The 54,627-nt window shown below is 43.2% G+C and carries 69 protein-coding genes, 1 rRNA gene and 3 other annotated features (1 of these 73 cut by a window edge); of the genes, 1 reads left to right on the top strand and 69 read right to left on the bottom strand.

What is annotated here, in order from left to right; all coding sequences use genetic code 11:
* Window positions 1-334 precede the first annotated feature (334 nt).
* Window positions 335-1,027, top strand: coding sequence for a polysaccharide deacetylase family protein (locus A3M5_RS0118085; RefSeq protein ID WP_018395191.1), 693 nt, complete (start codon window positions 335-337; stop codon window positions 1,025-1,027).
* 20 nt (window positions 1,028-1,047) lie between these two features.
* Here A3M5_RS0118085 and A3M5_RS0118080 read toward each other — a convergent pair whose 3' ends face one another.
* The 69 genes from A3M5_RS0118080 to rrf all read right to left on the bottom strand — a co-directional run bounded on the left by A3M5_RS0118080 (window position 1,048) and on the right by rrf (window position 54,395).
* Window positions 1,048-1,653, bottom strand: coding sequence for a KinB-signaling pathway activation protein (locus tag A3M5_RS0118080; RefSeq protein ID WP_018395190.1), 606 nt, complete (start codon window positions 1,651-1,653; stop codon window positions 1,048-1,050).
* Window positions 1,654-1,782: 129 nt separating this feature from the next.
* A complete protein-coding gene (gene salA / locus A3M5_RS0118075) occupies window positions 1,783-2,844 on the bottom strand; it encodes an iron-sulfur carrier protein/transcriptional regulator SalA (RefSeq protein ID WP_018395189.1) in 1,062 nt (353 codons plus the stop codon).
* Between the two features lie 77 nt (window positions 2,845-2,921).
* The gene (gene cwlD / locus A3M5_RS0118070) at window positions 2,922-3,602 is read right to left on the bottom strand and encodes an N-acetylmuramoyl-L-alanine amidase CwlD (protein ID WP_018395188.1); all 681 of its coding nucleotides are present in this window, start codon (window positions 3,600-3,602) and stop codon (window positions 2,922-2,924) included.
* 100 nt (window positions 3,603-3,702) lie between these two features.
* On the bottom strand, window positions 3,703-4,095 hold the full coding sequence (gene rpsI, locus A3M5_RS0118065; RefSeq protein WP_018395187.1) for a 30S ribosomal protein S9: 393 nt from the start codon (window positions 4,093-4,095) through the stop codon (window positions 3,703-3,705).
* 25 nt (window positions 4,096-4,120) lie between these two features.
* The gene (gene rplM, locus A3M5_RS0118060; RefSeq protein ID WP_018395186.1) at window positions 4,121-4,558 is read right to left on the bottom strand and encodes a 50S ribosomal protein L13; all 438 of its coding nucleotides are present in this window, start codon (window positions 4,556-4,558) and stop codon (window positions 4,121-4,123) included.
* Between the two features lie 167 nt (window positions 4,559-4,725).
* On the bottom strand, window positions 4,726-5,463 hold the full coding sequence (gene truA / locus A3M5_RS0118055) for a tRNA pseudouridine(38-40) synthase TruA (RefSeq protein WP_026221802.1): 738 nt from the start codon (window positions 5,461-5,463) through the stop codon (window positions 4,726-4,728).
* 14 nt (window positions 5,464-5,477) lie between these two features.
* Entirely contained in the window at window positions 5,478-6,275 is a 798-nt protein-coding gene (locus A3M5_RS0118050) for an energy-coupling factor transporter transmembrane component T family protein (RefSeq protein WP_018395184.1), read from the bottom strand.
* Window positions 6,272-7,135 carry an energy-coupling factor ABC transporter ATP-binding protein gene (locus A3M5_RS0118045; RefSeq protein ID WP_018395183.1) on the bottom strand — a complete coding sequence of 288 codons (864 nt, stop codon included), beginning with the start codon at window positions 7,133-7,135 and terminating at the stop codon, window positions 6,272-6,274. Before A3M5_RS0118045 ends, A3M5_RS0118050 begins: the two co-directional genes overlap by 4 nt.
* A complete protein-coding gene (locus A3M5_RS0118040) occupies window positions 7,111-7,950 on the bottom strand; it encodes an energy-coupling factor ABC transporter ATP-binding protein (RefSeq protein ID WP_018395182.1) in 840 nt (279 codons plus the stop codon). Before A3M5_RS0118040 ends, A3M5_RS0118045 begins: the two co-directional genes overlap by 25 nt.
* 249 nt (window positions 7,951-8,199) lie before the next feature.
* Window positions 8,200-8,592 (bottom strand): 50S ribosomal protein L17, encoded by a 393-nt coding sequence (gene rplQ / locus A3M5_RS0118035; protein ID WP_018395181.1) that lies wholly within the window; start codon window positions 8,590-8,592, stop codon window positions 8,200-8,202.
* A gap of 31 nt (window positions 8,593-8,623) precedes the next feature.
* Complete coding sequence (locus A3M5_RS0118030; protein WP_018395180.1) at window positions 8,624-9,568, bottom strand: DNA-directed RNA polymerase subunit alpha; 945 nt, start codon at window positions 9,566-9,568, stop codon at window positions 8,624-8,626.
* 152 nt (window positions 9,569-9,720) lie between these two features.
* Entirely contained in the window at window positions 9,721-10,110 is a 390-nt protein-coding gene (rpsK, locus tag A3M5_RS0118025; RefSeq protein ID WP_018395179.1) for a 30S ribosomal protein S11, read from the bottom strand.
* A 25-nt stretch (window positions 10,111-10,135) separates the two neighbouring features.
* On the bottom strand, window positions 10,136-10,501 hold the full coding sequence (rpsM, locus tag A3M5_RS0118020) for a 30S ribosomal protein S13 (RefSeq protein ID WP_018395178.1): 366 nt from the start codon (window positions 10,499-10,501) through the stop codon (window positions 10,136-10,138).
* Between the two features lie 23 nt (window positions 10,502-10,524).
* Entirely contained in the window at window positions 10,525-10,638 is a 114-nt protein-coding gene (gene rpmJ, locus A3M5_RS0118015) for a 50S ribosomal protein L36 (RefSeq protein WP_000868344.1), read from the bottom strand.
* 38 nt (window positions 10,639-10,676) lie between these two features.
* Window positions 10,677-10,895, bottom strand: a complete 219-nt coding sequence (infA, locus tag A3M5_RS0118010) for a translation initiation factor IF-1 (RefSeq protein ID WP_018395177.1) — start codon at window positions 10,893-10,895, stop codon at window positions 10,677-10,679.
* A 43-nt stretch (window positions 10,896-10,938) separates the two neighbouring features.
* Window positions 10,939-11,685, bottom strand: a complete 747-nt coding sequence (map, locus tag A3M5_RS0118005; protein ID WP_026221801.1) for a type I methionyl aminopeptidase — start codon at window positions 11,683-11,685, stop codon at window positions 10,939-10,941.
* Complete coding sequence (locus tag A3M5_RS0118000; protein WP_018395175.1) at window positions 11,685-12,338, bottom strand: adenylate kinase; 654 nt, start codon at window positions 12,336-12,338, stop codon at window positions 11,685-11,687. The genes map and A3M5_RS0118000 overlap by 1 nt, the downstream gene beginning before the upstream one ends.
* Before the next feature lie 49 nt (window positions 12,339-12,387).
* The gene (gene secY, locus A3M5_RS0117995) at window positions 12,388-13,686 is read right to left on the bottom strand and encodes a preprotein translocase subunit SecY (protein ID WP_018395174.1); all 1,299 of its coding nucleotides are present in this window, start codon (window positions 13,684-13,686) and stop codon (window positions 12,388-12,390) included.
* Window positions 13,686-14,126, bottom strand: coding sequence for a 50S ribosomal protein L15 (gene rplO, locus A3M5_RS0117990; protein WP_018395173.1), 441 nt, complete (start codon window positions 14,124-14,126; stop codon window positions 13,686-13,688). Before rplO ends, secY begins: the two co-directional genes overlap by 1 nt.
* Window positions 14,127-14,158: 32 nt before the next feature.
* Window positions 14,159-14,341 carry a 50S ribosomal protein L30 gene (gene rpmD, locus A3M5_RS0117985; RefSeq protein WP_018395172.1) on the bottom strand — a complete coding sequence of 61 codons (183 nt, stop codon included), beginning with the start codon at window positions 14,339-14,341 and terminating at the stop codon, window positions 14,159-14,161.
* Between the two features lie 13 nt (window positions 14,342-14,354).
* Entirely contained in the window at window positions 14,355-14,855 is a 501-nt protein-coding gene (rpsE, locus tag A3M5_RS0117980) for a 30S ribosomal protein S5 (protein ID WP_018395171.1), read from the bottom strand.
* 21 nt (window positions 14,856-14,876) lie between these two features.
* Entirely contained in the window at window positions 14,877-15,239 is a 363-nt protein-coding gene (gene rplR, locus A3M5_RS0117975; RefSeq protein WP_018395170.1) for a 50S ribosomal protein L18, read from the bottom strand.
* Window positions 15,240-15,273: 34 nt separating this feature from the next.
* Window positions 15,274-15,810, bottom strand: a complete 537-nt coding sequence (gene rplF / locus A3M5_RS0117970) for a 50S ribosomal protein L6 (protein WP_018395169.1) — start codon at window positions 15,808-15,810, stop codon at window positions 15,274-15,276.
* A 30-nt stretch (window positions 15,811-15,840) separates the two neighbouring features.
* Window positions 15,841-16,236, bottom strand: a complete 396-nt coding sequence (gene rpsH / locus A3M5_RS0117965; protein ID WP_018395168.1) for a 30S ribosomal protein S8 — start codon at window positions 16,234-16,236, stop codon at window positions 15,841-15,843.
* A 30-nt stretch (window positions 16,237-16,266) separates the two neighbouring features.
* The gene (gene rpsN, locus A3M5_RS0117960; RefSeq protein WP_010285078.1) at window positions 16,267-16,452 is read right to left on the bottom strand and encodes a 30S ribosomal protein S14; all 186 of its coding nucleotides are present in this window, start codon (window positions 16,450-16,452) and stop codon (window positions 16,267-16,269) included.
* 24 nt (window positions 16,453-16,476) lie between these two features.
* The gene (rplE, locus tag A3M5_RS0117955; protein WP_018395167.1) at window positions 16,477-17,016 is read right to left on the bottom strand and encodes a 50S ribosomal protein L5; all 540 of its coding nucleotides are present in this window, start codon (window positions 17,014-17,016) and stop codon (window positions 16,477-16,479) included.
* A gap of 27 nt (window positions 17,017-17,043) precedes the next feature.
* Window positions 17,044-17,355 (bottom strand): 50S ribosomal protein L24, encoded by a 312-nt coding sequence (rplX, locus tag A3M5_RS0117950; protein WP_018395166.1) that lies wholly within the window; start codon window positions 17,353-17,355, stop codon window positions 17,044-17,046.
* 42 nt (window positions 17,356-17,397) lie between these two features.
* Window positions 17,398-17,766, bottom strand: a complete 369-nt coding sequence (rplN, locus tag A3M5_RS0117945; protein ID WP_018395165.1) for a 50S ribosomal protein L14 — start codon at window positions 17,764-17,766, stop codon at window positions 17,398-17,400.
* A gap of 44 nt (window positions 17,767-17,810) precedes the next feature.
* Complete coding sequence (rpsQ, locus tag A3M5_RS0117940) at window positions 17,811-18,074, bottom strand: 30S ribosomal protein S17 (protein WP_018395164.1); 264 nt, start codon at window positions 18,072-18,074, stop codon at window positions 17,811-17,813.
* A 19-nt stretch (window positions 18,075-18,093) separates the two neighbouring features.
* On the bottom strand, window positions 18,094-18,291 hold the full coding sequence (gene rpmC, locus A3M5_RS0117935) for a 50S ribosomal protein L29 (protein WP_018395163.1): 198 nt from the start codon (window positions 18,289-18,291) through the stop codon (window positions 18,094-18,096).
* The gene (gene rplP, locus A3M5_RS0117930; RefSeq protein ID WP_018395162.1) at window positions 18,281-18,715 is read right to left on the bottom strand and encodes a 50S ribosomal protein L16; all 435 of its coding nucleotides are present in this window, start codon (window positions 18,713-18,715) and stop codon (window positions 18,281-18,283) included. The genes rpmC and rplP overlap by 11 nt, the downstream gene beginning before the upstream one ends.
* A 1-nt stretch (window position 18,716) precedes the next feature.
* Window positions 18,717-19,373 carry a 30S ribosomal protein S3 gene (gene rpsC / locus A3M5_RS0117925; protein ID WP_018395161.1) on the bottom strand — a complete coding sequence of 219 codons (657 nt, stop codon included), beginning with the start codon at window positions 19,371-19,373 and terminating at the stop codon, window positions 18,717-18,719.
* A gap of 3 nt (window positions 19,374-19,376) precedes the next feature.
* Window positions 19,377-19,718 (bottom strand): 50S ribosomal protein L22, encoded by a 342-nt coding sequence (gene rplV / locus A3M5_RS0117920; protein WP_018395160.1) that lies wholly within the window; start codon window positions 19,716-19,718, stop codon window positions 19,377-19,379.
* A 19-nt stretch (window positions 19,719-19,737) separates the two neighbouring features.
* Complete coding sequence (rpsS, locus tag A3M5_RS0117915) at window positions 19,738-20,016, bottom strand: 30S ribosomal protein S19 (RefSeq protein WP_018395159.1); 279 nt, start codon at window positions 20,014-20,016, stop codon at window positions 19,738-19,740.
* Between the two features lie 60 nt (window positions 20,017-20,076).
* Window positions 20,077-20,907 carry a 50S ribosomal protein L2 gene (gene rplB, locus A3M5_RS0117910; RefSeq protein WP_018395158.1) on the bottom strand — a complete coding sequence of 277 codons (831 nt, stop codon included), beginning with the start codon at window positions 20,905-20,907 and terminating at the stop codon, window positions 20,077-20,079.
* A 33-nt stretch (window positions 20,908-20,940) separates the two neighbouring features.
* Window positions 20,941-21,225, bottom strand: coding sequence for a 50S ribosomal protein L23 (gene rplW / locus A3M5_RS0117905; RefSeq protein ID WP_018395157.1), 285 nt, complete (start codon window positions 21,223-21,225; stop codon window positions 20,941-20,943).
* Complete coding sequence (rplD, locus tag A3M5_RS0117900) at window positions 21,225-21,848, bottom strand: 50S ribosomal protein L4 (protein WP_018395156.1); 624 nt, start codon at window positions 21,846-21,848, stop codon at window positions 21,225-21,227. The genes rplW and rplD overlap by 1 nt, the downstream gene beginning before the upstream one ends.
* 30 nt (window positions 21,849-21,878) lie before the next feature.
* Complete coding sequence (gene rplC / locus A3M5_RS0117895) at window positions 21,879-22,511, bottom strand: 50S ribosomal protein L3 (RefSeq protein WP_018395155.1); 633 nt, start codon at window positions 22,509-22,511, stop codon at window positions 21,879-21,881.
* Window positions 22,512-22,546: 35 nt separating this feature from the next.
* Window positions 22,547-22,855, bottom strand: coding sequence for a 30S ribosomal protein S10 (gene rpsJ, locus A3M5_RS0117890; protein WP_018395154.1), 309 nt, complete (start codon window positions 22,853-22,855; stop codon window positions 22,547-22,549).
* 235 nt (window positions 22,856-23,090) lie between these two features.
* Window positions 23,091-24,278: an elongation factor Tu gene (gene tuf / locus A3M5_RS0117885; RefSeq protein ID WP_018395153.1), complete on the bottom strand. Its 1,188-nt coding sequence runs from the start codon at window positions 24,276-24,278 to the stop codon at window positions 23,091-23,093.
* Window positions 24,279-24,408: 130 nt separating this feature from the next.
* Window positions 24,409-26,487, bottom strand: coding sequence for an elongation factor G (gene fusA, locus A3M5_RS0117880; protein ID WP_018395152.1), 2,079 nt, complete (start codon window positions 26,485-26,487; stop codon window positions 24,409-24,411).
* A 46-nt stretch (window positions 26,488-26,533) separates the two neighbouring features.
* Window positions 26,534-27,004, bottom strand: a complete 471-nt coding sequence (rpsG, locus tag A3M5_RS0117875) for a 30S ribosomal protein S7 (protein ID WP_018395151.1) — start codon at window positions 27,002-27,004, stop codon at window positions 26,534-26,536.
* A 39-nt stretch (window positions 27,005-27,043) separates the two neighbouring features.
* A complete protein-coding gene (rpsL, locus tag A3M5_RS0117870) occupies window positions 27,044-27,466 on the bottom strand; it encodes a 30S ribosomal protein S12 (protein ID WP_018395150.1) in 423 nt (140 codons plus the stop codon).
* A gap of 261 nt (window positions 27,467-27,727) precedes the next feature.
* The gene (gene rpoC / locus A3M5_RS0117865) at window positions 27,728-31,318 is read right to left on the bottom strand and encodes a DNA-directed RNA polymerase subunit beta' (protein WP_018395149.1); all 3,591 of its coding nucleotides are present in this window, start codon (window positions 31,316-31,318) and stop codon (window positions 27,728-27,730) included.
* A gap of 93 nt (window positions 31,319-31,411) precedes the next feature.
* Window positions 31,412-34,966: a DNA-directed RNA polymerase subunit beta gene (gene rpoB / locus A3M5_RS0117860; protein WP_018395148.1), complete on the bottom strand. Its 3,555-nt coding sequence runs from the start codon at window positions 34,964-34,966 to the stop codon at window positions 31,412-31,414.
* A gap of 240 nt (window positions 34,967-35,206) precedes the next feature.
* Complete coding sequence (locus A3M5_RS0117855) at window positions 35,207-35,806, bottom strand: class I SAM-dependent methyltransferase (protein ID WP_018395147.1); 600 nt, start codon at window positions 35,804-35,806, stop codon at window positions 35,207-35,209.
* A gap of 70 nt (window positions 35,807-35,876) precedes the next feature.
* The gene (gene rplL, locus A3M5_RS0117850; protein ID WP_018395146.1) at window positions 35,877-36,239 is read right to left on the bottom strand and encodes a 50S ribosomal protein L7/L12; all 363 of its coding nucleotides are present in this window, start codon (window positions 36,237-36,239) and stop codon (window positions 35,877-35,879) included.
* 71 nt (window positions 36,240-36,310) lie between these two features.
* Entirely contained in the window at window positions 36,311-36,811 is a 501-nt protein-coding gene (rplJ, locus tag A3M5_RS0117845) for a 50S ribosomal protein L10 (protein WP_018395145.1), read from the bottom strand.
* Between the two features lie 59 nt (window positions 36,812-36,870).
* Window positions 36,871-37,014: a sequence feature (ribosomal protein L10 leader region), on the bottom strand.
* Between the two features lie 45 nt (window positions 37,015-37,059).
* Complete coding sequence (gene rplA / locus A3M5_RS0117840; RefSeq protein ID WP_018395144.1) at window positions 37,060-37,764, bottom strand: 50S ribosomal protein L1; 705 nt, start codon at window positions 37,762-37,764, stop codon at window positions 37,060-37,062.
* Window positions 37,765-37,871: 107 nt separating this feature from the next.
* Entirely contained in the window at window positions 37,872-38,297 is a 426-nt protein-coding gene (rplK, locus tag A3M5_RS0117835; RefSeq protein ID WP_018395143.1) for a 50S ribosomal protein L11, read from the bottom strand.
* 165 nt (window positions 38,298-38,462) lie between these two features.
* Window positions 38,463-38,999, bottom strand: a complete 537-nt coding sequence (gene nusG, locus A3M5_RS0117830) for a transcription termination/antitermination protein NusG (protein ID WP_018395142.1) — start codon at window positions 38,997-38,999, stop codon at window positions 38,463-38,465.
* Window positions 39,000-39,147: 148 nt separating this feature from the next.
* Complete coding sequence (gene secE / locus A3M5_RS0117825; RefSeq protein ID WP_018395141.1) at window positions 39,148-39,324, bottom strand: preprotein translocase subunit SecE; 177 nt, start codon at window positions 39,322-39,324, stop codon at window positions 39,148-39,150.
* 34 nt (window positions 39,325-39,358) lie between these two features.
* A complete protein-coding gene (gene rpmG, locus A3M5_RS0117820) occupies window positions 39,359-39,502 on the bottom strand; it encodes a 50S ribosomal protein L33 (protein ID WP_018395140.1) in 144 nt (47 codons plus the stop codon).
* A 66-nt stretch (window positions 39,503-39,568) separates the two neighbouring features.
* Window positions 39,569-40,189: an RNA polymerase sporulation sigma factor SigH gene (gene sigH, locus A3M5_RS0117815; protein WP_034287961.1), complete on the bottom strand. Its 621-nt coding sequence runs from the start codon at window positions 40,187-40,189 to the stop codon at window positions 39,569-39,571.
* A 92-nt stretch (window positions 40,190-40,281) separates the two neighbouring features.
* The gene (locus A3M5_RS0117810) at window positions 40,282-40,800 is read right to left on the bottom strand and encodes an NYN domain-containing protein (protein WP_026221798.1); all 519 of its coding nucleotides are present in this window, start codon (window positions 40,798-40,800) and stop codon (window positions 40,282-40,284) included.
* A 2-nt stretch (window positions 40,801-40,802) separates the two neighbouring features.
* Window positions 40,803-41,552 (bottom strand): 23S rRNA (guanosine(2251)-2'-O)-methyltransferase RlmB, encoded by a 750-nt coding sequence (gene rlmB / locus A3M5_RS0117805; protein WP_018395137.1) that lies wholly within the window; start codon window positions 41,550-41,552, stop codon window positions 40,803-40,805.
* Window positions 41,549-41,974, bottom strand: coding sequence for a Mini-ribonuclease 3 (locus tag A3M5_RS0117800; protein WP_018395136.1), 426 nt, complete (start codon window positions 41,972-41,974; stop codon window positions 41,549-41,551). The genes rlmB and A3M5_RS0117800 overlap by 4 nt, the downstream gene beginning before the upstream one ends.
* Window positions 41,974-43,371, bottom strand: coding sequence for a cysteine--tRNA ligase (gene cysS / locus A3M5_RS0117795; protein ID WP_018395135.1), 1,398 nt, complete (start codon window positions 43,369-43,371; stop codon window positions 41,974-41,976). Before cysS ends, A3M5_RS0117800 begins: the two co-directional genes overlap by 1 nt.
* Window positions 43,362-44,054 (bottom strand): serine O-acetyltransferase, encoded by a 693-nt coding sequence (cysE, locus tag A3M5_RS0117790; RefSeq protein WP_193568187.1) that lies wholly within the window; start codon window positions 44,052-44,054, stop codon window positions 43,362-43,364. The genes cysS and cysE overlap by 10 nt, the downstream gene beginning before the upstream one ends.
* A gap of 19 nt (window positions 44,055-44,073) precedes the next feature.
* Window positions 44,074-44,298: a binding site (T-box leader), on the bottom strand.
* A gap of 33 nt (window positions 44,299-44,331) precedes the next feature.
* Window positions 44,332-45,792, bottom strand: a complete 1,461-nt coding sequence (gene gltX / locus A3M5_RS0117785) for a glutamate--tRNA ligase (RefSeq protein ID WP_018395133.1) — start codon at window positions 45,790-45,792, stop codon at window positions 44,332-44,334.
* Window positions 45,793-45,822: 30 nt separating this feature from the next.
* The gene (gene ispF / locus A3M5_RS0117780) at window positions 45,823-46,299 is read right to left on the bottom strand and encodes a 2-C-methyl-D-erythritol 2,4-cyclodiphosphate synthase (RefSeq protein ID WP_018395132.1); all 477 of its coding nucleotides are present in this window, start codon (window positions 46,297-46,299) and stop codon (window positions 45,823-45,825) included.
* Window positions 46,300-46,305: 6 nt separating this feature from the next.
* Complete coding sequence (gene ispD, locus A3M5_RS0117775; protein ID WP_026221796.1) at window positions 46,306-47,001, bottom strand: 2-C-methyl-D-erythritol 4-phosphate cytidylyltransferase; 696 nt, start codon at window positions 46,999-47,001, stop codon at window positions 46,306-46,308.
* 25 nt (window positions 47,002-47,026) lie between these two features.
* Window positions 47,027-48,109 (bottom strand): PIN/TRAM domain-containing protein, encoded by a 1,083-nt coding sequence (locus A3M5_RS0117770; protein WP_018395130.1) that lies wholly within the window; start codon window positions 48,107-48,109, stop codon window positions 47,027-47,029.
* A gap of 90 nt (window positions 48,110-48,199) precedes the next feature.
* Window positions 48,200-49,570, bottom strand: coding sequence for a DNA repair protein RadA (radA, locus tag A3M5_RS0117765; protein WP_018395129.1), 1,371 nt, complete (start codon window positions 49,568-49,570; stop codon window positions 48,200-48,202).
* A 60-nt stretch (window positions 49,571-49,630) separates the two neighbouring features.
* Complete coding sequence (gene clpC, locus A3M5_RS0117760; RefSeq protein ID WP_018395128.1) at window positions 49,631-52,069, bottom strand: ATP-dependent protease ATP-binding subunit ClpC; 2,439 nt, start codon at window positions 52,067-52,069, stop codon at window positions 49,631-49,633.
* A gap of 18 nt (window positions 52,070-52,087) precedes the next feature.
* Window positions 52,088-53,143 carry a protein-arginine kinase McsB gene (mcsB, locus tag A3M5_RS0117755; RefSeq protein ID WP_018395127.1) on the bottom strand — a complete coding sequence of 352 codons (1,056 nt, stop codon included), beginning with the start codon at window positions 53,141-53,143 and terminating at the stop codon, window positions 52,088-52,090.
* 1 nt (window position 53,144) lies between these two features.
* Window positions 53,145-53,678 (bottom strand): protein-arginine kinase activator protein McsA, encoded by a 534-nt coding sequence (gene mcsA / locus A3M5_RS0117750; RefSeq protein ID WP_018395126.1) that lies wholly within the window; start codon window positions 53,676-53,678, stop codon window positions 53,145-53,147.
* Window positions 53,679-53,691: 13 nt separating this feature from the next.
* Window positions 53,692-54,153 (bottom strand): CtsR family transcriptional regulator, encoded by a 462-nt coding sequence (locus A3M5_RS0117745; protein ID WP_018395125.1) that lies wholly within the window; start codon window positions 54,151-54,153, stop codon window positions 53,692-53,694.
* A 126-nt stretch (window positions 54,154-54,279) separates the two neighbouring features.
* Window positions 54,280-54,395, bottom strand: a 5S ribosomal RNA gene (gene rrf / locus A3M5_RS0117740).
* 133 nt (window positions 54,396-54,528) lie between these two features.
* Window positions 54,529-54,627 (bottom strand) — a sequence feature (23S ribosomal RNA rRNA prediction is too short) (it continues 1,771 nt past the right edge of the window).

Raw genomic sequence — 54,627 nt, 5'->3', positions numbered from 1 at the left:
AACTCTCCAAAAAGTGTTTGACTTGCTCATTTGTTTATCTGCAGATGACAGGCATCTGCCAGATAAGATTTAAAACTAAAACGTTGACGTTTTTATTGATTTTGTTCAGTTTTCAATGTTCAATTGCGCTGTTCGACAGCGACTTTTATATATTAACATTTTGCCGCTTTTGTTGTCAATATTTTTTTCAAAATATTTTTCAGCAACTTCGCGTCTTCGCAACGGCAAGATTTAATTTAACATGTTTCTCTACAAAAGGTCAATCGTTTTTTCGTATTTTTTTATTTTTCATTCATATACTTTGTTTAATCCTTTTAAATCGGGGGCTATGACAATGACGCCGTTCCTATTTATACGTGCCAAACAATTAAAATGGGTTGCTTTTTTTCTTATGTCAGCCTGTCTTTTTTTCTTATTTTTGCAGCCTAAAAACGAACATCCCGTTATTTCAATGGATGGAGCAACAAACAATATTTACGCTGGTCAGAGCGGTATTTCTTTAACAGTAAATGTGGATCAACAAGAAAAAAACATTGGGAAATTAGTACATGCTTTGATCAAAAACGAAACAACCGCTTCTTTTTTTGTTACTTCCTCCTGGCTTAAACACCATCCAAAAGCATCAAAATTACTTGTCGACAGAGCATTTGATATAGGTGTTCTTGTTACCGATTCTTCTAATGAGGACAAGATCATTCAAGAAATTGCTGCTGTAAAAAAAATACTTGCTTCACATGGCCAAAAAGACATTGTTTTTTTACGGGCAGCAGATGGCAATGAACATGAGAATCTTTTACACGTTGCAGCTGCCCATGGTTATTTGCCCGTGCAATGGAGTATTGATTTGCGTAGCCAATCCGCTGATTCTTTTATAAAAGAATCAGGTAAAGGAGACATTGTTTTATTAAACACTGACGAGGACCAGCTTGCATTGGAGAAATGGATCTCTATTTTATCCCAAAAAGAAAAATTAATCAGCTTGTCTGAAATGATTGGCGGCGATACAAAGATTCAATATATTCCATGAAAAAAAGTCTCAAAGGCCGATTAATTGGCTTTTGAGACTTTTTGATTGTATTTCGGCAGCATTAAGAGCTGAAATGCATTACATGGTAATAGTGTAAAAAGCATTAAGTAAAGCCAGCTTTCTTCATTTGCCTGCAACACAGGAAGCCACTCCAGCGTTGTAACGACGATCATAAAGAACAATGCTGCAACGAAGACATTCTTATTTTTCCCTTTTCCTTTTAGCCATGCAACTAGGAGACCGACAATGAATAAAACGGCTGCTAAAATTAAATAAGAACTGATTGCTTCCCCGTCATTGCCGAATGCTTCAAACCGAAAATAGACAAGGTCGAACAGCACGACAATGATCAGTGCGATCTGAATAAAATTCCAGTATGAGCGGAATAATCCAAGTCCAAACTGATGAATTGTCAAGTAGGCAAAGAACCCCATCTGGCTAATGACACTAAATGTAAAACCAACACCGATCAGCCAAGCAAGAACAGACAGCACTTCTTTCCATTCACCATTTGCGAAAAGTGGTGAAAATTCTCCCCAGCGGATGATAAAGCCTAAAATACCGGCAACCGCTCCACCGATCAGCAATGTATGTGTAAAAAATCGTATCCAGTTTCGTATACCCACGCATGAATCCCCCTGTATATTCTTCTCTTTCGATTGTAACAATACACTAGTGAAAAAGAAAGGTTAAGAGACGTGGACAATTTTTGTCTTTTCACATAAACAGCTTCCGGGCCGTGACCCGGAAGCTGTTTACTTTGAAGATAGTTTCGTATCAAGTTTTGCGGCGATTTCTTGATAAATTGCGCCAAGCGGGTGATCTTCTGCATAAACGGATGGAGCAAAGTCCTCTTCATTCCAGTCCGGCTGCTGAAGCGGCAGGCGTCCAAGTACTTCCGTTCGTAATTCATCAGCTAGCTTATCACCGCCGCCTTTACCAAAAATGTACTCTTTTTCACCTGTTGATTTGCTTTCAAAATAAGCCATATTTTCAATAACGCCTACTAATTCATGTTCAGTTTGTAGCGCCATTGCACCAGCACGGGCTGCGACGAATGCGGCAGTCGGATGCGGCGTCGACACGATTACTTCTTTACAATGTGGGAGCATCGTATGAACGTCGAGCGCGACATCCCCTGTTCCTGGTGGCAAATCAAGTAGCAAATAGTCAAGATCGCCCCACTCTACTTCTTTGAAGAAGCTGTTTAACATTTTACCAAGCATCGGACCACGCCAGATGACCGGTGCATTATCATCAACGAAAAAGCCCATTGAAATGACTTTTACACCGAACCGCTCAACGGGGATTATTTTTTCACCACGAACAACCGGACGTGTTGTAATCCCCATCATATCCGGTACACTGAATCCGTAAATATCCGCATCAATAAGACCTACTTTTTTGCCAAGACGGGCAAGTGAGATCGCTAGGTTGACCGATACAGTTGATTTTCCAACACCGCCTTTACCACTCGCAATGGCTAAAAAGACAGTCTCACTATTTGGAGAAAGCAATCCCCCATCCTTTTCACCAGCATCTGCACCACGAAATTGAGCTATTTTCTCTTCAGACAGTTCGGTAAAACGAAGGCCAACTGTTTCAACGCCCGCTTCTTTTAACGAATTCACAATTCGCATTTGCAACTGCAATTGTTCAGGCGTTCCCGTTTGAGCGATGGCAATCTTCACGCTCACATGATTTTGTTCTTCTCTCATTGTAATCTCTTCAATGCCGCCCGTTTCCGCAAGTGTTTTATGTAAAAAAGGGTCTTCAAGGGCATTCACAATGTCGCGTACTCGCGCTTCTGCAATCATAGGGAGCACCATCCTTCACTTGTATTCTTCACTTTACTCAGTATACCATAATCATGTAAATGAAGGATGGAAAACGGTTACTGGCTTTCAAAATAACGCAATATACCACGTGACACGGAAGCTGCTGTTTTATCTTGATACTCCTCATTTAACAGAAGACGACGCTCTTCTCGATTTGATAAAAAACCGATTTCGACAAGTGCTCCTGGTATAGTTGCTTCTTTTAAAATATACACATGTCCAATTTCTGCCGGCTTCCGTTCTGTATTTTCAAGATTAACTGTCAGCTCACGCTGAATGGATGTCGCTATTTTTTTATTTTCAGGCAGGTGAGAAGCATAAAACGTTTGAGATCCCCGCCACCTTTCTGATGGGATCGCATTTAAGTGGATACTAACAAATAAATCAGCTCGCGACTCATTAATGAGCCGGCTTCTTTTCTGCAAATCTTCTGTTTTTCGTGTGCGCACGCTCTTCGTTTCTTCCCCTGCTAGATCCTTGTCTTCTTCTCTGGTCATTAACACAACTGCTCCCTGCCCATTTAAATAATCTCTCAGCTTTTCTGAAACGGATAATGCAATGTCTTTCTCCAGTGCGTCAGCGTCTCCCGCACCTCCATCCATCCCCCCATGCCCGGGATCGATCATAATCGTCAGACCCGTAAGCGGCAGCTTCCACGTATTAAAGACAGGCTTTATATCTTGATAAAAAAAGGCGGCGATGGCAATCAGAAGAATTACAACAGCAATCCGCTTCATAAACAGTCCCTCCTGTCACAAACAGTATATGAACGAAATTTCCTGTAAATGAAAAAAATCCTTTCTCCAGGTTGGAGAAAGGATTTTTGATAACGAAAAATTAACGTTTTGAGAACTGTGGCGCGCGACGTGCACCTTTAAGTCCATATTTTTTACGTTCCTTCGCACGTGCATCACGTGTAAGGTAGCCTGCACGTTTAAGTGTTGGGCGATATTCTGGATCGGCTTGCAAAAGAGCACGGGCGATACCATGACGGATCGCTCCCGCCTGCCCTGTGTAGCCGCCTCCGTTTACATTTACATGTACATCATAGCTGTTTCCTGTTTCAGTCGCAACAAGCGGCTGGTTGATCACAGTACGCAACGCTTCAAATGGAATATAATCTTCAGCAGTACGGCCATTGATTAGAATTTTACCTTCGCCTGGTACGAGACGTACACGGGCTACTGAACTTTTACGGCGTCCTGTGCCTAAGTATTGAACTTGTGACAATGTCATTTCCTCCTTTTAATATTTATTATCCGCGAAGTTCGTAAACTTCCGGTTGTTGTGCTTCATGCTTATGTTCTGCTCCAGCGTATACATGAAGTTTTTTGAACATTTGACGGCCTAAAGAACCTTTTGGAAGCATGCCTTTAATAGCAAGCTCAAGCATTCTTTCAGGGTTTTTATCACGCATATCTTGTGCTGTACGTGTTTTCAAACCGCCTGGATACATGCTGTGACGGTAGTAAATTTTCCCTTGAAGTTTGTTACCAGTCAATTCAATTTTAGAAGCGTTGAGGATGATGACGTTATCACCAGTATCAACGTGCGGTGTGAAAGTTGGTTTATGTTTGCCGCGCAAAATAGATGCTACTTCGCTTGATAGGCGGCCCAATGTTTTGCCTTCAGCATCGATCACGAACCATTTACGCTCGATTTCGCTTGCTTTAGCCATATAAGTCGTACGCATTGTTTACCCTCCTGATTTGTTAATGTTTTTACGGTTCAATGTATTTATATCACGAATAAACTTCCGGGGCTTATCGTGGGGTCAAATAACATACCATATGCTATAATATATTGTCTTTAATTTATTGTCAAGAAAAAATGCAACACTCGGTTTAGTTGCCATGCATTTCAATAAAAAACTTTCCACAAATATAACCCTGCTGCCGGTGCTGTCTGCCCTGCACGCTTACGGTCGCGGTCTGCCAAAATAACAGCCACATCAGCAGGCTCAATGCGCCCGTTGCCTGCTTTTATTAATGTTCCTACTATAATTCGAACCATATTGTACAAAAATCCGTTACCAACGAATCTCACTTCAAGGTCGTTGCCCTGTTCAATAAATGTAATATCTGTTATAGTCCGCACTTTATTTTCTTTATCGGTTTTCGCCGAACAAAAGGATGTAAAGTCATGTTCACCAATTAAATGAAGAGCCGCTTCCTTCATCCGCCTCACCTCAAGCGGATACGGATAATGATGGGCGTAGGCATTCCGAAATGGATCCCGGAACGGTGTCCGGTAAATACGGTAGCGGTATTCTTTACCCTTAACTGAATAGCGTGCATGAAATGAGTCAGGCACTTCTTCTGTCCACTTCACCGAAATATCAGCAGGAAGTTCACCATTGAGCGCTCTTGCCCATCTTTCGGCCGGCATCTGGATCGGCGTGTCAAAATGAACAACCTGTCCGAGCGCGTGTACACCGGCGTCTGTACGGCCGGATGCGTGTGTTTTAACAGGTGTCTTTTTATGGATAACGTATAAGGCCTTTTCAAGCTCCTGCTGCACCGTCCGGCCGTTCAGCTGCGACTGATAACCTGAAAAGCGCGAACCATCATACATGAGTTCACATTTTATCCGTTTCAACTTGATCTCTCCCATTAACTCCTTAATATGAATAGAACAGCTGATAGGACAACTAGAAACAGCATCGCCATCGTATCACGCATGCTCCAGCGCAGAATTCGGTATTTCGTCCGTCCTTCGCCGCCTTTGTAGCCACGTGCTTCCATCGCTACCGCGAGCTCCTCCGCGCGTTTAAAGGCGCTCACAAACAACGGTATTAAAAGAGGTATAATTGCCTTGACCCGATCTGAAATCGATCCGCTCGAAAAGTCGGCTCCGCGTGCCATCTGTGCTTTCATAATTTTATCCGTTTCATCAAGCAATGTCGGAATAAATCGGAGAGAAATGGACATCATGAGCGCCAGTTCGTGCACCGGTACCTTTATCTTTTTAAGTGGACCAAATAAAGATTCAATTCCATCCGTCACCGATATAGGCGGCGTCGTCAGTGTAAGAAGTGATGTCACGAAAATAAGCAGTAAAAACCTCAGCGAAATAAAGATCCCTTTTATAACACCGCCTTTATAAATCGTCAAAAAGCCGAATTGTGTAAGAACATCCCCCTCTTTTGTAAAAAAGACATGCAAAAAGAACGTAAACAGCACGAGGAGAAGCACCGGCTTAAGGCCCCCAATTAAAAAGCGCAGTTTCACTTTTGATAAAAAGACAATCAAAAAGGTAAATGCACCGAGCAGCGCGTATGTCACAACGTTATTCGCCAAAAAAACGATCCCGACAAATGTAAAAATAAACAACAGCTTCGCACGTGGATCCATCTGGTGCACAACGGAATCTGATGGCAAATAGCGGCCAAAAATAATTTTCTCCATCATGATATTTCACCGCGTAGTTTGCCTATTTCTGCAGCCAGTTCTTCAGGCGTTAAACAAACCTTTTCAAGCGGCCGCCCAAGTCTTTTTTCAAACAACTGCTGAAATCGAACTGTTTCCGGTATATCAAGACCTACACTCGTTAAACTATCTGCATCACGAAAAATGTTACGTGGTGTACCGGTGCGATGAACACGTCCTTTATGCATAATAACGATTTTATCCGCATACCGTGCTGCATCTTCCATACTGTGAGTAACCAATACACACGTCAGCCCGTTCGTCTTCTGCAACCCTGTGAACATGTTCATGATGTCCTGCCGGCCGCGTGGGTCAAGTCCTGCTGTCGGTTCATCAAGTACAAGGACGTCCGGTTTCATCGCTAGCACACCAGCAATCGCAACCCGTCTCATTTGCCCGCCGGACAAATCAAACGGTGATTTCTTCAGTATATCTTCCGGTAGACCGACAAGGCGGACTGCTTGAAGTGCCCGTTTTTTTGCGTCATTTTCTGTTACACCAAAATTCATCGGACCGAAGCAAATATCCTTTTCAACTGTTTCTTCAAATAACTGATGTTCTGGAAATTGAAACACGATGCCGACGCGGCGGCGGATCTCTTTTAAATTCTTTTCCTTCCGTCCTGCTGCAATTGTACGACTTCCAATCTCAATTTCTCCTTTTAACGGTTTGAGAAGCACATTTAAATGCTGAAGAACAGTCGATTTGCCCGAGCCTGTATGACCGATAATCGCAACATACTGGCCGGAGGGGATGTGAAAGGACACATCAGCAATTGCTGGCCGTTCAAACGGTGTACCGGCGGCATATCGGTATTCTACATCTTGAAGTTTAATGTCCATAATTCACTCACCAGCTCTTCTTCATTAAAATGACGCTGTGACAGCTGCAGACCCGCATCTGCTAGCAGTTGACTCATTTGAACAGCAAATGGTACACCGAGACCGAGATTCAAAAGTTCTCTGTCCAATTGAAAAATACTTTGCGGTGTTCCTTCTGTATACAGCCTGCCCTCATTCAAGACGATCACTCGGTCTGCTTTTGCTGCTTCCTCTAGGTCATGCGTAATCGAAATAACCGTCAGTCCTTCTTTTTCGTTCAATTCACGAACAGTATTCATCACTTCTTCACGTCCAAGTGGGTCGAGCATCGATGTTGCTTCATCTAACAAAATGATGTCCGGGCGTAAAGCAATCACGCCAGCTATCGCCACGCGCTGTTTCTGTCCACCGGAAAGATGGTGCGGCTCTTGATTCAGAAAAGCGGTCATGCCGACTTTTTCAAGAGAGGCGAAAACACGCTCCTGCATGACACCATGTTCAACACCGTTATTTTCTAACCCAAAAGCCACATCATCCTGAACCGTTGTTCCAACAAATTGATTATCTGGATTTTGAAAAACCATCCCTAGTTTTTCACGAATAGACCAAACATTTTCTTCATTGAGTGCATACCCGCCAATCATAACGGTACCTTTAGACGGATAATGAAGTCCATTCAACATCTTAGCGAGCGTTGACTTGCCCGATCCATTATGACCCACAATCGCCAGCCATTCTCCTTTATACACATCCAGCGAGACATTGTTTAAGGCAAATGATTCCTGTTCTGGATACTGATAAGAAACCCCTTTGATTGAAATGACTATTGTATTCATGCTGTTCCTCCCTGTTCGTACAAAACAAAAAAAGCCCGCACCCCGAACCAAAGAATAAACATTCTTGCCGCTGCTTGCGGTCGGGTTGAGGGGTGCATGAGCTAGACGGGACGCACATGGTACTTGTGATACGCCCATCGTAACGCTCTAAGCTTGTTGAATGAGAGCAAACGGCTCCGTATGCATATAAAAAAGACAAAACAAAGCAATGTTTGTTTTGTTTTGCCCATTTCGCGGTCTTACTGGCTATTATACGAGCTCAATAATGACCATTGGTGCGCCATCGCCGCGGCGTGGACCAACCTTCATAATGCGAGTGTAGCCACCTTGACGCTCTGTGTAGCGCGGTGCAACATCATCAAATAATTTTTGAAGAGCGTATACTGGCTGCTCTTTTGTTTTGCCATTTTTCTCTACTTCAACAGTTGATGCGACTTCGTGACGAAGATATGCAGCAGCCTGACGGCGGGCATGCAAGTCACCACGTTTACCTAGTGTAATCATTTTTTCAACAACTGAACGCAATTCCTTCGCGCGTGTTTCAGTCGTTTCGATGCGTTCACTAATGATGAGATCTGTTGTAAGATCGCGGAGCATCGCTTTGCGCTGAGCGCTTGTACGTCCTAGCTTTCTGTAACCCATGAAGATACCCTCCTTTTATTGATGTCGTAAATTAATCTTCTTTTCGTAAGCTGAGACCAAGCTCATCCAATTTCGCTTTTACTTCTTCAAGCGACTTACGGCCGAGGTTGCGGACTTTCATCATATCGTCTTCACTCTTGTTCGCAAGTTCTTGAACGGTATTAATACCAGCGCGTTTTAGGCAGTTGTAAGAACGTACGGAAAGATCAAGTTCTTCGATCGTCATCTCAAGTACTTTTTCCTTCTGGTCTTCTTCTTTTTCCACCATGATTTCTGCATGCTGTGCTTCATCAGTCAGTCCTACGAAAATATTAAGATGTTCTGTTAAGATTTTTGCCCCTAAAGAAATCGCTTCTTTCGGTCCGATACTGCCATCTGTCCATACGTCCAGTGACAATTTATCAAAGTTGGCAAGCTGTCCAACGCGAGTATTTTCCACCTGGAAATTCACGCGGGAAACAGGTGTATAGATGGAGTCGATCGCAATGACGCCGATTGGATGATCTTCTTTTTTATTGTGATCAGCCCGGTTGTACCCTCTGCCGCGCTGTGCCGTCAATCGCATACGGAAATTGGCGTTTTCACCCAATGTCGCAATATGCAAATCTGGATTTAAAATTTCCACATCGCTGTCGTGGGTAATGTCGGCAGCCGTTACGGTTCCTTGACCCTGCACATCGATTTCAAGCGTTTTTTCCTCATCGGAATAAATCTTCAACGCTAGTTTTTTGATATTCAAAATGATCGATGTTACATCTTCTACGACGCCCTCAATTGTTGAGAATTCGTGAAGCACTCCATCAATATGAATGGCAGTGACCGCGGCACCTGGAAGTGAGGATAATAAGATACGACGTAAGGAGTTACCTAGAGTTGTACCATATCCGCGTTCAAGTGGTTCCACGACGAACTTTCCAAATGTAGCATCATCGCTGATCTCAACCGTTTCAATTTTTGGCTTTTCAATTTCGATCATTCCATTTTCCCTCCTTGAATACGTCAAAATTCCGGCCAGCCGAAATTCTCCATGTTTACCATTCCCGATTTTACATAACAATTGGTCAATTCCTGAATCAAAACAGTCAATTTTCCATTATAACCGGAATAGTTATTCTTTATACAGGAAGATTAAACACGGCGACGTTTTGGAGGACGACAGCCATTATGTGGAACCGGCGTTACGTCTTTAATAGCTGTAACTTCAAGGCCTGCTGCTTGAAGAGCACGAATTGCTGCTTCACGACCAGAACCAGGTCCTTTAACTGTTACTTCAAGAGTTTTCATACCATGTTCGATTGATGCTTTAGCAGCTGTTTCAGCAGCCATTTGAGCAGCAAACGGAGTTGATTTACGTGATCCTCTAAATCCTAAAGCACCTGCACTTGACCATGCTAGAGCGTTACCATGAACGTCAGTAATTGTTACAATTGTGTTATTGAATGTTGAGCGGATGTGTGCAATACCAGATTCAATATTCTTTTTCACACGACGCTTACGAGATTGTTGTTTACGAGCCATGTCGAAAATTGACCTCCTTTACCAATTATTTTTTCTTGTTAGCTACAGTTTTACGCGGTCCTTTACGAGTACGCGCGTTGTTTTTTGTATTTTGTCCACGTACTGGAAGTCCGCGACGGTGACGGATACCACGGAATGAACCGATTTCCATCAAACGTTTAATGTTAAGAGATACTTCACGACGAAGGTCACCCTCTACTTTCAAGCGGTCAATAACTTCACGGATTTTATTCAATTCATCTTCCGTCAAATCACGAACGCGCGTATCTTCAGAAACACCTGCTTCAGCAAGAACTTGCTTAGAAGTCGGTCTACCTACACCAAAAATATAAGTTAATGAGATAACTACACGCTTGTCGCGTGGAATATCAACACCTGCTACACGTGCCATAAAATGTGCACCTCCCTTTAATATTAGCCTTGTTTTTGTTTATGCTTAGGGTTTTCACAAATAACCATAACCTTGCCGCGTCTGCGAATGACTTTACATTTCTCACAGATTGGCTTTACTGATGGTCTTACTTTCATTTCTCCAACCTCCTTCATAGTCCGGAGCGCCATAAATGTTATTTGTAACGGTACGTGATCCGTCCGCGTGTTAAATCATACGGTGAAAGTTCTACTGTTACTTTATCGCCAGGCAGGATACGGATAAAGTGCATACGAATTTTGCCCGAAACGTGAGCTAAAATCGTATGTCCATTTTCCAATTCTACCTTAAACATGGCGTTTGGCAAAGTTTCAGTGACAGTACCTTCAATTTCAATTACATCGTCTTTCGCCATTTTTTCATCTCCCTTCACTTTTCATCCCGAGTGGCTTTTGCCATCAAACTTTCGTCAAAATGTCGAAGCCTGTTTCGGTTATCGCAATTGTATGTTCAAAATGAGCACACATTTTTCCATCCTGCGTAATGACAGTCCAATTATCCTCAAGTGTCTTTACATAACGACGACCGGCATTGACCATCGGTTCGATCGCGAGCACCATTCCGGGTTTTAGCACTGGACCTTTCCCCGGCGGACCGTAATGAGGAATTTGCGGAGCCTCATGAAGGTTTTGCCCGACACCATGCCCAACATACTCACGAACGATTGAAAAGCCATTCGATTCCACATACGTTTGAATTGCATGGGAGATGTTTGAAAGATGTTCACCCGGTCTCGCTTCACCCAGCCCCACGTAAAGCGATTCCTCTGTTACTTCGAGAAGTTTCTCCGTTTCAGGTACAATCTGGCCGACAGCGTATGTCCAAGCCGAGTCACCATGATAACCCTTATAGTAAGCACCGATATCAACGCTGATGATGTCGCCTTCTTTCAAACGACGATCACTCGGAATCCCATGCACAAGCTCTGCATTTACTGAAGCGCATATGCTGCCAGGGAAACCATTGTAGCCTTTAAAAGAAGGTGTTGCACCGTGGCGCCTAATGCACGCTTCAGCGATGGCATCCAGCTCCATCGTACTTATACCGGGGGAGATATATTTTTGCAATTCCTGATGTGTTAGCGCAACAATATGCCCCGCTTCTTTCATAATCTCTAGTTCTCGAGGGGTTTTACAAATGATCATTATTTACGTAGGCCTTTAAGTAGTTGATCAATGTTTTCAAAGACGACATTGATATCTTGCTGACCGTTAATGTTTTTCAAATATTCTTTTTCGCGATAAAAAGCAAGCAATGGTTCTGTTTGCTTTAAATTAACGTCAAGACGGTTTTGAACCGTTTCTGCATTGTCATCTGCACGTTGATAAAGTTCGCCGCCACAGCGATCGCACTTATCTTCCTCAGATGGCGGATTAAATTCCAGATGATACGTTGCACCACAGCTTTTGCATATGCGGCGGCCTGTTAAGCGTCCCATTAAGATGTCTTTATCAACACCGATATTAATGACGTAATCAATTTTACGGTCAAGGTTTGCAAGAATATCTTCAAGCGCTTCTGCTTGAGCGACTGTACGTGGGAATCCATCAAGAAGGAATCCTTTTGCACAGTCAGATTGCGCAAGGCGCTCATTCACAATTCCGATCGTCACTTCATCCGGAACGAGTTCCCCTTTATCCATAAATGATTTTGCTTTTAGACCAAGTTCCGTTTCATCTTTCATTGCAGCACGGAACATGTCACCTGTTGAAATGTGCGGAACACCGTACTTTTCAACAATTTTCTCTGCTTGAGTACCCTTCCCGGCACCTGGCAATCCCATTAACACGAGATTCATTGATATTCCCCCTCAGTCTGGTTAGAGTGAAGTCACACTTCACCCGTGCTTACTTCATAAAGCCTTTGTAATGACGCTTTACAAGTTGTGCTTCAAGCTGCTTCATTGTTTCAAGTGCCACACCGACGACGATCAAAAGACTAGTACCGCCGATTTGCGCCGCTGGTGGAAGACCCGCGAATTGAATGAAGAAAACTGGCAGCACAGCAACGGCTGAAAGGAATATTGCGCCGACAAATGTCAGTCGGTAAAGCACGTTTGTCAAATAATCTTGTGTGTTTTTTCCGGGACGAATGCCCGGAATATATCCACCCTGCTTTTTCAAGTTATCAGCAACTTGTTCAGGGTTTACTTGAATGAAAGCATAGAAATACGTAAACGCAACAATCAATGCGACATAAATGACCATCCCGATCGGTTTCGTGTAATCAAATATGTTTTGTATCGTTGTCGTCACATCATTTGATCCAAAGAACGATCCAATCGTTTGGGGTGTAATCAAGAATGAGATCGCAAAGATAACCGGGATAACTCCCGCAGCATTTACTTTCAATGGAAGATGAGTCGACTGGCTTCCCATTGGTGCCATGCCACCTGATCCCACGCGTTTTGCATATTGAATTGGAATTTTCCGCAGCGCCTGCTGAAAGAAAATAACCCCTACAACAATTGCCAGTACAGCAAGCAAGATCAAAAGCAGAACAACAATACGTAGGAAGAGCTGATCGCCCGCTCCTTCAATTTGCTGTGCATAAATTTGATTTACTGCTCCTGGAATTGCCGCAACAATCCCTGCGAAAATGATAATCGAAATCCCATTGCCGACCCCTTTAGCGGTGATTTGCTCACCAAGCCACATAAGAAAAGCCGTCCCTGCTGTTAACACAAGTGCAATCAACAAATATCCAGAAAGGCTGTTATTTTCGACGAGCATCCCGCCGTACAAACGGTTAAATCCGTATGACATACCAAGACCTTGAATGAATCCGAGAACAATTGTGAAATAACGCGTAAACTGATTCAATTTACGCCGTCCAACATCACCTTGCTTCGACCATTCAGTGAACTTTGGCACAACGTCCATTTGCAAAAGCTGCACGATGATGGATGCAGTAATATACGGCATAATTCCCATTGCAAGAATCGAGAAGTTTTGTAACGCTCCTCCACCGAATGTATTCAGAAATCCAATCAAACCAGCCTGCTCCTGGCTACGGAGAACCTCCGCGTTCACAAAAGGTACTGGAACGAAGGTGCCGATACGGAATACGATTAACATAAGTAGGGTAAATATAATTTTATTTCTTATATCACCCACACGCATAAAATTGGAGATTGTGCGAAACATTAGACCACCTCTGTCTTACCGCCAGCCGCTTCAATTGCTTCTTTCGCAGCAGCAGAGAATTTGTGAGCTCTAACTGTCAGCTTTTTCTCTACATTGCCGTTCGCAAGAATTTTGATTCCTGCTTTTTCGCTTTTCACAATGCCACTTTCGATAAGTAGTTCAGGTGTAACTTCTGTACCTTCTTCAAAACGATTTAATGTATCAATATTTACGACCGCATAATCTTTACGATTCACATTCGTAAAACCCCGTTTAGGAAGACGACGGAATAAAGGTGTCTGTCCGCCTTCAAATCCTAGACGGACACCGCCGCCAGAACGTGCGTTTTGACCTTTATGACCTTTACCGGACGTTTTTCCGTTACCGGAACCAGTTCCGCGTCCAACACGATTACGTTCTTTGCGAGAACCTTGAGCTGGTTTCAATTCATGAAGTTTCATGCTTGTGCACCTCCTTGTTCTATAAAATAAAATTATTTTTCTGTAACAGTCACAAGATGAGACACTTTGTTGATCATGCCGCGAATTGCCGTGTTGTCATTTTGCTCAACCGTCTGATGCATTTTGCGAAGACCAAGTGCCTTAACAGTTTCGCGCTGATCTTGCGTACGTCCGATCAGGCTGCGAGTGAGGGTAATTTGTAATTTTTCAGCCATTGTGATTCCCTCCTTATCCTAACAGTTCTTCTACAGACTTGCCGCGAAGTTTTGCAACTTCTTCAGCTGTTTTGAGTTCTTTCAACCCTTCGATTGTAGCACGAACCATGTTAATTGGCGTGTTTGAACCGAGTGATTTAGATAGGATATCACTAACACCAGCAAGTTCAAGCACCGCACGGACAGGTCCGCCTGCGATAACTCCCGTACCTTCAGAAGCAGGTTTCAATAAAACTTCACCCGCACCAAAATGACCGATTACTTGATGTGGCAATGTTGTGCCAACCATCGGTACAAATACAAGGTTTTTCTTCGCATCTTCAATTGCTTTACGAATAGCATCTGGAACCTCTTGCGCTTTACCAGTTCCAAAACCTACATTACCATTTTTATCGCCAACGACAACGAGTGCTGTGAAGCGGAAACGGCGTCCGCCTTTCACGACTTTCGCCACACGGTTGACCGTTACTACGCGTTCTTCAAGTTCAAGTTTGTTTGGATCAATGCGACGCATTAAATGTGTCCCTCCTTTTATTTAGAATTCAAGGCCATTTTCACGTGCTGCGTCAGCCAAAGCTTTAACGCGGCCATGATAAAGGTAGCCCCCACGATCGAATACAACAGAAGCAACACCTTTTTCAGTTGCGCGTTTAGCCAGCAATTCGCCTACTTTCGCAGCAGCTTCCTGGTTGCTTGTTGATTCAAGACCGAAATCTTTTTCAATAGTTGAAGCACTTGCAAGTGTAACACCATTGGCATCATCAATCAATTGAGCGTATAGATGCTTGTTAGAACGGAAAACGTTCAAGCGTGGACGCGCCTCTGTTCCAGCAATTTTCGCACGAACACGAGCGTGGCGTCTTTTACGCGTTTTATTTTTATCAGGTTTTGTAATCATCCCGAGGTCACTCCTTTCCGTTGCCTACGCGGCATTATTTACCTGTTTTACCTTCTTTACGTCGTACATGTTCGCCTTCATAGCGAATACCTTTACCTTTGTACGGTTCAGGAGGACGAACTTGGCGGATGTTAGCAGCAATTGCGCCAACGCGTTCTTTATCGATACCTTTAATGTTAATTTTTGTGTTAACAGGTACTTCGATTTCGATACCGTTTTCCGGTTCGAATTCCACTGGGTGAGAGTAACCTACGTTCAAAACAAGTTTCTTTCCTTGTTTTTGGGCACGGTAACCGACACCAACCAACTCAAGGTTTCGTTCGAATCCTTTCGATACACCCTCAATCATGTTAGAAAGAAGAGCACGAGTTGTTCCATGGATTGTACGGTGTTCTTTTGAGTCTGAAGGACGGCTTACTGTAACAGTGCTGCCCTCTACTTCAATCGTCAAAGCTTTGTTGAACTGGCGAATCAATTCTCCTTTAGGACCCTTGACAGTAAGTTCGTTGTTGTTATTCGTAATCGTAACGCCTTCTGGCAATTCGATTGGTTTTTTTCCTACGCGTGACATAGTTTCGCACCTCCATTCGTTAAAAAATTATTACCAAACGTAAGCGAGTACTTCGCCGCCTACTTGTTTAGCGCGGGCTTCTTTATCAGTAACTACACCCGTTGATGTAGAAATAATTGCAATACCAAGTCCATTAAGAACACGTGGTACCTCATCAGCTTTCGCATATACGCGAAGGCCTGGTTTAGAAATACGCTTCAAGCCTGTGATTACACGCTCATTGCCGCTATATTTCAAGAAAATACGGATAACACCTTGTTTGTCGTCTTCGATGAATTCAACGTCACGGACAAAACCTTCACGTTTGAGAATATTAGCAATTTCGCGTTTGATATTGGAAGCAGGTACTTCCAGTTTTTCGTGACGAACCATGTTCGCATTACGAATGCGAGTCAGCAAGTCAGCAATTGGATCTGTCATAACCATTTGTTTTTACCTCCTTCCGGAATCAGTGTATTACCAGCTGGCTTTTTTAACGCCAGGAATTTGACCTTTATAAGCTAGTTCACGGAAACAAATACGGCAAAGTTTAAATTTGCGTAATACAGAATGTGGACGCCCACAGCGTTCGCAGCGTGTATACTCTTGCACTTTAAATTTTTGCGTGCGTTTTTGTTTCGCAATCATTGATTTTTTAGCCACGTTTTCGCCTCCCTTATATAGCGATTACTTTTGGAACGGCATTCCAATTTGTGTTAACAATTCACGAGCTTCTTCGTCCGTGTTAGCAGTAGTAACAATGACGATATCCATGCCACGTACTTTTGATACTTTATCGTAATCAATCTCAGGGAAAATCAACTGTTCTTTAACACCTAGTGTGTAGTTGCCTCGACCATCGAACGCTTTTTTAGAAACGCCGCGGAAGTCACGTACACGTGGAAGTGAAACAGAAACAAGTTTATCAAGGAATTCGTACATGCGCTCGCCGCGAAGAGTTACTTTCGCACCGATTGGCATACCTTCACGAAGACGGAATCCCGCGATTGAGTTTTTCGCACGAGTAACCATTGGCTTTTGACCAGTGATTTGTTGAAGTTCTTCAACTGCTGTGTCCAATATTTTTGCATTTTGAACAGCTTCACCAACACCCATGTTTACAACGATTTTTTCAACTTTAGGCACTTGCATTACAGAGTTATAATTGAACTTGCTCACAAGAGCAGGTGTGATTTCTTTTTGATATTTTTCTTTAAGGCGGTTCACTTAGAATACCTCCCTTCTATGGCACTATTATTTATCTAAAGTTTCACCGGATTTTTTAGCTACGCGGACTTTCTTGCCGTCCACATCTTTGTACCCTACGCGAGTAGGTTCATTCGTTTTCGGATCCAATAGCATTACATTGGATACGTGAATAGGTGCCTCTTGGCTAAGAATGCCGCCTTGCGGATTCAGTTGTGAAGGTTTTGCGTGTTTTTTCACGATGTTAATACCTTCAACAAGGACACGGTCTTTTTTAGGGAAAGAAGCAAGAATAACTCCTGTTTTGCCTTTATCTTTACCTGTGATTACCATGACTTTATCGCCTTTTTTCACGTGCATGTTGCGCACCTCCTTGATTGACCTTTTATTTGTTCAGTTCAATTAGATTACTTCAGGAGCAAGGGAAACAATCTTCATGAAATTGCTGTCGCGAAGTTCGCGGGCAACCGGGCCGAAAATACGTGTGCCACGTGGGCTCTTATCGTCACGAATGATAACACACGCGTTTTCGTCGAAGCGAATGTAAGAACCGTCATTACGGCGAACACCGCGTTTCGTACGAACGATAACCGCTTTTACCACTTCACCTTTTTTGACAACGCCACCTGGTGTTGCTTGTTTTACTGTACACACGATTACATCGCCGACGTTAGCTGTTTTACGGCCAGAACCACCGAGAACTTTGATCGTCAATACTTCACGTGCACCAGAATTGTCAGCTACTTTTAAACGTGATTCTTGCTGGATCATTTAGGTTACCTCCTTTCGGACTTTAACATTTATCCGAACATTAATTAGATGATGACTGCTTTTTCCACTACTTCTAGAAGGCGGAAACGTTTTGTTGCAGAAAGCGGGCGAGTTTCCATGATGCGCACTACGTCCCCGATTTTTGCTTCGTTATTCTCATCATGAGCTTTAAACTTTTTAGAATACTTTACGCGTTTGCCGTAAAGAGAGTGTGTTTTATATGTTTCGACAACAACCGTTACTGTTTTATCCATTTTGTCGGATACAACGCGGCCTGTGTAAACTTTGCGCTGATTGCGTTCGCTCATCGTGCAAACCTCCTTTCAATTATCGGTTATCAATTTCCCGCTGACGAATCACGGTTTTCATGCGGGCGATCGCTTTACGTACTTCACGAATACGAGCAGTATTTTCAAGCTGTCCCGTCGCCAATTGAAAGCGAAGGTTGAAAAGTTCTTCTTTGAGCGACTTTACTTGTTGTTCAATTTCAGCAGTGGTAAGTTCACCGATTTCATTAGCTTTCATTTGATTCACCACCAATTTCTTCACGTTTTACGATTTTGCATTTCACTGGAAGCTTATGTGCTGCCAAACGAAGTGCTTCACGTGCTACTTCTTCAGAAACGCCGGCAATTTCAAACATGATCTTGCCTGGTTTAACAACCGCTACCCAGCCTTCAGGAGCACCTTTACCGGAACCCATCCGTACTTCAAGAGGTTTTTTCGTATATGGTTTGTGAGGGAAAATTTTAATCCAAACTTTACCGCCACGTTTCATGTAACGAGTCATCGCGATACGGGCAGATTCGATTTGGCGATTTGTGATCCATGAAGCTTCAACAGCTTGAAGACCGTACTCACCGAATGCTACTTCTGTTCCGCCTTTCGCTTGACCGCGCATTTTGCCGCGGTGTACACGACGATATTTCACGCGTTTTGGCAACAACATATTATTTGCCTCCTTCCTGAGTTTTCTTCTTCGTCGGAAGAATCTCTCCACGGTAGATCCATACTTTCACACCAAGCTTGCCGTATGTTGTATCTGCTTCAGCGTGTGCATAGTCGATGTCAGCACGAAGAGTATGAAGTGGAACTGTTCCTTCACTGTAATGTTCAGCACGGGCAATATCCGCTCCGCCAAGACGTCCTGAAACCTGTGTTTTGATCCCTTTTGCACCTGAACGGATTGTCCGTTGGATAGCCTGCTTTTGCGCACGACGGAATGATACACGGTTTTCAAGTTGACGAGCAATGTTTTCCGCTACAAGTTTAGCATCAAGATCCGCTCTTTTTACTTCAACAATGTTAATATGAACACGTTTGCCTGTTAACTCGTTCAAAGCTTTACGAAGTGCTTCTACTTCGGAACCACCTTTACCAATAACCATACCTGGTTTAGCAGTGTGAACAGTGACGTTCACGCGATTCGCAGCACGTTCGATTTCAACACGGGATAGAGAAGCATCTTTAAGGCGCTCTTCAATGTATCCGCGAACTTTCAAATCTTCGTGAAGAAGATCCGCGTAATCTTTTTCAGCGTACCATTTAGAATCCCAGTCGCGAATGATCCCGACGCGCAGTCCATGAGGATGTACTTTTTGACCCACGAATTATCCCTCCTTTTTTTCTGCCACAACGATTGTTATGTGACTTGTGCGTTTGTTAATTGCGCTTGCACGTCCCATTGCACGTGGACGGAAACGTTTCAATGTTGGTCCTTCATTAACATAGGCTTGAGTTACAACGAGGTTGTTTACATCAAGATCATAGTTATGCTCTGCATTTGCAATCGCAGAGTTTAATAATTTTTCAATTACAGGAGATGATGTTTTCGGCGTATGTTTTAAGATCGCCACTGCTTCTCCAACTTGCTTACCTCGAATCAGGTCAATCACCAGACGTGCCTTACGAGGAGCAATGCGTACTGTTTTTAAGACAGCTTTAGCTTCCATTGGGATATCCTCCTCTCAATTAACGTCTTGTTTTCTTATCGTCGGCAACGTGTCCTTTGTACGTACGCGTTGGCGCGAATTCACCAAGTTTATGTCCAACCATATCTTCAGTAACGTATACAGGCACGTGTTTACGGCCATCGTATACTGCGATTGTGTGTCCGATGAATGTCGGGAAAATTGTAGAACGGCGTGACCAAGTTTTAATAACTTGTTTCTTTTCAGTCTCGTTCAACTTCTCAACTTTATTGAATAAATGATCATCAACAAAAGGTCCTTTTTTCAAGCTGCGGCCCATTTGTGTACCTCCCTTCGTGATTGATCTACGGTTCGTATGTAGAACCGTAGGACAATTACGTTATTTTTTACGACGACGAACGATAAATTTATCGGATTTGTTAACTTTTTTACGTGTTTTGTAACCAAGAGCTGGTTTACCCCAAGGTGTAACTGGTGATTTGCGGCCAATTGGCGAGCGTCCTTCACCACCACCGTGTGGATGATCATTTGGATTCATTACAGAACCACGGACAGTAGGCCGTTTTCCTAACCAGCGTGAACGTCCTGCTTTACCAACGTTAACAAGTTCATGCTGCTCGTTACCAACTTGACCAATTGTTGCACGGCACGTTGCAAGAATCATGCGCACTTCACCTGAGTTCAAGCGTACGAGCACATATTTTCCTTCTTTACCGAGAACTTGAGCTGATGTACCTGCTGAACGAACTAATTGTCCGCCTTTGCCTGGTTTCAATTCAACGTTGTGGATAACTGTACCAACTGGGATATTAACGAGCGGAAGTGCATTGCCTGTTTTAATATCCGCTTCTGGTCCGGACATGATTTCCGTTCCAACCTGAATGCCTTTTGGAGCTATGATATAACGCTTTTCTCCATCAACGTAGTGCACGAGTGCGATGTTAGCTGAACGGTTTGGATCGTATTCGATCGTAGCAACGCGTCCTGGAATGCCATCTTTATCACGTTTGAAGTCAATAATACGGTATTGACGCTTATGACCGCCGCCTCTATGACGAACTGTGATTTTACCTTGGTTATTACGACCGCCATTCTTTTTCAACGGCTCAAGCAATGATTTCTCAGGTGTGCTTGTTGTAATTTCAGCATAATCCAAAGATGTCATATTACGACGACCATTTGAGGTCGGTTTATACTTTTTAATCGCCATTTCGTGTCCCTCCTCTTCTATTTTATGCGTTTATTACGCTTCGAAAAGTTCGATTTCTTTGCTTTCTTGCGTCAATGTTACGATTGCTTTGCGGCGTTTATTTGTATAGCCAGCATGACGTCCCATACGCTTAAATTTACCTTTGTAGTTCATAACGTTTACGTTTTTAACTTTAACGCCGAAGATCTCTTCAACAGCAGTCCTCACTTGCGTTTTGTTGGCACGAACGTCCACATCAAAAGTATATTTTTTTTCAGCCATTACAGCCATAGATTGTTCAGTAATAACGGGGCGCTTAATCACATCGCGTGAATCCATTATGCAAGCACCTCCTCTACTTTTTCAACCGCTGCTTTTGTCATAATAAGTTTATCATGTCCAAGCAGGTCAAGGATATTGATGCCCGCAGCCTCAACCACTGTCACACCAGGGATGTTTCGTGCAGACAATGCAACGAATTCGTTTACTGTGTCTGTTACGATCAATGCTTTTGAGTCAACAGATAAGTTGTTCAAGACTGTCACAAACTCTTTTGTTTTTGGAGCGTCGAAAGACAATGTTTCCAAAACGAGGATGTTTTGCTCTTGTACTTTTGATGACAAAGCCGATTTCAATGCAAGACGACGTACTTTCTTTGGCAGTTTGTAGCTGTAGCTGCGTGGATTTGGACCGAATACAATACCACCGCCACGCCATTGTGGGGAACGAATAGAACCTTGACGTGCGCGTCCAGTTCCTTTTTGTTTCCACGGTTTACGACCGCCGCCGCGAACTTCTGAGCGACCTTTAACTTTGTGATTACCTTGGCGTAACGAAGCTCTTTGCATCACAACTGCTTCAAATACTACGTGTTCGTTTGGTTCGATTCCGAATACAGCGTCATTTAATTCGATGTCACCGACTTCAGAACCTGTTTGGTTTAATACTTTCACTTTAGCCATTCCTGTTTCCTCCTTTCCTAAAAAAGTTAATTAGTTTGCTTTAACAGCAGTTTTAACCTGAATCAAAGCTTTTTTAGATCCTGGTACGTTTCCTTTAATAAGAAGAACGTTGCGTTCAGCATCCACTTTCACTATTTGCAGGTTTTGTACTGTTACTTGCTCTCCACCCATACGACCTGGAAGAAGTTTGTTTTTAAATACACGGTTTGGCGCTACAGGTCCCATTGAACCTGGACGACGATGGTAACGCGAACCATGGGACATAGGGCCACGAGATTGGTTATGGCGCTTAATAGCACCCTGGAAGCCTTTCCCTTTAGAAATTCCTGTTACATCGACGATGTCGCCTTCTGCAAAAATATCAACTTTAACTTCTTGACCAATTTCAAGATCGTTGTTGATGTTACGGAACTCACGAATGAAGCGCTTAGGTGCGATGCCTTCTCCTGCTTTCTTCACGTGTCCAAGTGATGGTTTGTTGGCAAGCTTTTCACGCTTGTCTTCAAAGCCTAACTGAACCGCTGTGTAGCCGTCGCTTTCGACTGTTTTCTTTTGAAGGATAACGTTTGGTGCTGCTTCGATTACAGTTACCGGAATGAGGTCACCGTTTTCAGCAAACACTTGCGTCATGCCGATTTTTCTTCCTAAGATTCCTTTTGTCATGAGTTACACCTCCTGGTTAATTATTAGTTTATTTATTATAGTTTAATTTCAATGTCAACGCCTGACGGCAAGTCTAAACGCATCAATGAATCAACTGTTTTCGGAGTTGGGTTCACGATATCGATTAAACGTTTATGAGTACGCATTTCGAACTGTTCACGAGAGTCCTTGTACTTATGAACCGCACGAAGGATCGTGTAGATAGATTTCTCAGTTGGTAGCGGGATTGGCCCTGATACACTTGCACCAGAACGTTTAGCCGTTTCAACAATTTTCTCAGCTGATTGATCAAGAATACGATGATCATATGCTTTCAAACGAATACGAATTTTTTGTTTTGCCATTATTTTCCCTCCTTTATCGCCTATTTAGCTAATAGACATACTCCGCGAAAATTTTTCCCTGACATCACCGCCATGGCAAAGCGGCCGGGTGTGTCAGCAACCTTCCGCATCAACGCTGTCAAAAACCAACATTGATTATTATACATCGTTTATGGATTGATTGCAACACATGATAGGATTTTTTTTTCAAACAAAAAAAAACAGCCCGGCCAGAACCGGACTGTCAGATCAAAACTTACTTTTGGATTGTTGCTACAACGCCAGCGCCTACAGTACGGCCACCTTCACGGATTGAGAATTTAGTACCTTCTTCAATCGCGATTGGAGCGATCAATTCTACAGACATTTCAACGTTATCGCCAGGCATAACCATTTCTACGCCTTCAGGAAGGTTACAGATACCAGTTACGTCAGTTGTACGGAAGTAGAACTGCGGGCGGTAGTTAGTGAAGAATGGAGTGTGACGTCCACCTTCTTCTTTAGAAAGAACGTAAACTTCTGCTTTAAAAGTTGTATGTGGTGTGATTGAACCTGGTTTAGCAAGTACTTGACCACGTTGGATTTCTTCACGCGCTACACCGCGAAGAAGTGCGCCGATGTTGTCGCCAGCTTCAGCATAATCAAGAAGCTTACGGAACATTTCAACACCTGTTACAGTTGTTGATTTTGGCTCTTCAGTCAAACCGATGATTTCGATTACATCACCGACTTTGATTTGTCCACGCTCAACACGGCCAGTTGCTACTGTACCACGGCCAGTGATTGAGAAAACATCCTCAACAGGCATCATGAAATCTTTATCAGTGTCACGTGTTGGAGTTGGGATGTATTCATCAACTGCAGTCATAAGTTCATGGATTTTTTCTTCCCACTCTGCTTCACCTTCAAGTGCTTTAAGAGCAGAACCTTTAATAACAGGAATGTCATCGCCAGGGAAGTCGTATTCAGAAAGAAGATCACGAATTTCCATTTCAACTAGCTCAAGAAGCTCTTCATCGTCTACCATGTCACATTTGTTCATAAATACAACAAGGAAAGGAACACCTACTTGACGTGAAAGAAGGATGTGCTCACGTGTTTGCGGCATTGGGCCATCAGCAGCTGATACGACAAGAATACCGCCGTCCATTTGTGCTGCACCAGTAATCATGTTTTTAACATAGTCAGCATGTCCAGGGCAGTCTACGTGTGCGTAGTGACGAGTTGCAGTTTCGTACTCAACATGTGCAGTTGAGATTGTGATACCGCGCTCGCGCTCTTCTGGAGCACCATCGATTTGATCGTATGCACGTGCTTCTGCACCACCAGTTTTTGCAAGAACTGTTGTGATTGCAGCTGTTAAAGTTGTTTTACCATGGTCAACGTGTCCGATTGTACCAACGTTAACATGCGGTTTTGAACGGTCGAATTTTGCTTTTCCCATTAGGAAGTCCTCCTTCAAAATATAGAATTTAGTAGTTTTTTATATAGTTCTTCTTCCGGAAAAGAAGTCTTTTTCGGAAGAAGGGAAAGCTTACAATAGTATTTATACTTGATTAGCGAGTATAAATCAATTATTGGCCTTTATTTTTTTTGATGATGTCTTCTTGAACACTCTTAGGCACTTCTTCATAATGATCGAATTGCATAGAGTAGTTACCGCGTCCTTGCGTGTTAGAACGAAGAGCTGTTGCATAACCGAACATTTCAGCAAGTGGAACGAACGCTTTAACGACTTGCGCGTTACCACGTGCTTCCATACCTTCTACGCGTCCACGACGTGATGTAACATCACCCATGATATCGCCAAGATATTCGTCTGGAATAACAACTTCAACTTTCATAAGCGGCTCAAGAATAACCGGGTTACATTTAGAAATCGCATTTTTAAGCGCCAATGATGCAGCAATTTTAAACGCCATCTCAGATGAATCGACATCATGGTAAGAACCGTCAAAAAGACGAGCTTTAACATCGATTAACGGATAGCCAGCAAGAACACCATTTTTCATAGCGTCTTCAAGACCTGCTTGAACAGCCGGGACATATTCACGCGGTACAGAACCACCAACGATGCCATTTTCAAATTCGAAGCCTGCTCCTTCTTCATTAGGAGAGAATTCGATCCAAACGTGACCAAACTGTCCACGTCCACCGGATTGACGAGCAAATTTACCCTCAACCTGTGCGCTTGAACGGAATGTTTCACGGTAAGATACTTGTGGTGCACCAACATTTGCTTCTACCTTGAACTCGCGGCGCATACGGTCAACGAGAATATCTAGGTGAAGCTCACCCATACCTGCGATAATAACTTCTCCAGTTTCCTGGTCCGTGTGTGCATGGAATGTTGGATCTTCTTCTTGAAGTTTTTGGAGTGCTGTCGTCATCTTGTCTTGGTCAGCTTTTGTTTTCGGCTCAACAGAAAGAGAGATAACTGGATCAGGGAACACCATAGATTCAAGAATAACAAGATTTTTTTCTTCACAAAGCGTATCGCCAGTCGTTGTATCTTTAAGACCAACTGCAGCAGCGATGTCACCTGCGTATACTTGCGAAATCTCTTCACGGGAATTGGCATGCATTTGTAAGATACGTCCTACACGCTCACGCTTTCCTTTTGTTGAGTTTTGCACGTAAGAACCGGAATGAAGAACACCGGAATATACACGGAAGAATGTTAATTTACCGACATAAGGGTCCGTCATAACTTTAAATGCAAGTGCCGAGAACGGCGCTTCATCGCTTGCTTCACGTTCCACTTCTTCGTCGCTGTCTGGAAGTGTACCTTTAATTGCCGGTACATCCGTTGGTGCTGGAAGATAGTCGATAACAGCATCCAACATAAGTTGTACACCTTTATTCTTAAATGCAGAACCAACCATAACAGGGAAGAATTCAACGTTGATAACACCTTTACGGATCGCAGCTTTGATTTCATCATTCGTCAACTCTTCGCCGCCAAGGTATTTCTCCATTAGTTCTTCGTCAAGTTCCGCTACAGCTTCAATTAGCTTTTCACGGTACTCATCTGCTTGATCCTGGTAATCTGCAGGAATGTCAACAACTTCGATGTCAGTTCCGAGGTCATTGCCATACACTGTTGCTTTCATTTCGATTAAGTCGATGATGCCGGAGAACTCGTCTTCAGCACCGATCGGTAATTGAATTGGGTGTGCATTCGCCATGAGACGGTCATGGATTGTGCCGACTGAGTAAAGGAAGTCAGCACCCATTTTGTCCATTTTATTGACGAATACAACGCGTGGAACACCGTAAGTCGTCGCTTGACGCCATACTGTTTCCGTTTGTGGTTCTACACCGGATTGAGCATCGAGAACCGTTACGGCACCATCAAGTACACGTAAAGAACGTTCAACTTCAACAGTGAAGTCTACGTGTCCCGGTGTATCGATAATGTTAACGCGATGACCTTTCCAAGAAGCAGTTGTTGCAGCAGACGTGATCGTAATACCACGCTCCTGCTCCTGCTCCATCCAGTCCATTTGAGAAGCGCCTTCATGCGTTTCACCAATTTTATGAATACGGCCTGTATAATATAGGATACGCTCAGTCGTTGTTGTTTTACCAGCATCAATATGAGCCATGATTCCGATGTTACGAGTTTTATCTAAGGAGAACTCTCTTGCCATCTATGTCTTTCTCCTTCCTGGATTAGGTTAAGGTTTAATTTAATTATTACCAGCGGTAATGAGCAAATGCTTTGTTTGCTTCCGCCATTTTGTGCGTGTCTTCGCGTTTTTTAACAGAAGCACCAGTGTTGTTTGCTGCGTCCATAATTTCTGCTGCAAGGCGTTCTTCCATTGTTTTTTCACCGCGAAGGCGAGCGTAATTTACTAACCAGCGGAGACCTAAAGTTGTACGACGATCTGGGCGAACTTCAATTGGTACTTGATAGTTAGCTCCACCAACACGGCGTGCTTTCACCTCTAGTACTGGCATGATGTTTTTCATTGCCTGGTCAAATACTTCCATTGGATCATTACCCGTGCGTTCACGGATTGTGTCAAAAGCGGCGTAAAGAATGGCTTGTGATTTCCCTCTTTTACCGTCAACCATCATTTTATTGATGAGACGAGAAACGAGTTTTGAGTTGTAAAGCGGATCAGCCAATACGTCTCTTTTTGCTACAGGGCCTTTACGTGGCATATTTTTTCCTCCTTTCGGAAAATAAGTTATAAGGTTAAATTAGTTTTTTGGAGCTTTGGGACGTTTTGTACCATATTTAGAACGACCTTGACGACGTGTTTCAACACCAGCTGTATCAAGCGCACCACGAACGATGTGATAACGAACACCCGGTAAATCTTTTACACGGCCGCCGCGGATAAGAACAACACTATGCTCTTGAAGATTATGGCCAATACCAGGGATATAAGCTGTTACTTCAATACCGTTACTCAAACGCACACGTGCATATTTGCGAAGCGCTGAGTTCGGTTTTTTCGGCGTCATAGTACCAACACGAGTACATACACCGCGTTTTTGCGGAGAAAGTACATCGGTTTGAGCTTTCTTAAAGCTGTTAAATCCTTTATTAAGCGCCGGAGACTTTGATTTAGTGATCTTTGATTTACGAGGCTTACGTACTAACTGATTAATAGTAGGCATGTAAAAATCCTCCCTTCCTTTTTTTCTAAGCCCACACTTCCAGGTGGCTCATTTTTGGGCAAAAACAAAGTTCTTGCAGCAAACTGCAAAAACATCATTCGCAAATAATAGCAACGATTGTTTTGTTCCTATATCCAAACTAAGTTAGGTTGGTCGTACAGGAACACCTTGATCATATTACCACTTTCACTTTTTAGTGTCAACTGTCTTTAGCAAAAAAATTGTCGGTGTCTGCGTGCACGGACACCGACAAACAATTTTTTATTCTACTGGAACGGATTCTGCTTTTTTCATATTGGCTTCAGTTAAGCGATAACGTTGCATACCGGTACCCGCTGGAATGAGTTTTCCGATAATGACGTTCTCTTTTAAGCCAAGTAATTCATCGCGCTTCCCTTTGATCGCCGCATCTGTTAGAACACGTGTTGTCTCCTGGAAGGATGCAGCCGATAGGAATGAATCTGTTTCAAGTGATGCTTTCGTAATACCTAGTAAAATCGGACGACCCGTTGCCGGTATTCCGCCTTCAAGAAGTACCTTCTCGTTCGCATCACGGAACTGATGAATTTCAAGCAGACTGCCTGGAAGAACATCTGTATCGCCTGCTTCAAGTACGCGTACTTTGCGAAGCATTTGGCGTACCATTACTTCTATGTGTTTATCGCCGATCTCAACCCCCTGCATCCGGTATACTTTTTGCACTTCGCGCAGTAAGTATTCCTGAACAGATGTGACATCTTTAATTTTCAAGTATTCTTTCGGATCAATGGAACCTTCCGTCAGCTCCTGGCCGCGAGTAATTGGATCATTTACTGCTACTTTTAAACGGGCTGTATATGGAGCTGTGTATGTGCGTGTCTCCACGTCACCTTGCACAACAATTTCTTGCTGACGGTCCTTGCCTTCGTTAAGCGCCGTAACCGTACCGTTAATTTCAGAAATGATCGCTTGCCCTTTCGGGTTACGCGCTTCGAAAATCTCTTGAATACGAGGCAGACCTTGTGTAATATCGTCTCCTGCTACACCGCCTGTATGGAATGTACGCATCGTAAGCTGTGTACCTGGCTCACCGATTGACTGAGCAGCAATAATACCAACTGCTTCGCCCACTTCGACTTCCTGCCCTGTTGCCAAGTTACGTCCGTAACATTTTTTACATACACCGTGGCGTGTGTTACATGTGAAAGCGGAACGAATCCAAACTTTTTCAACGCCTGCTTCCACAATGACTCTCGCTAAATCCTCATCGATTTGCTCATTGTCATGAACAAGCACTTCACCCGTCTCCGGATGTTTAACAGCTTTACGCGCATAACGTCCGACAAGACGTTCTTCAAGCGCTTCGATCACTTCTGTCCCATCTTTAATCGAGCTAATTTCAAGGCCTCGGTCTGTTCCACAGTCTTCTTCGCGGACAATAACATCTTGTGCTACGTCAACAAGTCGACGTGTCAAGTAACCGGAATCGGCTGTTTTCAGTGCGGTATCAGCAAGACCTTTACGTGCACCATGCGTTGAAATAAAGTATTCAAGTACTGTCAAACCTTCACGGAATGACGATTTGATCGGAAGTTCGATAATCCGGCCGGCCGGATTGGCCATAAGCCCGCGCATACCAGCTAGCTGCGTAAAGTTAGATGCATTACCACGAGCACCAGAATCACTCATCATGAAGATTGGATTGCGAATATCCAGAGAGTCCATCAGTTTACCTTGGATAACATCTTTCGCTGCACTCCAGATCGAAATAACCCGATCATAACGTTCTTCCTCGGTAATTAAACCGCGGCGGAACTGCTTCATGACGTTATCGACTTTCGCCTGTGCTTCATGCAATATCCCTTCTTTTTCACCTAGAACAACAATGTCTGCAACCCCTACTGTAATACCCGCTTTTGTCGAGTGTTTAAAGCCAAGGTCTTTCATCCGGTCAAGCATTTTCGATGTTTCAGTGATTTTGAAGCGTTTAAACACTTCAGCAATGATATTACCCAAAATACCCTTTTTAAACGGTGGAACAATTTCTTGTTCAGCAATATGTTCCGGTACATTCACACCTGCGGCAATGAAGTATTTTTCCGGTGTTTTCACTTCAAGGTTGCTGTTTGTCGGTTCGTTAATGTACGGGAATGTGTCCGGCAAAATTTCGTTGAAGATTAATTTCCCAACCGTTGTGACAAGAAGCTGTTTATTTTGTTCTTCTGTAAATGTTTGATTTTCAAGTGATGATGCTGCTACAGCTACACGCGTATGAAGATGAACATAGCCGTTTTGATAAGCTAAGATCGCTTCATTCGTGTCTTTGAAAATAGCTCCTTCACCAACCGCTCCCTCGCGCTCAAGCGTTAAGTAGTAGTTGCCAAGTACCATATCCTGAGACGGTGTAACAACTGGCTTTCCATCTTTCGGGTTCAAGATGTTCTGTGCTGCAAGCATAAGCATACGTGCTTCTGCCTGTGCTTCAGCAGAAAGCGGAACGTGAACAGCCATTTGGTCACCATCGAAGTCAGCATTGTAAGCTGTACAAACGAGCGGATGAAGACGGATTGCACGGCCTTCCACAAGCGTCGGTTCAAATGCTTGTATACCGAGACGGTGAAGAGTCGGCGCGCGATTTAAGAGTACTGGATGTTCTCTAATGACTTCTTCAAGTACATCCCATACGTCTGATTGAACACGTTCAATTTTACGCTTTGCACTCTTAATGTTGTGCGCGAGACCTCTTTCAACGAGTTCTTTCATCACAAATGGTTTAAACAATTCAAGTGCCATTTCTTTCGGAAGTCCGCACTGATACATTTTTAAGTTTGGTCCAACGACGATAACAGAACGTCCTGAATAGTCAACACGTTTTCCGAGTAAGTTTTGACGGAAACGACCTTGCTTCCCTTTCAGCATATGAGAAAGAGATTTCAAAGGACGGTTACCCGGCCCTGTAACAGGACGTCCACGGCGTCCGTTATCAATCAGTGCATCAACAGCTTCCTGAAGCATACGCTTTTCATTTTGAACGATGATGCTTGGCGCACCAAGGTCTAATAGACGCTTCAAACGGTTATTCCGGTTGATGACACGGCGATACAAATCATTCAAATCAGATGTCGCGAAACGGCCACCATCAAGTTGTACCATCGGGCGAAGTTCCGGTGGGATAACCGGTAGAACATCAAGGATCATCCAATCCGGTTTATTGCCGGAATGACGAAATGCTTCAATCACTTCAAGACGCTTAATCGCACGTGTGCGGCGCTGTCCTTGTGCTGATTTCAGCTCTTCTTTTAACTGTTCTGTTTCTTTATCGAGATCGATATCTTGAAGAAGCTTTTTAATAGCTTCTGCACCCATAGATGCTTGGAATTTTTTTCCGTATTTTTCACGATATGCCCGGTACTCTTTTTCAGAAAGCAACTGCTTCTTTTCAAGAGCTGTATCACCCGACTCAGTTACAACATACGAAGCAAAATAAATAATTTCTTCAAGCGCACGCGGTGACATATCAAGAACAAGACCCATACGACTTGGGATTCCTTTAAAGTACCAAATATGTGAAACTGGTGCTGCAAGCTCAATATGACCCATTCGTTCACGGCGTACTTTCGCTTTTGTTACTTCTACACCACAGCGGTCACAGACAACGCCTTTATAACGAACACGCTTGTATTTACCGCAGTGACATTCCCAGTCTTTCGTAGGACCGAAAATCCGTTCACAAAATAAGCCGTCTTTTTCAGGTTTTAGCGTACGGTAGTTAATTGTTTCTGGTTTTTTTACTTCCCCATAAGACCATGAACGAATCTTATCCGGTGAAGCGAGACCAATTTTCATATACTCGAAATTATTGACATCCAGCAAGGGGTCTACCTCCCTTTTCTATTACCCATTTTCCTTGAAAGCGCCCAAAAAGCGCTGAAAAAGAGCGCTTTTTGGACAGGATTATAAAACAAGTTAGTCTTTTGTTCCAATCGTTTCCGTTTTGACTGTTTCAGGAACGATATTTAATGAATCCGCTTGTTGAACGTCATCTTCATCCTCAAGATCACGCATTTCTATTTCCTGATCATCTCCGGACATAATTTTCACATCAAGACCTAGACTTTGAAGTTCTTTGATTAATACTTTAAATGATTCAGGAACACCTGGTTCTGGAACATTTTCACCTTTGACGATTGCTTCATACGTTTTCACGCGACCAACGATATCATCCGATTTTACTGTTAAGATTTCTTGTAATGTATAAGCCGCACCATATGCTTCAAGCGCCCAAACTTCCATTTCACCGAAACGCTGTCCGCCGAACTGTGCTTTACCACCAAGCGGCTGTTGTGTAACAAGTGAATATGGTCCCGTTGAACGAGCATGAAGTTTGTCATCAACCATATGTGCAAGTTTGATCATGTACATGATACCTACTGATACGCGGTTATCAAAAGGCTCACCGCTGCGGCCATCATAAAGAATCGTTTTCGCATCACGGCTCATGCCTGCTTCTTCAATTGTCTCCCACACATCGTCCTCAGAGGCACCATCGAACACCGGTGATGCTACATGAATACCGAGGTAGCGGGCTGCTAGACCTAAGTGAAGCTCAAGCACTTGACCGATGTTCATACGGGATGGTACACCAAGCGGGTTAAGCATGATGTCAACCGGCGTACCGTCTGGCATGTAAGGCATGTCTTCTTCTGGCAAAATGCGAGAGATAACCCCTTTGTTACCATGACGTCCAGCCATTTTATCCCCTTCAGAAATCTTCCGCTTTTGAACGATGTATACGCGCACAAGTTGGTTTACACCAGGTGGTAATTCATCGCCGTCTTCACGGTTAAAGACTTTCACGTCAAGGACAATACCACCGCCACCGTGAGGGACACGCAATGATGTATCACGGACTTCACGTGCTTTTTCACCAAAAATCGCATGAAGAAGACGTTCTTCTGCTGTCAGTTCTGTTACCCCTTTAGGCGTTACTTTACCGACAAGCAAGTCACCATCTTTTACTTCTGCACCGATCCGAATAATACCACGGTCATCAAGGTTGCGGAGTGCATCTTCCCCAACATTTGGGATATCGCGTGTAATTTCTTCCGGTCCGAGCTTCGTATCACGTGACTCTGATTCATATTCTTCAATATGAATCGATGTATACACATCATCTTTTACGAGTCTTTCACTCATAATAATGGCATCTTCATAGTTATAGCCATCCCATGTCATGAAAGCAACAAGGACGTTACGTCCAAGTGCTAGTTCACCAAGTTCCATTGATGGACCATCAGCGAGGATTTCTCCTTTTGTAACATGGTTTCCGACTGCAACAATCGGACGCTGGTTATAGCATGTTCCCTGGTTGGAACGAATGAATTTTTGTAATTTATATTTGTCGAGATCGCCTTTTACTTCCTGTCCATCTACTTCTTGAATGCGGCGGACAAAAATTTGGCGTGCTTCTACGCGCTCAACAATCCCTTCATGCTTACAAATAACAGCTGCACCGGAGTCTTTACCGGATACATACTCCATACCTGTCCCAACAATCGGTGCTTCTGGCTGCATTAAAGGAACAGCCTGACGCTGCATGTTCGCTCCCATAAGAGCACGGTTGGAGTCATCATTTTCAAGGAATGGGATACACGCAGTCGCAGCCGATACAACTTGCTTTGGCGATACATCCATGTAATCCGCGCGCTCGCGTTTAACAACGGTGTTTTCACCACGAAAACGTGCGACTACTTCCTCTTCAGCAAATGAACCGTCTTCGTTAAGCGGAACATTCGCTTGCGCCACAACATAGTTATCTTCTTCATCAGCTGTTAAGTAATCAATTCTTTCTGTCACGCAGCCCGTATCCGGATCAACGCGGCGATAAGGTGTTTCGATAAATCCAAAACGGTTTACTTTCGCAAAAGAAGATAATGAGTTGATCAGCCCAATATTCGGGCCCTCAGGCGTTTCAATCGGGCACATACGGCCGTAGTGGGAGTAATGAACGTCACGGACTTCAAAGCCTGCACGTTCACGTGTTAAACCACCGGGACCAAGCGCCGATAGACGGCGTTTATGTGTTAACTCAGCCAGCGGGTTCGTCTGATCCATGAACTGAGAAAGCTGAGAGCTTCCAAAGAATTCTTTAATCGACGCAATAACCGGACGGATATTAATTAATTGCTGCGGGGTGATCGTTTGCGTATCCTGAATCGACATGCGCTCACGAACAACACGCTCCATACGGGATAACCCGATGCGGAATTGATTTTGCAACAGTTCCCCTACAGAACGAAGACGACGGTTACCGAGATGATCAATATCATCGGTATTACCTACTCCATAAAGAAGGTTGAAGAAATAGCCAATCGACGCAATAATGTCAGCCGGTGTAATATTCTTCACGTTCATTTCTGGGAAGCCATTGCCGATAATGTTGATGATCTGCTCTTCTTCGCTGTTTGGCGCATACACTTTTATTGATTGAACAGTCATATCATCTTCAAACACACCGCCTGTTTGACTGTATGATTTAAACGATACTCCATTTTCAAGGTGTGGAATGATTTTATCGAGTGTACGGCGGTCAAGAACAGTTCCTGCTTCGGCGATAATTTCACCTGTTTCCGGATCAGCAAGCGTTTCAGCCAGGCGCTGTCCAAACAAGCGATTTTTCGTATGAAGCTTTTTATTCATTTTATAGCGGCCAACACTTGCTAGATCATACCGTTTCGGGTCAAAGAAGCGAGAAACAATAAGGCTTTTCGCATTTTCAACTGTTGGCGGCTCACCCGGGCGAAGACGCTCATAAATTTCAATCAGCGCTTTCTCCGTCGTTTCTGTATTATCTTTTTCAAGCGTATTGCGCAAATATTCATTATCACCAAGCAAGTCGATGATTTCTTGATCAGTGCCAAACCCGAGCGCACGCAATAATACTGTAATCGGTAATTTACGCGTTCTGTCAATACGGACATACACAATGTCTTTGGCATCTGTTTCATACTCTAACCAGGCACCACGGTTTGGGATAACAGTCGCAGTGAATCCTCGTTTTCCGTTCTTGTCCAATTTCCCGTTGTAATACACACTTGGAGAGCGGACAAGCTGAGAAACGATAACACGCTCTGCACCATTAATAATGAATGTTCCTGTCTCAGTCATAAGCGGGAAATCACCCATGAAAACCTCTTGGTCTTTTACTTCACCCGTTTCCTTATTTAAAAGACGGACTTTCACACGAAGCGGGGCAGAGTACGTAACATCACGCTCTTTTGATTCATCCACAGGATACTTCGGCTCCGCAAGGCTGTAATCAATAAATTCTAATGCCAGATTGCCTGTGAAATCTTCAATCGGAGAAATGTCCTGGAACATTTCACGCAGACCCTCATCAAGAAACCATTGATAGGAAGCTGTTTGAATCTCAATCAAATTCGGTAATTCCAATACTTCACTAATGCGCGCATAGCTTCTGCGCTGGCGGTGTCGTCCATACTGAACTAGTTGACCTGTCAACTGATTCACCCCTCAAATCAAGCGTTATAATTGCCTATAATTCATCTTAAGGCAGAGTATTACTATACTCAATAAGACAAAAAGAAAAAGGTTTTGTCAAAGAAAACCTCATTTTTATCACAAATGGCCCTATTTTGTTGTTATTGTTCCCATTTCAGCGAAAAATATTCCCATTGACAAACGGGCACAATTATTATATTGGCATTTTACAATAATAGCATACGGTTTTTTTTGGGTCAATTATTTTTTAGCACGCAAAATAAAATAGCCCTTTGATTTGGCGACCGTATCACATGAACCGGCTAATCTCTCTAATTCTTTTATCGCAGATGGAGCGCCCTGTTTCTTTTGAATGACTACCCATATTTCACCGCCTTCTGCAAGTTTCGCAAAACCGTTTTGTAAAATGTCAAATACGGTCTGTTTCCCCGCGCGAATCGGTGGATTGGTTAATACAACTGCAAATCCCTCTTTCAACACATTTTGCAGACGATCACTTTCATAGATTTGTACGTTCCCGATATGGTTAAGCTTTGCATTTTCACGGGCAAGCGCTAACGCCCGGTCATTTACATCGATCATATGAATCGTGCGGTCCGGCTGCTCAGCAGCGAGCGAAATACCAATTGGTCCGTATCCGCATCCTGCATCAAGAATCGGTCCGGCTATTTTCGGCCATTCAAATGTCTCAATAAGCAGTCTTGAACCAAAGTCTACTTCAGATTTCGAAAAGACACCCGCATCTGTATGAAACTTATATTGTCTCCCACGCAGTGTGTATGTAAATTGCTGCGGGCGATGTTGACTGTCCGGAGTTTTGGAAAAATAATGGTCACCCAAAGAAATTTCTCCCTTCAATAAACAAAAGCCCGCTGCTTCCAGCGGACTTTTGTATCATTGTATCAAAAAATTACTTCACTTCTACAGAAGCGCCAACTTCTTCAAGTTTCGCTTTAAGTTCTTCAGCTTCTTCTTTCGCTATGCCTTCTTTGATTGCTTTAGGCGTGTTATCAACTAGTTCTTTCGCTTCTTTCAAGCCAAGACCTGTGATTTCGCGAACAGCTTTAATAACTTTAATTTTTTGGTCGCCCGCTGCTGCAAGAATAAGATCGAATTCAGTTTGCTCAGCCGCAGCTGCGCCACCAACAGCACCTGCTGCTGCAACTGGTGCTGCAGCTGTTACGCCAAATTCTTCTTCGATTGCTTTTACAAGGTCGTTCAATTCAAGAACGGACATTTCTTTGATTGCTTCAATGATTTGCTCTTTAGACATTTTTTATTTCCTCCTTAGTGTGTTTTAAATATGGTTGTATTTACGATGCTGCTATGCAGCTTGCCTTACAATTACGCGCCTTGCTCTTCTTTTTGATCAGCCACTGCTTTCGCTGCAAGAGCGAAGTTGCGGATTGGCGCTTGAAGAACGCTAAGTACCATGGAAAGAAGACCCTCGCGTGAAGGAAGTTCTGCAAGTGCTTTAACTTCTTCAGCCGAAACAAAGTTGCCTTCAAGTACGCCTGCTTTAATTTCGAGTGCTTCGTTTGATTTCGCGAATTCATTCAAAATTTTAGCTGGAGCGACAACATCTTCGCTGCCGAATGCGACAGCGTTAGGGCCTGTAAGGAACTCTTCAAGACCTGTAATACTCACTGCTTCAGCCGCACGCCGAGTCATTGAGTTTTTGTAAACTTTGAACTCAACGCCTGCATCACGAAGCTGCTTACGAAGTTCCGTAACTTGGGCCACGGAAAGACCACGGTAGTCAACGATGATTGTCGATGGGCTATTTTTAAATTTTTCAGCTATTTCATCGACAAGCGCTTGTTTTTTCTCGATAATGCTGCTCATCTGCTACACCTCCTGTAGAATTTGTACGGACGATTTTGTCCATAATTTAATACCGTCACGGGAAACGTAAAAAACCTCCATGTCCCGGAAGACATGGAGGCACGAAAAGCGGACAGAATTGTCACACTATCTATTTCGCATGTCCTCGGCAGGATGTTTAAGCAATGTGCCCCTGCTGTCTACGGTACAAATGTACATATATATTCACAACAAAATTCACTTTACCAGATAAATTGATCGTTGTCAACTTAGTTTTTTGTTTGAGCAACTAATGATGGATCTATTTTTACGCCAGGGCCCATTGTTGATGTAACAGATACGTTCTTCATGTAGACACCTTTTGCTGCTGAAGGTTTAACTTTCAGCATTGTGTCAAAAATAGCTGCGAAGTTTTCAACTAATTTTTCATTATCAAAAGAAACTTTGCCAACTGGAACATGAATGTTACCAGCTTTATCAGCACGATACTCAACTTTACCAGCTTTGATTTCTTGAAGTGCTTTTTCAAGATCAAATGTAACCGTACCTGTTTTCGGATTTGGCATTAAACCTTTTGGCCCAAGCACACGACCAAGTTTACCAACCTCACCCATCATGTCAGGTGTTGCAACGATAACATCAAATTCAAACCAGCCTTGTTGAATTTTTGTAATATACTCACTGTCACCAACATAGTCTGCACCAGCTGCTTCTGCTTCTTTCACTTTTTCGCCTTTGGCGAATACGAGAACGCGTTGTGTTTTACCTGTTCCGTTTGGAAGAACGAGCGCACCACGAATTTGCTGATCTGCTTTTTTCGGGTCAATACCTAGACGGAATGCAGCCTCAACTGTTGCGTCAAATTTAACTGTACTTGTTTTCTTTACAAGTTCAATTGCTTCTTCTACTGAATATTGTTTTGTGCGGTCAACAAGTTTTGCCGCCTCTTGGAATTTCTTACCATGTTTAGTCATGATTTATTTCCTCCTTATGTGGTTTTAACGGATTTACCTCCCACGAATAAAGGTTGCGTGTGAAGTGATATCTTCTTCACATCGCAACCCCAAAAACAGACAACTAATTAATCTTCAATCACAATACCCATACTGCGGGCAGTACCTTCAACCATACGCATAGCTGATTCAACATTAGCAGCGTTTAAGTCAGGCATTTTTGTTTCAGCAATTTCACGCACTTTATCACGTTTAACCGTTGCAACTTTATTGCGGTTCGGTTCTCCAGATCCTGATTCAATGCCGGCTGCTTTTTTAAGCAGAACAGCTGCAGGCGGAGTTTTTGTGATGAATGTAAATGAACGGTCTTCAAAAACCGAAATTTCAACCGGAATGATCAATCCTGCTTGATCTGCTGTGCGCGCATTGAATTCCTTACAGAATCCCATAATGTTAACACCAGCTTGACCGAGTGCCGGACCGACCGGCGGCGCAGGGTTTGCTTTACCTGCAGGAATTTGCAGTTTTACAACTTTAATAACTTTTTTAGCCACGAGACACACCTCCTTAAGTCCGTGATGTGGTACATGGGGCTTTGCCCCTCCCACTCTGTCTATCTTTATTTAAATAAAGATGATTATAAAATGAGTCTTAACAGTACTAGACGTACTGACCTAAGAAATAGTATCACTTTTCGCGCAAGATTTCAAGCCGTTTTTTTAGGTTAATTTGTTTACTTGATCAAAATCAAGTTCAACCGGTGTTTCACGGCCAAACATATTAACATGTACTTTTAACTTTCCTTTATCCTGATCGATCTCTTCGACTGTTCCTTCAAAATCAGCAAATGGACCTTCTTTTACAACAACTGTTTCACCAATTTCAAATTCAGCATCGCGGCGGCGTTCATCCATACCCATTTGTTTCAGTATCGATGTTACTTCATCCGGCAGAAGAGCTGTTGGCTTAGAACCGTGGCCTGATGATCCGACAAACCCCGTTACTCCAGGCGTGTTCCGCACAACATACCATGAATCATCCGTCATCACGATTTCAACGAGTACATAGCCAGGGAATACCTTTCGCTTCGTCACTTTCGTTTTGCCGTTTTTAATATCAGTTTGCTCTTCCTCCGGGACGATCACACGGAAGATTTTATCTTGCATACCCATAGATTCAACACGTTTTTCAAGATTTGCTTTTACTTTATTCTCATACCCGGAATACGTGTGCACGACATACCAATTTTTTTCCATAGAAAGGGACTTTTGTCCTTCCCTCCTTTTCATTTAAACCAAATGAAAAAACCCGTTGAACGGGTTTTTTTGTTTCTTTATGTGATTCCATTATAGCACGGAAAAACAATGTGTATTCAACTAATTTTCCAGAAAGCTGATCGTATTATTAAATTAGCCGAATGACCCATGAAATACCTAGATCGACCACAGCAAAAAAGAGGGCAAAAAACACAACGGTTGCAATAACCGTAATTGTATACGTCATTAATTCTTTCTTTTTCGGCCAGCTGACCTTGCTCATTTCAGAGCGCACGTTACGGAAAAATTGTGTAATGCGTGACATGTACTGAAAACCTCCAAAATGAAATACGCCGGTGTCACTTCGTCTGTTTATGAACAGTATGCTTTTTGCAGACACCGCAAAATTTTTTTATTTCTAGGCGTTCGGCAACGTTGGTAACAGTCGTCGAATAGTTTCGTGATCCGCAGTCTTTACATTCAAGCGGCACTTTTTCCGCCATTTTAATCACCTTACCATTTCAATTCTTAAAACGTATCATTAAAAGCTATATTTCGTCAAGTTTTCATTAATTGGTCATCTCTTTAAACTCAAGATACCGCTCTAATTTCCGTTTGACGCGCTGTAATGCGTTATCAATCGATTTCACGTGACGATTTAATTCTTCTGCTATTTCCTGATACGAACGGCCATCCAAATACAAAGCAAGCACTTGCCGTTCGAGATCACTTAACAATTCATTCACTTTTCCTTCAATACTGGTAAATTGTTCGCGATTAATCATTAATTCTTCCGGATCTGTTACCTTAACCCCTGTTAGCACGTCCATTAACGTACGGTCTGACTCTTCATCGTAAATAGGCTTATCGAGCGAAATATAAGAATTGAGCGGAATGTGTTTTTGTCGCGTAGCAGTTTTAATGGCTGTAATAATCTGGCGGGTGATACATAATTCTGCAAACGCTTTGAATGTACTAAGCTTGTCCCCTTTGTAATCCCGGACCGCTTTGTACAAACCAATCATGCCTTCTTGCACAATATCTTCTTTATCCGCACCAATTAAAAAATAAGAGCGCGCTTTTGCCCTAACAAAGTTGCGATACTTATGAATTAAATAATCGAGGGCATCGCTGTTGCCGTTGTGTACAAGTTCTACTAACTGCTCATCGTTCAGCGAATCCATCGTCATACTTATACTTATCGAACGGTTCAAAGCTTACACATCCCCCTCCGCTTGCAAAGCATAGTTAGGAGTATTATACAGTACGTTTTTTTTATACGTCAATCATTCATTTTGCCGCCGCGGCGCCACTTCTCAAAAATTTCTGTCTGCTCTTTGCTGAGCGGTATTCGCACCTGCGGTTTGTAATAGCTGATCTTATCCAGCTTTTTCCCAATCGACTTTTGCATCATGTTCAGCTCTGTTAAAAGTTCGCGTGCCGATATGCGGAGCGCGCCCTGTCCGAATACAGCCCACTGCTCTGTGTAGTCGGACGTCGCAACACTCACTTGATCACGAATATTATTAAGCTCAATCGCCAACTTTTCAATTCGTTCATCTGCAGTTTCATTTTCCCGTGTGAAAATGACTTCCACTTTTGAATCGTGGTACTTTTTTTCTGTCCCTTTGACAAAATGAGCATCGAAGACAACGATAACACGGCAGCCGTGTACCCCTTGATATTCCGCCATCAATTCAATAAGGCGATCGCGGGCACCGGCAAAATCCGTCTCTTTTAACTGGCGTAGTTCCGGCCAAGCACCGATCATGTTATACCCGTCTACGAGTAGGATGTCCATCGTTATTGTCCCAGTGGATGACGCTTCCGGTACACTTCATACATGAGGAGAGAAGCGGCAACAGACGCATTCAGCGATGTAACATGTCCGCTCATCGGCAGTTGAATTAAAAAATCGCAATTCTCTTTTACGAGACGGCTCACACCACGCCCTTCACTGCCGATGACGAGACAGAGCGGCATCGTGCCATCAAACCGTCGGTAATCTTCCGCACCAGATGCATCCGTTCCCGCAATCCATATTCCCCGCTCTTTCAGCTCTTCCATCGTTCGGACCAAGTTCGTCACGCGGACAACCGGAATATACTCAATCGCACCAGTTGATGCTTTCGCCGCTGTCGCAGTTAAGCCGACCGACCGGCGTTTTGGAATAATAATACCGTGTACACCGACTGCATCAGCTGTTCTCATAATCGAGCCGAGATTATGCGGGTCTTCTAGTTCGTCAAGCAACAGAAAAAAAGGTGGTTCGTCGCTTTCTTTTGCTTTTGCAAACAAATCGTCAATTTCTGCATATTGATATGCTGCAACAGAAGCTGCTACACCTTGATGATTTTCCGGCACAACTTGTTCAATTTTTCTTTTTGGCACAAGCTGAACCGGGATACCCGCTTCTTTTGCTTTGTTTAAAATTTGCTGAATCGAGCCTTTTTGAGATCCTTCTTGCACCCATAACTTATTAATATCACGTCCAGACCGTAATGCTTCGAGTACAGGGTTTCGGCCGGCGATCCATTCTTGTTCCTGCGTCATGCATTCGCACTCCCTTTTTCATCGCTGTCGTTTAAAATGTTGTAAATTACTTCTTCCATTCGCTCGAGCTGACCGGTTAAAAATAAAAATCCGATCAGCGCTTCAAACGCAGTGCTATGATTGTACGTCTGTACATCTGTATTTTTCGGTACGTGACCAGACTTTGCATTCCGGCCTCGTTTCGCAACAGTTACTTCTGCTTCTGTTAAAAAATTGCTTTCACGTAAACGATGAAGCTGTGCCGATTGCGCTTTGGCAGAGACATAACGCGTGGAGGCACGGTGAAGATCATTTGGCTTCACACGGCCCGACTCCAGCAGAAATTTCCGTATATATACTTCATACACCGCATCACCCATATATGCAAGCGCCAATCCGTTCAGCTGCTGCGCCTCTTTTAATGGTTCCATCAACTGTTTCATCATCCGCGTCTCCAACGGATACCCTGCGCTGTGTCTTCCAAAATAATATTTAACTCTTTTAGCTGGTCACGTATTTCATCGGCGCGGGCAAAATCACGATCTTTACGCGCCTGAGTGCGCTGTTCAATCAAGTCTTCAATCTCTTCATCGAGCAGTTGCTCGCTTTGAATCGAAAGTCCGAGCACGAAGAGCATATCATCATATTTAGACAAAAATGAATCGATGACTGCTGTAGATGTGTGTGGTTCAAGCAAGTACACATTCGCGTCTTTCGACAAGTCGAATAAAACGGAGATGGCGTTCGCCGTATTAAAGTCATCATCCATTTCAGCGAGGAAGCGGGCATGATGGGCATTGATTTTTTCAAGCCATTGATCGTTGTTTTCTGTCAAATTGGTGCTGGACTGCTTACGATGCTTTACATTTTCATACGCGGTTTTTATACGTTCAAGTGAAGCGTGAGCACTGTCAAGTAATTCTTTATTGTAGTTGATCGGATTGCGATAATGAACCGACAACATGAAAAAGCGTAGTACTTCCGGGTCGATTTCTTTAATAATGTCATGAACGAGTACGAAATTACCAAGTGATTTCGACATTTTTTCATTATCTATATTGATATAGCCGTTATGAAGCCAGTAGCGGGCAAATGGTTTGCCAGTCAGTGCTTCTGACTGAGCAATTTCATTTTCGTGATGTGGAAAAGCTAAATCCTGTCCTCCAGCGTGAATATCGATCGAATCTCCTAGGTATTTGCGTGCCATTGCCGAGCATTCAATATGCCAGCCTGGCCGTCCCGCTCCCCACGGACTTTCCCATGAAACCTCACCTTCTTTCGCTGTTTTCCATAAAACAAAATCAAGCGCATCATCTTTCTTTTCACCAGCACCAATCCGGGCACCGATTTTTAACTCATCAATCGACTGATGAGACAGCTTTCCATAGCCATCAAATCGGCGTGTACGATAATATACATCGCCGCCTGATTCATAAGCGAATCCTTTTTCAACGAGCTGTTCGATAAATTCAACAATTAATTCAATATTTTCAGTCACACGCGGATGAACATCTGCTTTTTGGCATCCGAGTGCTTGTGTATCTTCAAAGTATGCTTTGATAAAACGCTCTGCAATAACCGGCATCTCTTCACCTAATTCATTGGCAGCACGAATTAATTTGTCATCCACATCTGTAAAGTTAGAGACGTAGGTCACAGCATATCCGCGATATTGCAGGTGGCGGCGTACTGTATCAAATACGATGGCTGGGCGGGCGTTACCGATATGAATATAATTGTATACGGTCGGGCCACATACATACATTTTCACTTTACCCTCATCAATCGGGATAAATTCTTCTTTTTTCCGTGTAAGTGTGTTATACATCATTACGGGCATCGCTCGTAATCCCCTTTCTTCGTTTCATCCAATTCCTTTTTCAAGCGGGCAATTTCCTGTTCCATGCTGTTCAGACGGTCCGCCACTGGATCCGGCAGATTGCGGTGATTTAAATCCTTTTCGACTTTCCGGCCATTTTGAACAACAATTCGGCCTGGAATACCAACAACCGTGGAATTTGGTGGCACATCTTTCAAGACAACAGAACCAGCACCAATTCTCGCATCTTCTCCAACGGTAATCGAACCGAGCACCTTTGCACCTGTGGCAATTAAGGCACCATCCTTCACCGTTGGATGACGTTTTCCTTTTTCTTTTCCAGTTCCGCCGAGTGTCACGCCCTGATAGAGTGTCACGTTATCCCCGATTTCACAAGTTTCACCGATGACAACACCCATGCCGTGATCAATAAATAGCCGACGCCCAATACGGGCACCCGGATGAATTTCAATACCTGTAAAAAAGCGGCTAATTTGTGAAATAACCCGGGCAATAAAATAAAATTTACGCTTATAAAAACCATGTGCAAGACGATGAGACCATATTGCGTGCAGACCGGAATACGTTAAAATAACTTCCAAATAGCTTCGTGCGGCAGGATCCTGTTCAAATATGATATCAATGTCTTCTTTTAGCACTTTAAACAATGTTGTCCCTCCTCTCAAAATACCAATTTCAGACATACAAAAAACGCCTCTGAAAGACAGAGACGTTTTAAAACGCGGTTCCACTCTGTTTGAAAAATAGCATAGCTATTTTTCCAACTTGACTTGTTAACGGGTTAGACCCGCCACCGCTTACTCATATGTTCAGCGGCGGACTCAGAGGGGCACTTCTGCAGACAGAAAGGCCTAAACCGCTCTCAGCTAAGTGACGGTTCTCTCTGAAAGGCATCTGCTGCATACTTTTCCTCTTCAACGTTTTTTTGTATATATACTCTATTATATACGTACCATCCTTTTAATCAAGAACGGCATTTAGCCTTTTTAAAATTTTTTCTTTTCCAAGCAGTTCAATTGCCTTTGGTAAATCCGGACCGTGTGTTTGACCGGTCACCGCTGCGCGAATCGGCATAAAAAGTTTTTTTCCTTTATAACCTGTTTCTTTTTGAACGTCTTTCATTGCTTTTTTTACACCATCTGCTTCAAATGGTTCAAGTGCTGATATCTTTTCAGCAAATGAACGGAGTACTTCTGGAACCTGCTCTTCAGATAGTACTTCTTTCGCTTCGCCTTCATATGAAACATCTTCTTTGAAAAACAAATCGGACAGTTGAACAATTTCCGCACCAAAGCTCATTTTTTCCTGATACAGCGCGATCAAACTTGTTACCCATTCTTCTCGTTCTGGTGACAGCGTTTTTTCAATCAATCCCTCTTTGATAAGATGAGGCCCCGCTAGTTCAACCACACGCTCAATCGATTGTTCCTTCATATACTGATTGTTCATCCAAAGAAGCTTTTGCTTATCGAAAAAGGCTGGCGATTTCGACAGTCGGTCTGCATCAAAACCTTCAATAATTTGTTCTTTCGTAAAGATTTCTTCTTCTTCTTTTGGCGACCAGCCCAGCAATGTAATAAAATTCAAAAGGGCTTCCGGTAAATAACCAAGCTCTTTGTATTGTTCAATAAACTGAATGATCGATTCGTCACGCTTGCTCAATTTTTTCCGGTTTTCGTTGACTATTAATGTCATATGACCGAAAACAGGCGGCTCAAAGCCGAGTGCTTTGTAAATTAAAAGCTGCTTTGGTGTATTTGAAATGTGATCATCTCCGCGAAGAACGTGTGTCATTTTCATTAAATGATCGTCAATGGCAACGGCAAAATTGTATGTTGGTGTTCCATCTTGCTTGACGATGACAAAGTCGCCGCCAATGCCGTCTGAATCAAATGATACGTTCCCTTTCACCATATCGTCAAAGGCTATCGTTTCACCTTCAGGAACAAGGAATCGGATGCTTGGACGTCGACCCTCGGCTTCGAGTACCGCCTGCTCTTCTTTTGTCAAGTTACGGCATTTTCCAGAATAGCCGGCAATTTCGTTGCGCTCTTGCTGCGCTTCCCGTTCCGCTTCAAGTTCTTCTGTTGTGCAGTAGCATTTATATGCTTTTCCTTCTTCTAGAAGCTGCTCATAATATTTTTTGTACAAATCATTACGTTCTGATTGGCGATATGGACCATAATCGCCATCTTGATCTGGGCCTTCATCCCAATCGATGCCGAGCCACTTTAAGTATTGAAGCTGACTTTCTTCGCCGCCTTCAATATTTCGCTTTTGATCTGTATCTTCAATACGGATAATAAATTTCCCGCCCAGGTTACGTGCATATAAGTAATTAAAAAGTGCTGTTCGTGCGTTGCCAATATGAAGATGTCCGGTTGGACTTGGCGCATAACGAACTCGTACTTCATTTGCCATAATTATGTACCCTCCCATGCTGTTTTATGCTTAGTTTTTTACTAAAAGGACTGCAGCCTGTGATGCAATACCTTCTTCACGTCCCGGAAATCCGAGCTTTTCAGTGGTCGTTGCTTTCACATTTACCTGACTTGCATCCGCTTCTAACAGTTCTGCGATGCGTTTCTGCATATCACCAATATATGGAGCCATTTTTGGCTTTTGTGCAATGATCGTACAGTCAATGTTACCGAGTTTATAGCCTTTTTCTTTTACTATCATCCATACATGTTCAAGCAACTTCGCTGAATCTGCATCTTTAAACGCTTTATCTGTATCTGGAAAATGACGGCCAATATCGCCTTCTCCCACGGCGCCGAGACACGCATCTGCTACTGTATGCAAAAGCACGTCCGCATCTGAATGACCGATCAGCCCTTTTTCATAGGGAATAGTAATACCGCCTATAATAAGCGGGCGTCCTTCTGTTAGTTGATGAACATCAAATCCTTGTCCAATTCGAAACATAAATAATTACACCTGACTTTCGTTTCTTTTCGCAATGATCGCCCGGGCAAAATATAAGTCTTCCGGTGTCGTCAATTTAATATTATCATAATCGCTTTCAACAATTTGAACCTGGTAGCCGGTTCGTTCGACAAGCGACGACTCATCTGTGCCAAGAAACTGTTCTTCTTCCGCTTTTTGCTGAGCAGATACTAAAAGAGCCGTCCGAAAGGCCTGCGGTGTCTGAACCGACCATAAATTAGACCGATCAACCGTCTGTGACACAGCGCCGCCTTCCGCTTGTTTAATTGTATCTTTTACCGGAACTGCTGCAATAGCTGCTCCTGTATTGCTTGCACTTTCGACGAGCCTTGCAATCGTTTCTTTCGTGATAAATGGTCTAGCACCGTCGTGAACGAGCACGATGTCTGTTTCCGGCGGGAGCATTTTTAAGCCGCTGTATACGCTATGCTGGCGTTCCTGACCACCTGTCGCAAATGCGTATACTTTTTGTATGTTGTACGTCAAAAGAAGCTGTTCAAATTCGAATCGCTCGTCCGGATGAATAGATAACACAATTCCTTCGCATGAAGAATCTGCTTCAAACACGGCAAGCGTATGAATAATAACAGGTTTTCCTTCGAGTTCAAGCAGCAATTTATTGCAGCCCGCTTTCATGCGTTTTCCTTTTCCGGCAGCCGGAATCACGACAAAGTAGTTCATTCGTTCAAACCCTTTCCTTTTTCCATCATGCGTGTTTTGGCTTTGCAAAAATCATCCGTCCTGCAGATGTTTGCAATACGCTTGTGACGACGACATCGATTTGTTTACCAATAAAATCGCGGCCGTCTTCTACGACAATCATCGTGCCATCGTCCAGATAAGCAATGCCCTGACGTTGTTCTTTTCCGTCTTTAATGACGAGCACGTGCATTTCTTCCCCTGGAATGACGACTGGTTTTACTGCATTTGCAAGATCGTTAATATTCAACACTGGTACTTTTTGAAATTCACAAACTTTGTTTAAATTGAAATCGTTTGTGACCACAATCCCCCCAATGTCTTTGGCGAGCTTAACAAGTTTGGAATCTACTTCATGAACATCTTCATAATCTTTTTCAGTCATTTCCACATCAATTGGAATTTCTTTTTGCATCCGGTTCAAAATATCAAGCCCGCGGCGTCCTTTCGTTCTCTTTAGTGTATCAGACGAATCAGCAATATGCTGTAATTCTTCAAGAACGAATTGAGGGATGACGATGGTACCATCTAAAAACCCTGTATCGCAAATGTCAGCAATCCGACCGTCAATAATCACACTCGTATCCAAAATTTTAAAAGACTTAGCCGGTAATATAGGCACTACTTCTTCAGACTGGGCGTCTTTTCGTTTCAGTCCTTTATTGGATGAAAAAAATGAGGTTAATTCATCGCGACGTTTAAAACCGAATTGAATACCGAGATAGCCAAGAGCAATTGTTAGAAGGATCGGTACAACAGTATTGACGATTGGCAATTGAAGCTGCGCGAGCGGAATACCGACTAAAATAGCGACAAGCAGTCCGAGTACTAGACCGAGACCACCCATTAAAATATCCGTAAGCGGTGCATTAACGATGCGGTCTTCAATCCATTTAATAAACTCCACAATATAATCCACTGCCCAAAACGTCAGCAAATAAAAAACCAGTGCACCTAAGAACGCAGTGATGTATGGATTATTAATAAATGGATAATCAAAATGAAAATAATGGAATAAGTCCGAAATAAGAAATACGCCAAGCGTACCACCTAAAATGATGAATCCACCCTGTACAAGGCGCTTTAACATGTTTATTTCACCTCCCTATTCTTTTCATTATAAACACGTTTTGAGCCCCGCGCTATTATTACGCGACTGAAACGCATTTAGTTCCATTTTTTATTTTCCAAAAATGATTTTTAATGCTTCATTAACAGTCGATACACCAACAATTTCCACACCGGTTGGAGCTTTCCATCCACCGATATTATTTGCAGGTATGACAAGGCGCGTAAAACCTAGTTTTGCCGCTTCGTTTACACGCTGTTCAATACGCGACACACGCCGCACTTCACCCGTCAGCCCAACTTCACCGATTAAACAATCAGTTGCGCCGGTCGGTTCGTCACGGAAACTTGAGGCAATACTGACAGCAATAGCGAGGTCAATCGCCGGCTCATCCAATTTTACACCACCCGCTACTTTTAAGTACGCATCTTGATTTTGTAGCAGCAGCCCGACCCTCTTTTCAAGAACAGCCATAATAAGCGTTACCCGATTATGATCCATTCCCGTCGCCATTCGTCTCGGATTGCCAAATACAGTCGGGGCAATAAGCGCTTGTATTTCAACAAGTACCGGCCTTGTCCCTTCCATTGATGCGACGACCGTAGAACCCGATGTCCCCTGGGTCCGTTCTTCGAGAAAAATTTCTGATGGATTCGCGACTTCTTCTAGCCCTATTTCTTTCATTTCAAAAATACCCATCTCATTCGTGGAACCGAACCGGTTTTTTACCGCCCGCAAAATACGGTATGTATGATGACGTTCTCCTTCAAAATACAACACCGTATCCACCATGTGCTCGAGTAAACGCGGTCCGGCAATCGAGCCTTCTTTCGTCACGTGACCGACGATAAAAATAGCAATACCGTTCATTTTTGCAATTCGCATCAGTTCAGCTGTACATTCACGTACTTGCGAGACGCTTCCAGGTGCCGATGTCACTTCTGGATGATGGATCGTTTGAATGGAATCGATGATGACAAACTCCGGCTTCATTTCTTCAATCGCTGAATGAATAAGCTGTAAGTTTGTTTCTGCATATATATAAAGACTTTCATTATTTATGTTCATTCGCGACGCTCGCATTTTCGTCTGTTTCACAGACTCTTCACCTGAGATATATAATACATTGCTCCCTTTTGATGAAAGTTGAGAGGAAACTTGCAAAAGAAGCGTCGATTTTCCTATACCTGGATCGCCGCCAATTAAGACAAGCGAACCTGGAACGACACCGCCCCCGAGCACACGGTTAAATTCTTTCAATCCTGTTTCAACGCGCGGTTCCTGTGCAGTCTCCACATCAATGAGACGTGATGGTTTAGCCATCATTGTCTCTGTATGCATAAATGTCCGTTTCGGCGTCCCGGTAATTGCCGTTTCTTCCACCATCTGATTCCACTCACCACAGCCGGGACATTTACCCATCCATTTTGCAGATTCATAGCCACACGAACCACAAACGAATTTTGTTTTCTTTTTAACCAAAATAATGTTCTCCTTTCAAATGAAAAACAGCGGGTCTATATAGACCCGCTGCATAAAAATTTACGACATGGAGCCAGCTGCTGTGCGAACCATAAATTCGCCTTTTTCATCAACATCGACTATCACTTGCTGGCCTGTTAAGACGTTGCCTTTTAGTAACTCTTCTGAAAGCCGGTCTTCTACTTGTTTTTGTAGTGCGCGGCGCAACGGACGTGCTCCATACTCTGGATCGTATCCCTCATCAGCGATTTTTTCTTTTGCCTTCTCTGTCAATTCAACTATAATATCCTGCTCTTTCAATCGCTTCGTCAATTGATCCGCCATCAATGTCACAATTTCTTTCAAATGTTTCTTTTCAAGTGCATGGAAGACAATAATTTCGTCGATACGGTTTAAGAACTCAGGACGGAAAGCCCGTTTCAATTCGTCCATCACTTTCCCTTTCATATCTTTAAAATCTTGTGTTGTATCTTGAATGTTAAAACCGACGTATTTATTTTTTTGCAATGACTGTGCACCGACGTTAGACGTCATAATAATGACCGTATTACGGAAATCAACTGTTCGGCCTTTCGAATCAGTTAAACGGCCATCTTCAAGAACTTGAAGTAAAATATTAAAAACATCCGGATGTGCTTTTTCAATTTCGTCAAGCAAGATAACGGAATACGGTTTACGGCGAATTTTCTCGGTTAACTGACCGCCCTCTTCATACCCAACATAACCTGGAGGCGAGCCAACAAGACGTGATGTCGAATGCTTCTCCATGTATTCTGACATATCAATACGGATCATTGCATCTTCATCGCCAAACATCGATTCTGCAAGGGCTTTAGCAAGTTCTGTTTTCCCGACACCAGTCGGACCGAGAAAAATAAATGAACCAATCGGACGCTTCGGATCTTTCAAGCCTGCACGTGCACGGCGAACGGCTTTCGAAATCGACGTAACCGCTTCTTCCTGACCAATTAAACGAGAGTGAAGAATATCTTCCAAATTCAACAAGCGGTCTGTTTCTGTCTGTGCTAGTTTAGAAACGGGGATCCCTGTCCAGCTCGATACGACCATCGCGATATCTTCCAACGTTACTTCACTGTTCTCTGTTCCCTGTTTTTCTTTCCAGCTATTTTTCGTCTGTTCAAGCTCTTCACGCAATTTTTGCTCTGCATCGCGTAAAGAAGCAGCTTTTTCAAATTCCTGACCTTGAACAGCCGAATCCTTTTCATTTCTGAGTGTCTCAAGTTTTACCTCAAGCTCTTTCAAGTTAGGAGGTGTCGTAAATGAACGAAGACGAACCTTTGAACCTGCTTCATCAATTAAATCAATTGCTTTGTCCGGTAAGAAACGGTCAGAAATGTAACGATCCGACATTTTCACGGCTGCTTCAATCGCTTCATCGAGAATCGCAACACGATGATGCGCTTCATAACGGTCACGCAATCCATTTAAAATTTGAATAGATTCATCAAGTGTCGGCTCATCCACTTGAATCGGCTGGAATCGGCGCTCAAGTGCTGCATCTTTCTCGATATACTTCCGGTATTCATCAAGCGTGGTTGCACCAATACACTGCAACTCTCCACGTGCTAGAGATGGTTTCAATATGTTCGATGCATCAATCGCACCTTCCGCACCACCTGCACCAATTAATGTATGCAGCTCATCAATGAACAAAATAATATTGCCTGCTTGGCGAATTTCATCCATTACTTTTTTCAAACGATCTTCAAATTCTCCACGGTATTTTGTTCCGGCAACAACTGTCCCCATGTCAAGCGTCATCACGCGTTTACCACGCAGCGTTTCTGGCACTTCATTATTAATGATTTGCTGAGCAAGTCCTTCTGCAATCGCCGTTTTACCAACACCTGGTTCACCGATCAAGACCGGATTATTTTTCGTCCGGCGGCTCAGTACTTCAATAACACGTTGAATTTCTTTGCCTCGTCCAATAACCGGATCAAGGCTTCCTTCACGGGCAATAACGGTTAGATCTCGTGCCAAACCATCAAGTGTTGGCGTGCTTACATTCGAAGCCTGACCGCCCTGCGTCCCGCCTCCTTCACTGCTTCCGAGCAATTGAAGTACTTGCTGGCGGGCCTTATTTAAACTCACACCAAGGTTTCCAAGTACACGTGCGGCTACGCCTTCTCCTTCACGGATCAAACCAAGCAAAATATGCTCTGTACCTACGTAAGAATGGCCAAGTTTACGTGCTTCATCCATTGACAGCTCAATTACTTTTTTCGCACGCGGCGTATAATGAACGGTTTTCGAAGCTCCGTCGCCTTTTCCGATTAACTCTTCTACTTCCTCCTGAATTTTTTCAGCACTGAGCCCTAAACCATAAAGGGCTTTCGCAGCAATGCCTTCTCCTTCACGTACGAGGCCGAGCAAAATATGTTCCGTACCAATGTTGCTGTGACCCAGCCGGATGGCTTCTTCCTGTGCCAGTGCCAATACTTTTTGAGCTCTCTCCGTAAAACGACCAAACATCATACTCATTTCCCCCTTATATTAATTAGTTTCTTTCATCGTTAAACGTTCTCGAATGAGTGCTGCCCGCCGGACATCGCGCTCTTCCGCCCGCAGCGGCCCACCCGCATATTGCTGTAAAAAGCCAGGCTGCATTAATATCATTAATTCATTTAAAATACTTTTGGATATATGTTGAATATACCCTAAATCGATCCCTAATCTAACGTCTGATAAACATTGAAATGCTTCATTCGTTTCAACCATGCGGCAATTCGATAAAACACCAAATGATCTGAATATACGATCTTCAAGTTGAATATGAGAAGTCTTCACCAGCGCATCACGTGCTGATTGCTCTCTCATCATCAACTCATGTACAACACTGCCTAAATCGTTAATAATATCCGCTTCCGATTTGCCAAGTGTTAACTGATTTGAAATTTGAAAGATGTTTCCTAAAGCTTCGCTTCCTTCCCCGTAAATTCCTCTAACAACTAAACCAAGCTGGCTGATCGCCGGGATAATCCGGTTCATTTGTCGGGTCAGCACAAGTCCTGGCAAATGAATCATTACTGATGCCCGAAGACCCGTTCCAACATTCGTCGGACAGGCTGTTAAATAACCTCGCTTTTCATCAAATGCGTATTGAACACTTTCTTCAATCATATCATCAATACGATTTGCTTCATTCAGTGTCTCCTGTAGCTGCAGACCAGATGAAAGGCACTGGATTCGAAGATGATCTTCTTCATTTACCATAATACTGATATCTTCCTGCTCTGAAATAAGCGCTGCACCGTACAGCGAAGATTCTGCTAAAAGAGGACTGATTAAATGCTTTTCAACCAATACTCTTTTTTGAAGCGGCGAAAGGTCCTCCATCTTGAGCAGCTCAAGAGACAATTTTTTTGATGTAGCTGTATTTATTTGCTCCACAATCTGTTTTGCATCATCAAATTGAAAAACGGTTGGAAAGCATACATCACTAAAATTGCGGGCAAGCCTTACACGTGTACTAAGTACGACGTCGGAATGTGGGCCCCCCCCACTCATCCAAGAACTCGTCTGCTGATTAATAAAGCGTTCCAATGACATATTACGCACCGCCCCCTTCACCTGACAACTTATGCTCTACTTCTCTTATTTGATCACGAACATCTGCCGCTTTCTCAAAATGCTCATTAGCAATCATTTCATTAAGCTGTTCACGTAGCAGGTGCAACTCTTTCTGCAAATGAAGCGCACCGCCCATTCTCTTTGGTATTTTCCCTTGATGCCTAGTATTACCCCCATGAAGGCGTTTTAAAATAGGTGTAAGCTTGGAATCAAACGCTGTATAACAATGCGCACAACCAAACTTGCCTGTTTGTAAAAATTTTTGAAACGTCATATGGCATTTCTCGCAATGTTCATCTTCCTCATGAGATGCAACATTAGATGAAAAAAGAGGTTCTGAATTAAACAATCCACTAAGTAAATTGTTAAGAGAAAATGCAGGATGTCCGCCAAATAAATATTCTCCCTTTTCATGGGCACATTTTTCACAAAAATAGACTTCTGTTTTTTCTCCATTTACTATTTTCGTAAAATGAAGCGCTGCCGGTCGTTCATGACACTCTTGACAGATCAAATTATTCACCGCCTTACTGATATTTAAGAGATAAAAGAAATGATTTCATCATGCGTGCTCGTAGTTCATCACGATCGGGTAATTCAATATACAACACGGAGCGGCTCATAACGCTTATCATTAATTTCGCCTCACGCGTAGAAATTACCTCCTCTTCTAGAAGACGATAAATAAAATCTTCTCCATTAGATTGAGACAATCGTGTTCCGACTAGTGCCAAAAGTTGATTAATTAAATCACTTTGCTCTCTCACTGTCACTTTTATAATACGAATATATCCACCGCCACCACGTTTACTTTCAACAAGATAACCTCGCTCGATCGTAAATCGTGTGTTAATAACATAATTGATTTGAGAAGGAACACACTGGAACTTTTCTGCAATTTCGTTTCTTTTGATTTCAACGATTTCGCTTCCGCTATGCTCGAGTACTTGTTTCAAATACTGTTCAATAATATCAGAAACGTTTCTCATTCTGTTCCCCACCTTGACTTTGACTATATTTGACGATAATTATAAAGGAAATTGATTAATCATTGCAATTTATTTGCTTATTTATATACAAAAAAGACAACTTAATGATTTAAGTTGTCTTAACGTGCCAGGCGGCGTCCTGCTCTCACAGGGGGAAACCCCCAACTACCATCGGCGCTGAAGAGCTTAACTGCCGTGTTCGGGATGGGAACGGGTGTGACCTCTTCGCTAATGCCACCTGACTATGAAGTTCGAAAGAAAGATGTTCTTTCAAAACTGGATATAAGGGATTCGTATGATACGTATAACACCAAGTATTGTTTCGTTTTGTCCAGCCCCAGCCAGCCCAAACGGGCCAGCTGGCACTTTTCGTTATTGGTTAAGTCCTCGATCGATTAGTATTCGTCAGCTCCATGTGTCGCCACACTTCCACCCCGAACCTATCTACCTCGTCATCTTCAAGGGATCTTACTT

The organism is Bacillus sp. 37MA, assembly GCF_000372765.1.
GTDB lineage: Bacteria > Bacillota > Bacilli > Bacillales > Domibacillaceae > Domibacillus > Domibacillus aminovorans.
The sequence above is the reverse complement of the archived record's forward strand: the minus strand, read 5'-3'. Positions and strand labels throughout refer to the sequence as shown.

Excerpts from the sequence above, each read along its gene's own strand:
- nusG (WP_018395142.1), bottom strand. The coding sequence starts at position 38,999 with ATGGAAAAAAATTGGTATGTCGTGCACACGTATTCCGGGTATGAGAAT.
- cysE (WP_193568187.1), bottom strand. The coding sequence starts at position 44,054 with ATGTCTGAAATTGGTATTTTGAGAGGAGGGACAACATTGTTTAAAGTG.
- cwlD (WP_018395188.1), bottom strand. The coding sequence starts at position 3,602 with ATGAAGCGGATTGCTGTTGTAATTCTTCTGATTGCCATCGCCGCCTTT.
- rplR (WP_018395170.1), bottom strand. The coding sequence starts at position 15,239 with ATGATTACAAAACCTGATAAAAATAAAACGCGTAAAAGACGCCACGCT.
- rplB (WP_018395158.1), bottom strand. The coding sequence starts at position 20,907 with ATGGCGATTAAAAAGTATAAACCGACCTCAAATGGTCGTCGTAATATG.
- rpsH (WP_018395168.1), bottom strand. The coding sequence starts at position 16,236 with ATGGTTATGACAGATCCAATTGCTGACTTGCTGACTCGCATTCGTAAT.
- rplJ (WP_018395145.1), bottom strand. The coding sequence starts at position 36,811 with ATGAGCAGCATTATCGAGAAAAAACAAGCGCTTGTCGATGAAATAGCT.
- rpsM (WP_018395178.1), bottom strand. The coding sequence starts at position 10,501 with ATGGCACGTGTAGCAGGTGTTGATATTCCACGCGACAAGCGTGTAGTT.
- rpmJ (WP_000868344.1), bottom strand. The coding sequence starts at position 10,638 with ATGAAAGTAAGACCATCAGTAAAGCCAATCTGTGAGAAATGTAAAGTC.
- rplD (WP_018395156.1), bottom strand. The coding sequence starts at position 21,848 with ATGGCTAAAGTGAAAGTATTAAACCAAACAGGTTCTGAAGTCGGTGAC.
- A3M5_RS0118040 (WP_018395182.1), bottom strand. The coding sequence starts at position 7,950 with ATGAATACAATAGTCATTTCAATCAAAGGGGTTTCTTATCAGTATCCA.
- A3M5_RS0118085 (WP_018395191.1), top strand. The coding sequence starts at position 335 with ATGACGCCGTTCCTATTTATACGTGCCAAACAATTAAAATGGGTTGCT.
- rplP (WP_018395162.1), bottom strand. The coding sequence starts at position 18,715 with ATGTTGTTGCCAAAACGCGTGAAATATCGTCGTGTACACCGCGGCAAA.
- rplL (WP_018395146.1), bottom strand. The coding sequence starts at position 36,239 with ATGTCTAAAGAGCAAATCATTGAAGCAATCAAAGAAATGTCCGTTCTT.
- sigH (WP_034287961.1), bottom strand. The coding sequence starts at position 40,189 with ATGACGATGGATTCGCTGAACGATGAGCAGTTAGTAGAACTTGTACAC.
- salA (WP_018395189.1), bottom strand. The coding sequence starts at position 2,844 with ATGATTGCAGAAGCGCGAGTACGCGACATTGTGAATGCCCTTGAAGAC.
- A3M5_RS0118045 (WP_018395183.1), bottom strand. The coding sequence starts at position 7,135 with ATGGACATTAAACTTCAAGATGTAGAATACCGATATGCCGCCGGTACA.
- rplM (WP_018395186.1), bottom strand. The coding sequence starts at position 4,558 with ATGCGTACGACTTATATGGCTAAAGCAAGCGAAATCGAGCGTAAATGG.
- fusA (WP_018395152.1), bottom strand. The coding sequence starts at position 26,487 with ATGGCAAGAGAGTTCTCCTTAGATAAAACTCGTAACATCGGAATCATG.
- A3M5_RS0117745 (WP_018395125.1), bottom strand. The coding sequence starts at position 54,153 with ATGAGAAACGTTTCTGATATTATTGAACAGTATTTGAAACAAGTACTC.
- A3M5_RS0118000 (WP_018395175.1), bottom strand. The coding sequence starts at position 12,338 with ATGAATCTCGTGTTAATGGGATTGCCAGGTGCCGGGAAGGGTACTCAA.
- rplV (WP_018395160.1), bottom strand. The coding sequence starts at position 19,718 with ATGGAAGCTAAAGCTGTCTTAAAAACAGTACGCATTGCTCCTCGTAAG.
- ispD (WP_026221796.1), bottom strand. The coding sequence starts at position 47,001 with ATGAACTACTTTGTCGTGATTCCGGCTGCCGGAAAAGGAAAACGCATG.
- rplF (WP_018395169.1), bottom strand. The coding sequence starts at position 15,810 with ATGTCACGCGTAGGAAAAAAACCAATCGAATTGCCAGAAGGCGTTACG.
- gltX (WP_018395133.1), bottom strand. The coding sequence starts at position 45,792 with ATGGCAAATGAAGTACGAGTTCGTTATGCGCCAAGTCCAACCGGACAT.
- rpsJ (WP_018395154.1), bottom strand. The coding sequence starts at position 22,855 with ATGGCAAAACAAAAAATTCGTATTCGTTTGAAAGCATATGATCATCGT.
- ispF (WP_018395132.1), bottom strand. The coding sequence starts at position 46,299 with ATGTTTCGAATTGGACAAGGATTTGATGTTCATCAACTAACAGAAGGA.
- A3M5_RS0117810 (WP_026221798.1), bottom strand. The coding sequence starts at position 40,800 with ATGGACATCCTACTCGTAGACGGGTATAACATGATCGGTGCTTGGCCG.
- rpmC (WP_018395163.1), bottom strand. The coding sequence starts at position 18,291 with ATGAAAGCTAATGAAATCGGTGAACTTACCACTGCTGAAATTGAACAA.
- secY (WP_018395174.1), bottom strand. The coding sequence starts at position 13,686 with ATGTTTCGCACAATCTCCAATTTTATGCGTGTGGGTGATATAAGAAAT.
- cysS (WP_018395135.1), bottom strand. The coding sequence starts at position 43,371 with ATGCCCGTAATGATGTATAACACACTTACACGGAAAAAAGAAGAATTT.
- infA (WP_018395177.1), bottom strand. The coding sequence starts at position 10,895 with ATGGCGAAAGACGATGTAATTGAAATTGAAGGTACTGTCACTGAAACT.
- A3M5_RS0117770 (WP_018395130.1), bottom strand. The coding sequence starts at position 48,109 with ATGTTAAAGCGCCTTGTACAGGGTGGATTCATCATTTTAGGTGGTACG.
- mcsB (WP_018395127.1), bottom strand. The coding sequence starts at position 53,143 with ATGTCATTGGAACGCTTTATTAATCAGCAGACGAGTTCTTGGATGAGT.
- rpsG (WP_018395151.1), bottom strand. The coding sequence starts at position 27,004 with ATGCCACGTAAAGGCCCTGTAGCAAAAAGAGACGTATTGGCTGATCCG.
- rplX (WP_018395166.1), bottom strand. The coding sequence starts at position 17,355 with ATGCACGTGAAAAAAGGCGATAAAGTCATGGTAATCACAGGTAAAGAT.
- rplN (WP_018395165.1), bottom strand. The coding sequence starts at position 17,766 with ATGATCCAGCAAGAATCACGTTTAAAAGTAGCTGACAATTCTGGTGCA.
- map (WP_026221801.1), bottom strand. The coding sequence starts at position 11,685 with ATGATCATTTGTAAAACCCCTCGAGAACTAGAGATTATGAAAGAAGCG.
- A3M5_RS0118030 (WP_018395180.1), bottom strand. The coding sequence starts at position 9,568 with ATGATCGAAATTGAAAAGCCAAAAATTGAAACGGTTGAGATCAGCGAT.
- rpmG (WP_018395140.1), bottom strand. The coding sequence starts at position 39,502 with ATGGCGGAAAAAGTGCCGCTTGAATGTAAAGACTGCGGATCACGAAAC.
- rplQ (WP_018395181.1), bottom strand. The coding sequence starts at position 8,592 with ATGGGTTACAGAAAGCTAGGACGTACAAGCGCTCAGCGCAAAGCGATG.
- rpsE (WP_018395171.1), bottom strand. The coding sequence starts at position 14,855 with ATGCGTCGCATTGATCCAAACAAACTTGAACTTGAAGAACGCGTAGTA.
- rplO (WP_018395173.1), bottom strand. The coding sequence starts at position 14,126 with ATGAAACTTCATGAATTGAAACCAGCTCAAGGTTCTCGCAAAGAACGT.
- rpsK (WP_018395179.1), bottom strand. The coding sequence starts at position 10,110 with ATGGCTCGTAAACAACAATCTCGTAAGCGTCGTGTGAAAAAGAATATT.
- clpC (WP_018395128.1), bottom strand. The coding sequence starts at position 52,069 with ATGATGTTTGGTCGTTTTACGGAGAGAGCTCAAAAAGTATTGGCACTG.
- A3M5_RS0117800 (WP_018395136.1), bottom strand. The coding sequence starts at position 41,974 with ATGAAACAGTTGATGGAACCATTAAAAGAGGCGCAGCAGCTGAACGGA.
- A3M5_RS0118050 (WP_018395184.1), bottom strand. The coding sequence starts at position 6,275 with ATGATGGAGAAAATTATTTTTGGCCGCTATTTGCCATCAGATTCCGTT.
- rpsQ (WP_018395164.1), bottom strand. The coding sequence starts at position 18,074 with ATGAGCGAACGCAATCAGCGCAAAGTTTACACAGGCCGCGTTGTATCC.
- rplC (WP_018395155.1), bottom strand. The coding sequence starts at position 22,511 with ATGACAAAAGGAATCTTAGGAAGAAAAATCGGCATGACGCAAGTGTTT.
- rpsL (WP_018395150.1), bottom strand. The coding sequence starts at position 27,466 with ATGCCTACTATTAATCAGTTAGTACGTAAGCCTCGTAAATCAAAGATC.
- rplW (WP_018395157.1), bottom strand. The coding sequence starts at position 21,225 with ATGGATTCACGCGATGTGATTAAGCGCCCCGTTATTACTGAACAATCT.
- secE (WP_018395141.1), bottom strand. The coding sequence starts at position 39,324 with ATGTCACGCATTACACAATTTTTCCGTAACGTGCGCTCTGAAATGAGC.
- rplA (WP_018395144.1), bottom strand. The coding sequence starts at position 37,764 with ATGACTAAACATGGTAAGAAATTCCAAGAGGCGGCAAAACTTGTTGAC.
- rpsS (WP_018395159.1), bottom strand. The coding sequence starts at position 20,016 with ATGGGCCGCAGCTTGAAAAAAGGACCTTTTGTTGATGATCATTTATTC.
- rlmB (WP_018395137.1), bottom strand. The coding sequence starts at position 41,552 with ATGACGCAGGAACAAGAATGGATCGCCGGCCGAAACCCTGTACTCGAA.
- rpmD (WP_018395172.1), bottom strand. The coding sequence starts at position 14,341 with ATGGCTGAAAAATTACAAATTACCCTCACTCGCAGCCTGATCGGACGT.
- tuf (WP_018395153.1), bottom strand. The coding sequence starts at position 24,278 with ATGGGAAAAGCAAAATTCGACCGTTCAAAACCGCATGTTAACGTTGGT.